Origin of the sequence: Streptomyces sp. NPDC001787 (genome assembly GCF_040297465.1) — a bacterium.
Lineage (GTDB): Bacteria > Actinomycetota > Actinomycetes > Streptomycetales > Streptomycetaceae > Streptomyces.
This window is the reverse complement of sequence record NZ_JBEOZE010000004.1, coordinates 170,241-227,911: the sequence shown is the minus strand read 5'-3', so window position 1 is coordinate 227,911 and position 57,671 is coordinate 170,241. Positions and strand designations below refer to the sequence as shown.

Sequence of the window (57,671 nt, the reverse complement as noted above, 5' to 3'; positions counted from 1 at the left end):
GCGCTCGGGGTGGTCGTTCTCGCCGCCTCCGTGGCGGGCGTCCAGGCCTGGTGGGCGAGCCGCCGCGGATCGATCACCGAACTCAGGGCAGGAGACTCCCGATGACGTCGTCCACCGAGACCACTCTGGCGGAACTCGAACAGCGGGCGGCGACCCGCCGGGACCGCCCCTCGTACGGGCATGACGCGCTGATCGCGTGCGACCGCCTGGTACGCATCTTCACCACGGACGGGGTGGAGGTGCAGGCCCTCCAGGGGCTCGATCTGCTGGTCACCGAGGGCGAGCTGATGGCTCTGGTCGGCGCGTCCGGCAGCGGCAAGTCCACGCTGATGAACATCCTGGCGGGCCTGGACGTGCCGACGGCCGGATCGGCGAAGGTCGCGGGCTGCGATCTGCTGTCGATGGGGCCGAAGGAGCGGCTCCGCTACCGCCGTGACGTGGTCGGGTTCGTCTGGCAGCAGACCGCCCGCAACCTGCTGCCGTACCTCACCGCGGTCCAGAACATCACGCTGCCGATGCAGCTGCGCGGCGGTGGCCGCAACCGCGAACGGGCCGCCCGCGCCGAGTCGTTGCTCCGGATGCTCGACATCGAGGACTGCCGGGACCGGCGGCCGCAGCAGCTGTCCGGCGGGCAGCAGCAGCGGGTGGCCATCGCGGTGGCCCTGGCCAACAACCCCTCGGTGCTGCTCGCCGACGAACCGACCGGCGAGCTGGACTCGGCCACCGGCGAGCAGGTCTTCGCCGCGTTCCGCCGTGCCAACGAGGAACTCGGCACGTCCATCGTGATCGTGACGCACGACCAGGCGGTGGCGAGCGAGGTACGCCGTACGGTCGCGATCCGGGACGGCCGTACGTCCTCCGAGGTGCTGCGCCGCACGGAGGTCGACGCGGCGACGGGCCAGGAGTCCCAGGTGGCCCGGGAGTACGCGATGCTCGACCGCGCGGGCCGCCTCCAGCTGCCCGCCGACTACACCGAGGCGCTGGGCATGGAGCACCGGGTGATGCTGGAGCTGGAGCAGGACCACATCGGCGTATGGCCGGACGCCCCGGAGGGCCCGGTCAAGTAGACCGGCGAGGCGGTCACGTACGCGACGGGACCACGCAGGACCAGCACGCCCGGTCAAGTGGGGCTGGCACCAGGGCGGTTCGAGGGGGTGGCCCGATGGTGACCGCCCGCGCGCGCTCGTAGCGTCGGACAGGTCATCAGCCCTGTTCCGAGGAGCATCATGCGCGTCACCTCCTTGTCCGTCGTCGGCCTGGCACTGGCCGGCCTGCTCGCGGGCGCGGTGCCCGCGGGCGCGGTGTCCGCGGGCCCCGCCGCCCCGACGCCCGCCGCGTCCCCGCGGCAGCGTCTGGACTGGGCCCCCTGCCCGGAGCGGTACGAGGAACTGAACGCGGCGGGCGGGCAGTGCGCCGAGGTCGCCGTGCCCCTCGACCACCGGGATCCCGGCGGCCGTACGATCCGGATCGCGATCTCACGCGTCAAGGCCGCGGACCCCTCCCGGCGCCGCGGCATCCTGCTCTCCAACCCGGGCGGACCGGGCGGGACCGGACTCGACAACACCCTGCGGCTGCGCCCGGCGCTGGGGGACGTGGCGGACCGCTACGACCTGATCGGCTTCGATCCGCGCTTCCTCGGCGACTCCACACCGATCGGCTGCGCCCCGGCGGCACCGGCCATGCCGCCGGGCCCCGTCACCTCCGCCCGCGCGGACTTCGAGAGGTCGGTCGCCTCCGCCCGTGACACCGCGCGCCGCTGCGGCCGGCACGGGGACAACGCCGCGCTGCTCCCGCACGCCTCCTCGCGCAATGTCGCCCGGGACATGGACGCGATCCGGGCGGCGCTGGGCGAGCGCGCGCTCTCGTACTACGGCATCTCGTACGGCGCCGATCTGGGCGCCGTCTACACCCAGCTGTTCCCGCGGCGGGCCGACCGGATCGTCATCGACTCCAGCACCGACCCGGCGGCCACCCAGTACGAGCTGTTCCGGTCGGCCGGGAAGCCGCTGGAGGAAGCCCTGGACGCCTGGGCGGGCTGGACCGCCCGGCACCACGGCACCTACGCGCTGGGCCGCACGGCCGCCGAGGTGCGGGCCCGGGTGGAGCGGCTCGTGGACGGAGCGGAGCGCCGCCCGGTGGCCATCGCCGGGACCCGCGTCGACGCGCCGGCCCTGCGGCTCGTCCTCCGGCAGCTGATCCAGCACGAGGAGTACGACGCGGGGCTCGCCGGTACGGTACGGGACCTGGTGGACGCGGCGGCCGGAAAGCCGGTCGAACCCGGCCCGGAACTGGCCGCGATGCTGGAGCTGCTCGCCTCGCCGGACCTGGCGGACAGCATGCTGGGCGGGGCGCTGTTCATGTGCGGGGACGGCGGCTGGCCGTCCGGCGGCTGGCCCGCGGACCCGGCGACCTACTGGCGCAACTCCCAGCGCAGCCGGGACCGGCAGCCCGTCTTCGGGCCGTTCGTGAACGGGATGATCGCTCCCTGCGCCTTCTGGGAGACCGAGCCGGCCGAGCCCGGGACGAGGATCGGCAACGGCGTACCGGTGCTGATGCTCCAGGCGCTGCGCGACAACAACGTCCCGTACGCGGGGGCGTTGGCCCTGCACCGCAGGCTGACCGGCTCACGGCTGGTGTCGGCGGACATCCGCTCGCACGGTGTCTACGGCCGCGGTGTCGACGGGCTGCGCCCGGTCCCCTGTGCCGACCGGGCCGTCAACGACTACCTGCGCGACGGCACGCTGCCGGCACGCGACATCATGTGCTCCGCGGACGGCGGTGTCAGCGTGGGCCGACGGTGAGGTCCAGGGTGCCGAGTCCACCGCTCGCCTCGCGGCGCAGGGCGGTGGAACCGTACGGGGTGCGCAGCCGGAGCCAGGTCCCCGAGGTGAGCAGCGATACGGGGAAGTCCCGGGCGGCCCGGAGGAAGCCGAGGGACTGGGCGGCGTGGACGGCGCGCAGCGGAAGCTCCGTGGCGCCGACCCGCCGGGACCAGATCTCCCGGCCGATGCGGTCGCGCTCGGCCCGGTTGCGGCGCCCCTCTGGCAGCGCCTCGTCGCGGCTGCGGAACTCCGCGACCGCGACGGTGAGCGCGGCGCGCAGGGCGAGTGGACCCGGCAGGCCGGGCAGCTCCCGCCAGGGGCCGCGCGGTGGCAGGACTCCGGTCCAGGGCGGCCCGGTCACGGCCTCGGGCAGACCGCCCGCGCCGCTGCCGGGGCCGGTCGCCGAACCGGTCCCGGCCGGCTCCCCGACGTCGAGCGTTTCGAGGAGTTCTCCGGCCGACACCGTGATGTCGAGCGTCTCGGGCCGGGCGAGCCGCGCCGTCCGGATCGCGAGGACCTCGAACGACGGCGGCCGGCCGAACACCGCCAGCGCGTCGCCGCCGCCCGCCTGCAACCGGACCGCGGCGGCCCGGTCGTAGTGGAGCAGCCGGCCGAGGAAGGCGGCGAGATCCGCCGCCTGACTCGGGTCGGCGAACCGCAGCGACCGCACGGGCACCGTCATGCTGCGGCGGGCTCCTCTGCCAGGTACTCCTGGAGGAAGAGCTTCTCCTCGGCGGAGATCCGCCGGGGCCGCTCCGCGGCCAGGTCGTACGGCACGACGACGGTCGACGCGCGCACGTACACCTGCTCGGGGTCCTTGATCTCGTACGAGATCGTCAGCGACGCGGCGCCGATCTTCGTGACCCACGACTCGACGGTCACCGGCGAGTGCCGGTGCACCAGCGGCCGTACGTAGTCGATCTCGTGCCTGGCCACGACGGACCCGCCCGCGAAGGACGGCGAGCCGTCCCCCGGCGCCAGCCGGAACATGAAGTCGATGCGCGCCTCCTCCAGGTAGCGGAGGAAGACCACGTTGTTCACATGGCCGAAGGCATCCATGTCCGACCAGCGCAGGGGGCAGCTGTAGATATGACGAGCCAAGACGATCAGCCTCGCGTGAGCTTCTTGTACGTGGCGCGGTGCGGGCGGGCCGCGTCCGCACCGAGGCGCTCGATCTTGTTCTTCTCGTACGACTCGAAGTTGCCCTCGAACCAGTACCACTTGGAGTCGCCCTCGTACGCCAGGATGTGCGTGGCGACGCGGTCCAGGAACCAGCGGTCGTGGGAGATGACCACCGCTGCGCCCGGGAACTCCAGGAGCGCGTTCTCCAGGGAGGACAGGGTCTCGACGTCCAGGTCGTTGGTGGGCTCGTCGAGGAGCAGCAGGTTGCCGCCCTCCTTGAGCGTCAGCGCCAGGTTGAGGCGGTTGCGCTCACCACCGGACAGGACGCCCGCGGGCTTCTGCTGGTCCGGGCCCTTGAAGCCGAACGCGGAGACGTAGGCGCGCGAGGGCATCTCGACCTGGCCGACGTTGATGTAGTCCAGCTCGTCCGAGACGACGGCCCAGAGGGTCTTCTTGGGGTCGATGTTGGCGCGGGACTGGTCGACGTAGGAGATCTTGACCGTGTCGCCGACCTTGATGGAGCCGGTGTCCGGCGTCTCCAGGCCCTGGATCATCTTGAACAGCGTGGTCTTGCCCGCGCCGTTCGGACCGATGACGCCGACGATGCCGTTGCGCGGCAGCGTGAACGACAGGTCGTCGATGAGGACCTTGTCGCCGAAGGCCTTGGAGAGGTTCTCGACCTCGACGACGATGGAACCGAGCCGCGGGCCCGGCGGGATCTGGATCTCCTCGAAGTCCAGCTTCCGCATCTTGTCCGCCTCGGCCGCCATCTCCTCGTAACGGGCGAGACGTGCCTTGGACTTGGTCTGCCGGCCCTTGGCGTTGGAGCGGACCCACTCCAGCTCTTCCTTGAGCCGCTTCTGGCGCTTCTCGTCCTTGCGGCCCTCGACCTTGAGGCGCGCCTGCTTCTTCTCCAGGTACGTGGAGTAGTTGCCCTCGTAGGCGATGGCGCGGCCGCGGTCGAGTTCGAGGATCCACTCGGCGACGTTGTTCAGGAAGTACCGGTCGTGGGTCACGGCGATGACGCAGCCCGCGTACTTGGAGAGGTGCTGCTCCAGCCAGTTCACCGACTCGGCGTCGAGGTGGTTGGTGGGCTCGTCGAGGAGCAGCAGGTCCGGGGCCTCGATGAGGAGCTTGCAGAGCGCCACACGGCGCTTCTCGCCACCGGAGAGGTTGGTGACCGGCCAGTCGCCGGGCGGGCAGCCCAGGGCGTCCATGGCCTGCTCCAGCTGGGCGTCCAGGTCCCACGCGTTGGCGTGGTCCAGGTCCTCCTGGAGCTTGCCCATCTCCTCCATCAGCGCGTCGGAGTAGTCCGTCGCCATGAGCTCGGCGACCTCGTTGAAGCGCGTGAGCTTGCCCATGATCTCGGCGGCGCCGTCCTGGACGTTCTCCAGGACCGTCTTCTCCTCGTCCAGCTTCGGCTCCTGCATGAGGATGCCGACGCTGAACCCGGGCGACAGGAACGCGTCACCGTTGGACGGCTGCTCCAGGCCCGCCATGATCTTCAGCACCGTGGACTTGCCGGCGCCGTTGGGCCCCACGACACCGATCTTCGCGCCGGGCAGGAAGTTCAAGGTGACGTCATCAAGGATCACCTTGTCGCCGTGCGCCTTGCGCGTCTTGCGCATGGTGTAGATGAACTCAGCCAAGAGAAACCGTCCGGCAGCAATAGAGGTGTGGGCAGATACACCCCATCTTGCCTGACGTCCATCCCCCAAAGGAAACCCGTCCGGTTCCCGGTACACGGCGGCCCCGGTACGCGGGTGGCGTACCGGGGCCGTTGATCAGCGCACCCGCACGGTGCGCGCATCCCTACTCACCGTCGGTGTGCGTCTTCTTCCGGCGCAGGAGGAACATCGCGCCGCCGCCGACGACCACCAGGACGATGGCGATGCCCGCGATCATCGGGGTGGTGCTGGAGCCGCCGGTCTCGGCGAGGTCGCCCTCGATCCCGGCCGAGCTGGTGCCGGTCGAGGCGGGGACGGGCTGCTTGGCGCTCTGGACGTCGATGCCGCCCTCGGTCTCCTTGGTGCTGCCGCTGGTGGCGCAGTCCAGGATGCCCTTGAAGTTCTTGGCGAACCCGCCGGGGCCGGTGATGGTGAAGTCGTACGCCTGGTCCTCGGCGACCGGGATGGTGACCGTCCTGGTGGCTCCGGGGGCGATGGTGTGCTCGAAGCCGGCCAGCTCGAAGGTGAACGGCTCGTCGCCCGGGTTGGCCGCGGTGATGTCCACGCCGCCCTTGGCGCAGTTCTTCTTCGCGGTGAGGGCGGGCAGCGCGCCCGTCTCGGCCCAGGTGGCGGTGGCCCGCGCGGAGACCGTGGACTCGCTGGACCCGGCCAGGATCTGGGTCTGGCTCCGGGTCACCCCGGCGAAGGCCCGGCCCACCGGCACGGAGGTGGTGGTCTGGACGGTCAGCGAGGCGGAGCCGTCGGCGGCGTCCTTCGGTATGTCGAAGTACAGCCGGGCCCCGTCGGCCGCCGCGGTGACGGGCTTGCCCGCCTCGTCGGTGACCTTGATGCCGCTGGCCGCGGCGTCGGCGGTGGGCGCCACGGAGACCTGGTCCGCGTCGGTGCGGACCACGACCGGCCCGAGCCGCTGCCCGGCCCGGCCGGAGACCGCGGCGGGGTCCAGCGTCAGGGACGCCTTGGGCTCGGCGACGTTCCTGGCGTGGCTCTCCAGCCAGTCGGCGAGCTTCTCGGCCTGCTTGTCGGAGGCTTTGACCTCGGCGTCGTCCGAGTAGCGCCAGATGGCCACCTGGGTGCCCGCCGCCGCGGTCCGCTCGGTGAGCGGTCCGGTGCCGGCCTCCTCGGCGAGGGCCGCGAGGTCGTCGACCTGGGGGTAGGAGTGCTGGAGGATCCAGCGGATCTTGCCGGCGTTCTTGTTGGCGCCCAGCGAGGTCTGGGCCCAGGGGGTCTCCAGATACTTCGCCTGGTCCTGCGTGGGGTTGTGCACGTCGATGCAGTACGTCTTGAGCTTGCCGCCGCCGTCGACGGTCATCTCGAAGAGCCCGGCGGGCAGCTGCTGCGTCCGGTCCGGCCGGCCGTCCCGGCCCTCCACATGGAGCACGGCGCTGTCGAAGGTCTTCAGCCCGTCCAGGGTCGCGGTCGCGCCGCCCGGGTGCTGGGGTACCGCCTCGGCCGCCGCTCCGCCCGCGCCGGCCAGGGTGCCGGCCGCGAGGAGGCCGGAGACCAGCGTCGCCGCGCCCAGCCGGGCGAACCCACGGCGATGCGCTCTCCCCCTCCCCCCCGCTCTGCCCTGACCGCGGTGCACGGCGGTCGCATCGGACGGCAAGGTGGACGCTGAAGACGCAGAAAACACAGAATTCCCCTCCGGGCGGGACCTCGCGCAGGGTGCGCGTGTGGGGAATGCCCCGCCAGCAGACTCAAGTGCCCCGTGAGTACTGAGGAATCCTAGGGAACGGGATCAGGTACAGTCCCCCGTCCCGGCCTTCGGCAACCATTCCGAATCGGAATCGTTATCGCCGCCATCACCCCGCTCACCTGCCATTTCAGGACACCGAAGCCAACTCGGCGGCCTGTTCCCGGCTCTCCGGCGAGGGGGCCCCGCCCGCCTCCGCGCCGCCCCCTGCGGGTGCCGGACGGACCGTCAGCGAGGGCTCCTCCCGCACCGCTCGGCGGAACGCGGCGGTCCCCCGGCCCAGGTCATGCCCCACCGCCACGGCCTCGATGTCCACGAAGGTGCGGCGCCGGCCGTCCCGTTCCTCCTCGCGCACCTTCAATCGGCCGTGCACGAGAAGGGGTTCGCCGACCGATACCGATCCGGCCAGATTCGACGCGAGCGCCCGCCATGCCCAGACCGTGTAGAAGCTGGTGTGCCCGTCCGCCCAGTGCTGCTTCTCCCGGTCCCAGCGGCGCGGTGTCGCGGCGAACCGGAACCGCGCCATCGGGCCGGTGGCCGTCTCCCGGAACTCCACGCCCGTGGCGGCGTTTCCCACCACGGTCACCAAGGTCTCGTTCATGTCCGTCCCCCGTCTTCGCCGTCATCACGCCGTTGCGCGTGCTGACTTCATGGTGGACGGAAGCCGGGAAACGTGCCGGAGCCTGTGGACTACCGGCCGGTTGTGGAGAACTCCGTCACCGCCACGTAGCGCTCCCGCACCTCGCGGTAGCGCACCAGCTCCGCCGCCACGGGGTCCAGCACCCGGGCCCGCCCGCAGCCCGCCGCGGCCTCGCGCAGCCGCCGCTCCGCCTCCTGCCCGTACCGCCGCGCCGGTCCCCTGGCGGCCGCCGCGCAGGACCACTCCACCAGCGGCCCCCCGACGACTCCGGCCAGCATGATCAGGGCCGGGGTGACCAGGCCCGGCTCCAGGACTCCGACGATCTGGCCGAGCAGCCACAGTCCGCCGAAGATCTGGAGCAGGGTCATCGACGCCTGGGCCAGCACCGCGGCGGGCCACCACCGCGGGCGCGGCGGCCGTCCCCCGCGCACGCTCGGCGGCAGACCGGAGCCCGTGTCCCGGTCCCCCGCGCCCCCCGTCCGGCCCGGCGGGGCCGCCGTGCCGGCCGCTCCCGCCCTCACCGCCAGTTCGTCCAGCGCCTCCGGCAGCCCCCGCGCCCCGCTCACCGCCGCCTCGCGCACGGCCTGCGCCCAGGGGTCGGGCAGCCCGGCGGCGGCCTCGTCCGCGACGGTCCGTACCGCCTGCTCGACCCGCTGCCTGGCGGTCAGTTCCTCCTCCGGCGGAGCCAGCACCTGCGCCATCCGGTCCCGGCTGCCCGGCCGCCGGGCCGATTCGTACCAGCGCCAGAGCCGCAGCCACGGTGTCCCGCACGCCCGCCCGGCGTTCCTGCGCCACTCGCGTTCCGCGGCCTGTCCGGCGGCGGACGCCCCGACGGCCTCCGCGAGCCGGTCGGCGAACTCCTCCCGGGCCCGCTCGCCGAGCCCGGCCCGCCCCTCCGCCACGTACACCGGCCTCAGCCGCGCCGCGGCGGCGTCCACATCGGCGGAGAGCCTGCGCGCGGCGGCGGTGCGTTCCTGGACGAACCGGCCGAGCACCTCGCGCAGTTCGCCCACGCCGTCGCCGGTGAGCGCGGACAGGGACATGACGGTGGCACCGGGTTCGCCGTGCTCCCCCAGGGCCATCCCGTCCTCGTCCAGCAGCCGCCGCAGATCGTCGAGGACGAGGTCGGCGGACTCGCCGGGCAGCCGGTCGATCTGGTTGAGGACGACGAAGGTGACCTCCGCGTGCCCGGCCAGCGGGCGCAGATAGCGTTCGTGCAGGGCCGCGTCGGCGTACTTCTCCGGGTCGACGACCCAGATCACCGCGTCGACCAGCGCCAGCACCCGGTCCACCTGCTCGCGGTGGCCGGCCGCAGCCGAGTCGTGGTCGGGCAGGTCCACCAGGACGAGCCCCTGGAGCGCCTCGTCGGCCTCCGTGCCGCCCTGCTGCGGCCTGCGCCGCAGCCGCCCGGGAATCGCGAGCCGGTCCAGCAGCCCGGCGGCGCCGTCGGTCCAGCTGCACGCGATCGGCGAGGCGGTCGTCGGCCGGCGCAGCCCGGTGTCGGAGATCTGGGCGCCCGCGAGCGCGTTGAACAGGGTCGACTTCCCGCTGCCGGTGGCTCCGGCGATGGCGACGACGGTGTGCCGGGAGGAGAGCCGCTGGCGGGCGGCGGCCTCGTCCAGTACCCGTCCCGCCTCGGCGAGGGTGGCCCGGTCGAGGCGGGCCCTGGAGAGTCCGACCAGTTCGCGCAGGGCGTCGAGCCGGGTGGGCAGCGGGCCGCCCGGCGCCCCGTACGCCTCGACCTGGGGCCGGACATCGTCGTCCGGCGCGCTCCCGGGCCCGGCGTCCACGGGGACGACGGCCACCGCGCGCCGGGCGATGAGCCCGTCGTCCCAGCGCCCGTCTGCGCTCCGCGGCCCCCCGTCCGCGTCCTGCCGCCCCTGGTCCGGCACGGGCTCATGGCCCGGTTCGGCCTTACCGTCCCGCTCCCGTCCCCGCTCCTGGTCCGGCTTCCGGTCCTGCCCCTGGTCCTGCCCCGTGACGGCGGTCATCGCTGCCACCTCTCCTTCTGCAGTAGGGAAAGCGCGGCGATCAGTTCGGCCTGTGGCTCGGGGGCGACGTCGAGCGCGTCGAGCGGGGCCAGCCGCCGGTCGCGTTCACCGTTCAGCACCTGGTCGAGATAGCGGGTGAGCAGCACCCCGCCCTTGTCCCGGAGCCGCAGCGCGCCCTGTGCGCCGATGCGTTCGGCGAGCTGCTCCCCCGCGGTGCGGGCCCGGCGCCCGCCGAGGAGGGCGGCCGTCAGCAGCGCGGCCACCGTCTCGGGGTCGGGTGCGGCGTTGCGTTCCAGCAGCCGTACCTCTTCCTCCGCCAGCTCTTCGAGCACACGCCGCCAGCGCCGTACGGCCATGGAGATCCGGCCCTCGATGTCCTCGGCGGGGCCCCATCCCCCGGCCTCCCGGCCGGCGGTCCCGAAGTGGAAGAGCCCGGCGGCCGGTTCGCGCCGCCAGGTCGTACGGATCTGCTCGTCGGCGGCGGCCACGGCGCACCGCAGGAGTGCGGCCAGGCTGTCCACCAGCGCTTCCAGGAGCTCCCCGGCCGAGCTGTACAGCGGAAAGCCGCGCCACCGGGTCCGCGCGTCCCCGGCCAGCACGGCGCCGCTCTGGAGCCGTCGGCGGATCCGGGACTCCTCCTTGCGGTAGGCCTCCTCGACCACCCCGGTCAGCCGCACCGCCGCCGCGTGCTGGGCGGCGACGGCCCCGGCCAGCCCGGGGACCCGTACGTTCAGCGATTCGATGACCCCGGACGCCGTACGCCCCACGGCCTGCTGCCGGGCGGCCGGGTCCTGGGCGCGGTGGGTGAGCCAGGCGCGCAGCGGGGCCACGGCGGTGGTGGGCAGGAGTCCGCTGCCGCCGCCCGCGGACTCGGGCAGCTCGGGGATGGTGAAGCGCGGCACCTCCCCCAGGCCCGCCCGGGTGAGCAGGGCCGCGTACTGCCGGGAGACCTCGACGCTCACCTGGTGCGGCACCCGGTCCAGGACGGTGACGAGGGAGGCGTCGTACTCCTTGGCGGTGCGCAGCAGATGCCAGGGCACGGCGTCGGCGTAGCGCGACGCGGTGGTCACCATCACCCAGACGTCGGCGGCGCAGATGAGTTCGGCGGCGAGGACCCGGTTGCGTACGACGAGGGAGTCGATGTCGGGGGCGTCGAGCAGCGCGAGTCCGCGCGGCAGGCTGGCCGCGGTCTCCACCCGCAGGACGGTCCCCTCCTCGTCGCCGCCCGCCGCGAGGTCGTCGAGCCCGTCCGGGTCCGGGGCCCGGCCCGGCGGCAGCCAGATCCGGGTCAGCTGCGGGAGCACGCGTACCCCGGCGAACCAGTGGTGGTCGTCCGGGTGGCAGATGAGCACCGGCGTCCGCGTGGTGGGCCGCAGTACCCCGGCCTCGCTGACCCGGCATCCCACGAGCGAGTTGACGAGCGTCGACTTGCCGGCCCCGGTGGATCCCCCGATGACCGCGAGCAGCGGCGCCTCGGGGTCCTTCAGCCGTGGCACCAGGTAGTCGTCGAGCTGCGCGAGCAGTTCCAGCCGGGTCTGCCGGGCGCGTGCCGTCCCGGGAAGCGGGAGTGGAAGACGCACGGCGGCGACACGGTCGCGCAGGGCGGAAAGTGCGTCGATGAGCTGAGGCCGTGCGTCCATGGTCGCCACATGCGAAGAATGCCCAATTTTGAAGCCTTTTTGAAGCGTATCGACACCTCTGCGCGGCGGTTCCACCCTCCGGACAGAGGGGACGAGTAGGACGCAGGCATAACGACTGCACAACACCCGTGGCGTCAGACGCCAAAAGCGGTGCATGAATCGCACCTACCTGCGATTATCGGTTCGCTTCACCGAACCTCCACATCGTGCCACGCAGGTGAAGCAACCGGGTCGAGGGGATCGGAGCCCTATCCTTGTCCCGGCAAGGCCACGGAACCGATCGATCAAGGACTCCGGGCCGTCGAGGCCACCGCCCGGCCCCCGTAGCTCAGTGGATAGAGCAGGCGCCTTCTAAGCGCTTGGCCGCAGGTTCGAGTCCTGCCGGGGGCGCATTGCCCGCATCACCCTGAGGCCCTCCGTCCCGGAGGGCCTTTTCGCCGTCAGGGGCACGCTAGCGAGCGCACCGTAGTGACGGCGTTAAGGAAACCTGGCAGCTCCCTCCCGCACGTCGGCGTCGGCCCGCCCTCCGCTCCGTACGTCAGCGCGGCCCCGTGCTCCGCTCCGCGCAGTCGGCCAGTACCGGAAGGGCCCTCTCCAGATTGCCGTGTCCGTCGGCGAACGGGAGGCGCAGATGGTGGCGGAAGCCGTCGACCGCGGAGAAGGCGGGGCCGGGGACGATGAGGACGCCCGCGCGGCGGGCGAGTTGGGCGGTGGCCTCGGCGTCCGCGCCCGGGACCTCCACCCAGAGGGCGGAACCGCCCGCCGGGCGCTCCCAGCGCCAGCCGGGGGCGTGGGCGAGGAGCAGGCGCTCGGTCTCCGCGAGACGGTCGCGCAGCTGGGAGCGGCGGCGGGCGCGGGCCTCGGGCAGTTGCCGGAGCAGGCGCACGGCGAGCATCTGGTCCACCACCGGGCAGGACAGGTCGACGGACTTCTTGATGTCCGCCAGCCGGTGGACGACGGTGGCGGAGGCACGGATCCAGCCCACCCGCAGGCCGCCCCAGAACAGCTTGGACAGGGTGCCGATCGTCGCCGTGGCGTCGGCCGGCAGCCGCGGGGCCAGGGAGACGGGGGCGTCGTCGTGGCGCAGGGTCAGTTCCGCGTACGCGTTGTCCTCCACCGTGTACACCCCGTGCTCGGCCAGCGCCGCCGCCCAGCGCAGCCGGGTGTCCTCGTCCATCCCCCGGCCCGTGGGGTTGTGCACGGACGGCTGCAGATAGACCAGGCGCGGCCGGACCCGGCCGGCCAGCCGGGCCAGCGCCGCCGGGCCGTCGCCGTGCGGGGACGCGGCCGGGAGCGGGACGAGGCGGGCGCCCCGCGACCGCAGCGCCTCCAGGGCGCCGCGGTACGTCGGGTCCTCGACGACCACCGTGTCCCCGGGCTCGACCAGCCCCTGGGTGATCAGCCAGACGGCCTGCTGGGACCCGGCGGTGACCAGGATCTGGTCCGGGGAGGTGGGCAGGCCGGCGGAGCGGTGGTACCCGGCGATGGCCTCGCGCAGCTCCGGCAGCCCGTACGGAAGGTAGCCGTCACCGGCCAGCGCGGGGCCGAGGTCCCGGGCGGACAGGGCGCCGACCGCCGCCGCGACCGCGGGCAGGCCGTCCAGCGCCCCGCTGGACAGGTCGATGCCGCTGTCCCTGGTCCCGAAGCTCGCCAGGCGCCCCTCGGTCGCCGGTTCGCCCACCGCCCCCGACGCCCGCAGCCGGGACCCGCTGCCGTGCCGGCTCTCCAGCCGGCCCTCGGCCTCCAGCATCCCGTAGGCGGCCGTCACCGTGCTGCGGCTGACGCCGATCGCCGCCGCCAGGGCGCGCTGCGAGGGCAGCACGGTGCCGGGGGCGATGTCCCCGCGCTGCGCCAGCTCGCGCAGCGCGTCGGCCAGCAGCCGCGGCAGCGCCCCCGTACCCCCTTTGGACCAACCGGTGAGCAGACGCGACAGACGGGTGGGAGGAATCCGGTCCATACGCCCATCATCCCGCTCCGCAGGCCACTTGCCCTCAAGTGGTGTGTGCCGCCCCCGGGTGCCGCGCGCAGGATCGAGGGACCGTTCGTTCGAAGGAGAAAGAACATGGCGACCGTCGTGCTGGTCGGGACCCTGGACACCAAGGGGACGGAGTACACATGGCTCGCGACGCGGCTGCGGGCGTCCGGATGCGATGTGGTGACCGTCGATGCCGGGGTGATGCCGCTGCCGGACGGGACACCCGCCGGTGATGTCGAAGCCGCCGCCGTCGCCCGCCGCGCCGGGCACGACCTGGCGGCGCTGCGGGCCGCCGGGGACCGCGGCGCGGCGGTGTCGGCCATGGCCGAAGGGGTGGAGCTGGTCGTCGGCGATCTGCACCGCGAGGGCCGGCTGCACGCGGTGCTGGCGGTGGCCGGCAGCGGCGGCTCGTTCATCGCCGCGCGGGCCATGCGGGCGCTGCCCGTCGGTGTGCCGAAACTGCTGGTGTCGACCATGGCCGGCGGGGACGTGTCCCCGTACGTGGGCAGCAGCGACATCACCATGATGTACAGCGTGGTCGATGTGGCGGGCATCAACTCCGTGTCGTCCCTGATCCTGGGCAACGCGGTGGCCGCCGCCGCCGGGATGGCCGCCCACCACGAGCGGAGCCTGACCCGTCCGCGCGCCGAGGGCCGCCCGCTGATCGGGGCCAGCATGTTCGGTGTCACCACACCGGCCGTCGATGCCGCCCGCCGCCGGCTGGACGAACTCGGCTACGAGGTCCTGGTCTTCCATGCCACCGGTGCGGGCGGGCAGGCCCTGGAGAAGCTCGCCGCGGGCGGCTTCCTGGCCGGGGTCCTGGACCTGACCACCACCGAACTCGCGGACGAGCTGGTCGGCGGGGTGCTGAGCGCCGGCCCCGGCCGGCTCACCGCCGCGGGCCGGGCGGGCATTCCCCAGGTGGTGGCCCCGGGAGCGCTGGACATGGTCAACTTCGGGGCCCGGGAGACGGTCCCCGAGCGCTTCGCCGGACGCCATCTGCTCGTGCACAACCCGACCGTCACGCTGATGCGCACCACGGCCGACGAGATGGCGCGGCTCGGCACCTCCATCGGGCACAAGCTGGCCGCGGCGGACGGACCCGTCGCGTTCCTCTGGCCGCTGGGCGGCGTCTCCGCCGTGGACGCGCCCGGCGGGCCCTTCCACGACCCCGCCGCCGACGAGGCCGCTCTGGCCTCCCTGCGGTCGGCGCTGGAGGGCAGCACCGTCGACCTCCAGGAGATCGACGCCCATCTCAACGACCCGGCCTTCGCCATTGCCGCCGCCGACCACCTCCACCGGCTGATCACCGCCGCCGACCGCCCCGCCGCGGACGCCTGAGACCGCAGGCGCGCCGCGCGCACCGCGGAAGACACCGCAGACACCGCAGACACCGCAGACACCGAACAGGAGCCCCCTCGTGGACCGCAAGCAAGCCCTGAGCCGTCTGACCGCCCAGGTCAGCGCCAAGAAGCCCGTCATCGGCGCAGGCGCCGGGACCGGCCTGACCGCCAAGTGCGCGGAGGCCGGCGGGGTCGACCTGCTGATCATCTACAACTCCGGCCGCTACCGGATGGCCGGGCGCGGCTCCCTGGCGGGTCTCCTGCCCTACGGCGACGCCAACGCCATCGTGCTGGAGATGGCCGGGGAGGTGCTTCCCGTCGTACGGGAGGTGCCGGTGCTCGCCGGGGTGTGCGGCACCGACCCCTTCCGGATCATGGGCAACTTCCTCGACCAGTTGAAGGCCGTCGGCTTCACCGGCGTACAGAACTTCCCCACGGTCGGGCTGTACGACGGCACGTTCCGGGAGAACCTGGAGGAGACGGGCATGGGCTTCGGCCTGGAGATCGACATGATCCGCCAGGCCCATGAACGGGAGCTGCTGACCGCCCCCTACGTCTTCGACCCCGACCAGGCCGCCGCCATGGCCTCGGCCGGCGCGGATGTACTCGTCCCCCACGTCGGGCTCACCACCAAGGGCGCCATCGGGGCCACCACCGCCCTCACGCTCGACCAGGCTGCCACGGCCGTACAGGAGATGCACGACGCCGCCAAGCGCGTCAATCCGGACATCATCGTGCTCTGCCACGGCGGGCCGATCGCCGAACCCGAGGACGCCCGCTACGTCCTGGAGCACACCTCGGGCATCGCCGGGTTCTTCGGCGCCTCGTCCATGGAGCGCCTGCCCACCGAGCGCGCCGTCACCGAACAGGCCCGCGCCTTCAAGTCCCTCCCGATCGGCTGAGCACCGAGCACGCCCGCTCCCCGGTCCCACCCGAAGCCCGGCCGCCCCACAGGGGGTGGCCGGGCTTTCCGCTGCCCGGCAGGTGCCGTTCCGGAATTCGCTGACGGCTCCCCTTTCCCGAGGCAGAACCATCCCGCACAGGACGACCCGGAATTCATGAATACCCACCGGTAGCGAATTTCTCTCCACAACAGCCAGTATTCTCCGCACAGTTGTACCGGCGGTAATATCCGCAGCCTCCCGGTGGACTGCACGGACATCAAAGACCAGGTCAAGAACTCCCGTGCCGCAACGTCGAATTCCGGACCCCGTACGGCCACTTTTCCGCCCCGTCACCGACACGCCAACAGCTCTTCCCAACGATGGGGTTGACACCGGAAGTTGGTCTAGTCCAACTTAGTGACACACAGGTTCGGCGGGGCGACGGCCGCTGTCCGGGCCTCTGCCGTACGAACAAACCAGCAGGCCAGCAGTGTGAGTTGGCCACGCGTGCCGACGACGACGTCGACGACGCGTGTCCGTTTCCCGTACCGCGGCCTGTGCTGGGCACCAAGCACAGGAGGGGGAAGAGCCGGTCCGTCCTCACGACGTACCACTCCCGCACCGCACCGCGGCACCACCACACGACTCTCGTCCTCGGACGGCGAATTTTCCCCGTCCCAACCCGGGATGGTCCGAGGAAGAGGATCCGCCGGACAGCATTCCGGCCCGACAGCTGAACCCACCCGCAGCGAGTGAATCAACGGCAGCCGGCCGTGAGTTCACTGCGCCCTGAAGCGGTCACGGGAAGCCGTTCCCACTGAAGCCGAATCTCCCACTCAGCCGTTCTCCGCATAGCCGTCTTCCCACCCGTGGAAGCGGTTCTCCGCGCCGATTCCAGCGATGCCACGCGCCGTCGGCGCGAGCCGCCGGAGACCGGCGGGTCCGCTCATCCACAGCACTTTCGAGTCCTGGAGTGATTGCATGCCGACGCCCGACCCCTATCTGCATCGAGCCGCATCGGACATCCCGTACTTCAGTGCGGACACCGAGACGTATCTCGCCCGGACCCCGCTGCGGGAGCTCCGCAAGTCCCGGGAGCTCCGCGTTCTGTCGGAGGAGGACTTCGCCTTCTGGCAGACGTACGGATACGTCGTCGTGGAGCAGGCGATACCCGCCGCCGCGGCGAAGCGGCTGCTGGACTTCACCTGGGACTTCCAGGGGCTCGACCCGGAACGGCCGGAGACCTGGTACTCCGACCGGGAGTTCCGTTCGGATCTGGACCGGGAGCTGCACATCTACGGATTCGTCGAGGCCTACCACCACCAGCTGATCTGGGACAGCCGCCAGAACCAGCGCGTGTACGACGCGTTCGTCGACGTCTGGGACTGCGAAGAGCTGTGGGTGACCCTGGACCGGCTCAACCTCAACCCGCCGAACATCAAGGACCGTGACCGTGCGCACATCGCGCCCACGGACAAGGGGTTCGACATCGAGCTCCACTGGGACGTCGACACCACCCTCGGTGTGCTGCCGCAGCGGGTCCAGGGAATCATCGCGCTGAAGGACACCCAGCCTGACGAGGGCGGATTCCAGTGCTCGCCCGAGCTGTTCCGCCGGTTCGACCAGTGGAAGGCCGTACAGCCGGCGGACCGGGACCCCATCAGGCCCGACGCCGACCGGGCGGAGTTCCCCGTGGTCCGGCCCGCGCTCAAGGCCGGCGACCTGCTGATCTGGAACGGCCTGCTCGCGCACGGGGTGGCCCGCAACACCTCGGAGCGCGGGGTGCGGGCGGTTCAGTACCTCTCCATGATGCCCGCCCTGGAGTCGGACGAGGAGCTGACCCGGTCCCGGGTCGACTCCTGGCGCCACCTCAGCACGCCGGACTGGAACAAGACGCTGGTCGGGGACGCGACGAAGCACGAATCCCTCAGGTACGGCACTGCCACCCTGAACGGTCTCGGCGCGAAACTCCTGGGGCTCGAATCCTGGCACGGGAAGAAATCCGCGGCGGATTCCGGAGCGGGTTCCGAAGCGGATGCCGGAGCGGGTTCCGGAGCCGAAGCCACGGCCGTGGCCGAGGTCATCGCCGAAGCCGAGGTCATCACCGAAGCCGAGGTCATCACCGAAGCCGAGCGGTCGACGGGAGAGCCGACATGCGTAAAGTCTGCCTGACCCTTCCCACCAACAGGCCGTGCTCGCCGACGATCTCGGCGGTCGGCGCCGAGGCCGCCCACGCGGCCGAGCACTTCGACGTCGAGGTGCACCTGCTGATCCTCGACTCCTCCGACGAGCACACGCGCGCCGAACACGCCGGGGCCGTCGCCGCTCTGCCCGGCACTGCGAACGTGGTCGTACACCATCTCGACGAATCGGAACAGCGGGACTTCCTGCGGCGCGTGATCGAACGCGCCGAGGTCACCAAGCCCCAACTGCTCCTCGATCTGATGCTTCCGGCCGAGGTCTCCTACGGCGCCTGCACCAATCGCGCGTTCCTGATCGCCGCCGCGCTCGGCTGCGAGTCGATTCACCGCAGGGATTCCGACAGCAGTTATCAGGTCCTGAACGGCGAGCCGGTATTTCCCGTTCACCACGAGATCCTGTCCCTCGGCCTGCGTGCGGGCGACGCGGTCGCCGGGGTGTCCGAGGCCGAGCTGGAGCCGTCGCAGGCCGATCGGACGGTGTCCATGGTGGGCAGTTCCTTCGTGGGTGAACTGTCCGTGGACATCAGCGAGATCCAGCGGCTCGACCGCGATGTCTATCACGACGTCGTCAGCCTGTGGGCGCCGGCCCGGTGGTCGGACGAGGAGAAACGGCACCTGGTCGACGAGTCCTTCCGCGGGGCCGGCACGGAGGAGTTCGTGCGGGACCGCTCGACCCTGACCACGGTCGATCCCATGCGGGTGGACATGTGCAACATCGCTTTCCACCACGAGGTGTACGAGCGGATGCCGCTGCCGCCCGCCACCAATACCATCGGCAGCGACTACTTCCTCATGCATGTGGTCCATGACGCCCGGCTGCCCGGCGTCCTCCACAACCGCAACATCGTGAACTTCTACACCGCCGAGCGCAGGACCGATTCCGGTTTCATGGCTTACCAGTTGCGGTTCACGAAGTTCTTCCTCTCGATGCTCTACTTCAATGTCATCTACGACCGGATGGCGGCGGCCGGGGAGTCCCTGCTCGACGACCGGGGCCACCTCCGCGTGGCCACGATCACCGAATTCATCAGGGAAAGCACCCGGTCGACCAGGGACGAGAACGTGGAGCGGCTGAAGAGCCTCGACCGTTCCTACCGGAAGCTCGGCGGCAGATACGCGGAGTTCGCGGACGCCCTGGCCCTGCACGGCCCGCGTCTGCTCGACGAGGCCCAGGCCGACATCGACGACTTCGCCCTGCTGACCGAAGCATGGCGGCCACTGGTGCGCGCGAGCCGGTCCACCGGCCTCGACCGGACGGTCCGGTAGACGGGCCATGGGCAATTTACTCATGTACGCGACCGCAGAGATACCGACGACCTCACGGATGCGCGCCGCGCTGGCCGCCGCCACCGATGACCGGATCATCTTCGATCTCGCCGGGATCGAAGGACAATACGACGCACTGATACGGGAGTTGCCCGGGATCTCCGTGCGCTTCGCCATGAAGGCCTGCCCGGTGGACGAGGTGCTGGCCGCCCTGGCGGGCCGGGGATCCGGCTTCGACGCGGCAAGTCCGGAAGAGATCGCACAGGCGATCGCAACCGGTGTGCCGCTCGACACCATTCATTACGGCAACACCATCAAGTCCGACCACAACATCGCCGATGCCTACCGGCTCGGCATCCGGGACTTCGCGACGGACAGCCTGGAGGACGTGACGGCGATCGGCGTCCACGCGCCGGGCTCCCGGGTGTTCTGCAGGCTCGCCACCAGCGGGGACGGGGCCCTGTGGGGCCTCAGCAAGAAGTTCGGCTGCTCGGGCGCGGACGCGGTACGGGTGATGGAGAAGGCCCGGGACACCGGACTGACCCCGGCGGGCCTGTCCGTTCACGTCGGTTCGCAGCAGATGACGACCGAAGCCTGGCAGAGCGCCTTCGAAAGCCTCGCCGATGTGCTCACGGCACTGAACCGGCGGGGAATCCTCCCCGACCACATCAATCTCGGCGGCGGTCTGCCCGCACTCGGCTACCGGGACATGAGGGGAATTCCTCTCGATCCGCCGCTGGACAAGATATTCGCCGTGATCCGGGAGGGCATGGAGCACCTCCGGGCCGTGTCGGAATCCGCCCTGGAATTCGTCATGGAGCCGGGACGCCATCTGGTGGCCGATCACGGAGCCATCCGGGCCCATGTGTCCCGGATGTCCACGCGGCAGCAGCTGGACGGTGAACGGCAGCACTGGCTGTATCTGAGCTGCGGAAAGTTCAACGGGCTCTACGAGATGGACGCGTTGCAGTACAGGCTGGTGTTCCCGTCCCACGACGGTGCGGAACACGTGCCCGCCGTCATCGCGGGCCCCACGTGCGACAGCGACGACGCCTACGTACAGACGGACAGTCCCGTTCGTGTGCCCGAGGAGGTCGCATCGGGCGATCCGGTCTGGATCCTCTCCTGCGGCGCCTACGCGACCAGCTATACGACGCGGGGATTCAACGGGTTCCGCCCGCTCCCGTACACCTGGGCATCCGATGGACGCCCCGGCCGGAAGGGGCCCGGGTAGGTGATCCACGACATGCGCGTACGGCATATCGCCGACAGCGACTGGGACGGCATCGTCGCCCTGGAATCCAGCGCCTACACCGACAGTTCGCTCACCGAGGGGCGTGCGGCACTGGAGTCCAGGGCGCAGGCCTCGCCGGCCACCTGCTTCGTGCTGGACCACGGCGGGCGGATCACCGGATATGTGCTGTCCCTGCCCTATCCGAGATTCCAGTATCCGGAACTGACCCGCGGTGAGGAAGTCATCTTCCACTCGCGCAACCTGCATCTGCACGACATCGTCATCGACGAGGAATTCCGTGGCCGGGGGCTGGCGAGAGGACTTCTCCACCACCTCACGGTGACGGCCGGAGCGAAGACGTACGAACACATCTCGCTGATTTCCGTCGGGGACAACGAGACCTTCTGGGCGGCCAACGGATTTCACGCCCACCCCGATGTCCCGCTGCCCCGGAGTTACGGCGCCACCGCCGTATACATGTCCAGGGCGGTACAGGGCGGCCGAGCCGGCAGTTCGGCGCCTTTCCCCGATCCGCTGCCCGGGTCCCCACCGCACCACGAAGTAGGTTGATTCACATGTTTCGCGTTCGCGATCCATTCCGCCGCGCACAGTTGGCGATCGCAGCGTTGTTCTGTCTGCTGGGGTTCCAGTACGCCACCTGGGCGGCCCGGCTCCCCACGCTCAAGACGGAACTCGGCCTGAGCGAGGCGGAGCTGGGCCTGCTGCTGATGGCCTGCGGCGCGGGCGCGGCGGCGTCGTTCCCCCTCGTGACCGTACTCATGCGGCGCATGGGCTCGCGGCGGCTGGCGCTGGTGTCGTCCCTCTGCCTGGGCGTTCTTCTGCTGGCCCTGGCCGCCGCGCCCACCTATCCGGTCGCCCTGCTGATCATCTGTCTGGACGGCGTCGCCGTCGGCTGTCTGAACGTCGCGATGAACGCGCAGGGCGCCGCCCTTGAGGTCGAGCACCAGCGCACCACCATGTCCCGGCTGCACGCGACGTTCAGCGCCGGGTCGCTGCTGGCGGCGCTCCTCGCCTCCGGGATGCATCTGTGGACCGCGGACCTGGCGGCACACTTCGGCGTGGCCACCGTCGTCCTGCTGCTCCTGGCCGGATACTCCTGGCCCGGACTGCTGACGGCGGACCAGCAGGAGCCCGCGAAGAAGAAGGACCGCCGGAAGCTGACCATGCCGGCCCGTGTGACCTTGTGGATGGGGTGCGCGATGGCGTTCGGCACCGTGACCGAGGGCGCCATGAACGACTGGTCGGCGCTCTATCTGAAGGACGTCGTCAACGCCTCGGCCGAGATGGCGCCCATGGGCATCGCCGTGGTCTCGGTGATGATGGTGCTGGCCCGGGTCTTCGCCGACGGCTGGCGCACCCGCTGGGGCGACGGCCTCATCGTCCGGGTGGGCAGTGTGCTGGCCGGTGCCGGGCTGGCGCTCGCCCTGCTGGTCGGTGGCGTGGTTCCGACGCTGGTCGGGTTCGCCTGTGTCGGGCTGGGCATCGCCGCCGTCACCCCGTGCGTCTATGTGGCCGCCGCCAGGACGGGCCCGGACGCCCTGGCCCTGGTCGCCGCCATGGGCACGACCGGCCTGCTGGCCGGCCCGGCGGCGATCGGCTTCATAGCGAGCGCCAGCAGCCTGGCGTGGGGCATGGGCGCCGTGGCCGCCGCGGCCCTCCTCGTGGCCCTGTGCGCCACCCGGATCCGATGGACGGCCCTGTCCGAGGCCTGATCGTCCGGGGGCCCGGGACCTGAGTCCCCGGGCCCCCGGGCCGCGGGTCTCAGCTCCGCAGGTGCGCCAGCACCGACGCCATCGCCCGCTCCACCGCCCGCCGCGCCTCGTCGGTGTGGTCGATCGTCTCGAACCCGTGGCGGGCGTGCGGAATGTCGATCACCTCGACCGCCGCTTCGGCCTTCCCGGCGGAGTCGAGGAACTCCTGGACCGTCACCGCGATCTCCGGCGACTCCAGGCCCACCCGGGTCAGGACGACCGGCAGCCGCCCCGCCCCGCCCACCGTGTCCGCCGGCCGGAACCGGGGCTCCACGGCGCCCCAGTTGGGCAGCGGCGCGAGCGCGGGACTGGTGAGCGCCACACACCGCAGCCACGGCGGGGGCGCCGCCAGCCAGTCGGCCGACAGCAGTCCGCCGACCGAGCAGAACCACAGGGCGATCCGCTGCCCGTCGACGCGCGGATCGGACCGTACGAGTGCGACCGCGTCGGCCACGTCCTGGGCGGCGCGCGCGAAGTCGCCGAGTCCGTGCAGCCGGTGGTCGAGCGTCACGCCGACCGCGCCCAGGTCCGCCGCGTACGAGGCGTAGCCGACCAGGCCCGGCCAGTCGCGCGGTGTCGGCAGCCCCCCGGCCGGAACCGGACCGCCATGGACGAGGACCACCGCCGGACGGGGCCCGTCCGCGTCCGGCGGGTACAGGTCGACCCGGCCCACGCGCTCCCTTCGCCGCTCGGGGACGTCCAGGAGGAAGGGACGCAGGTGTGCGGGCTGTTCACCCACCTCCGGGGCGATCCGGTGTCCCCTGCCCTCGGCCGCCGCCAGCAGGACGCCGGTCAGCTCGTCCGGGGCCGAGAGCATCGGCCAGTGCCCGGTGTCGAGTTCGAAGAAGCTCACCTCCGGGTCGACCAGTGCCTGGAACTGCGGAGCCCCGAGCCCCACCATCCTCTCCACGAGGGCGATGCTCGACCCGTTGGCCGTGCACAGCACGCCGGACATCGGCAGTTCGGAGACCGCCCCCGACAGCCGGAGCGGCTGGGTGAGGGTGCGCACGGGCTGCGGTGCGGCGAGACGGTCCAGCCGTGCCAGCGCGTCCGCGGTCAGGCCCGCGGTACTGCCCCAGCGCGTCCACTCACCGGGAGCCGGCGGCGGGAGCGGGCCGGCGCTCCCGGTGCTCCCGACGCTTCCGGTGGGGGCCGTGGAGGCCGTGGGCGGTTCGCCCGGGGCCTGCGGGCCGCCCCGGAGCCGTTCGCGTACGGAAGGGTCCGGGACCAGTTCGAGCGCCGCGTCACCGTTCTGGGCCAGGCCCACGTCCAGGTACACGATGCGCGCGACCCGCTCCGGGCGGCGGTCGGCGGCGCCCAGCACCGGATGGATGCCGTAACCGTGGCCGACGAGCACCACCTCCGGCTCGTCCACATGGTCGACCAGCCGCACCAGGTCCTCGATGTGCGTCTCCAGGTCCGTGTCGGGACCGCCCAGGTGGCGCCGGTCCCCCAGCCCGGTGAGCGTCGCCGGATGGACCCCGGCCCCCGACTCCCGCAGCCCGGCCGCCACTTCCCGCCAGACCCAGCCACCGGTGTGGCTCCCCGCCACCAGCACGAACGCCGTCATGTACGCCTCCCTCTCCCGCCGTGGTCCGCACGGCCGCCCTCCCGGGCCGCCCGTGCTCCCGCGTACCGTAGGAACTCCCCCTGAGGGAGGTTCAAGACGTGTGCCCCGACGGCATGTGGAACGACGCGTCCCCCGACGGCACATGGAGCATCGGGGAGCTGGCGGCGCGGGCGCGCGTCACGGTCAAGACCGTCCGCTTCTACTCGGACCGCGGTCTGCTGCCCGAGGCGGGGCGCAGCACCGGGGGGCATCGCCGTTACGGCCCCGAGGCGCTCGACCGCCTCCGGCTGATCCGGTCGCTGCGCGCACTGGACCTGCCGGTGCCGGACGTGGGCCGGGTGCTGGACCGGGACGACGCGCTGGAGGACGCGCTGGAGGACGTCATCGCGGACCGGCTGAAGGACCTCGGAACGCGTATGACCGCGATGCGCTGGCGGGAGGCCGCGCTCCAGCTGCTCCAGGACTGCCCGCCGGGGGAACGGGCCGGGCGGCTGCTCCTGATCGGCCAGATGGCCACCCCGCCCGACACCACGTCACTGGCGCGTTTCTGGCGTCGCGTCCTGCCCGTACGGCTTCCGGCGGCCCAGAAGTCGTGGATCATCGAGGCCGCGGTTCCACAGCCTCCGGCGGACCCGGCCCCGGACCAGGTGCTGGCCTTCGCCCGGCTCCACGCGCTCGCCTGCGACGTCGGCTCCGGCATCGGTGGCGACATCAGCGTCTGCCGGCCCGAGTACCTGCTGCTGGGCGAGGGCTGCCGGCCGGACATGCTCTACGACGGTCTCCGTGAGGCGTTCGCGATCGCCTCCCCCGACCTGCGGGCGGGGCGGCCCCCGCGCGAGGGCGAGGCTCTCGACAGTTTCGTCGACGCGTTCGCCCGCCTCCGCGGTCTGCGGGACACCCCCGGCTTCCGCCGCCGCCTCAGCGACGTGCTGGCCCGGACCTCGGACCCCCGTATCGGCCGCTACTGGGAACTGACCGCCCAGCTGTCCGGCTCGCCGGAGCCGACGTTCGGCGCGTCGGAGGACTGGCTCCGCGCCGCCCTGGACACCCAGGTGGCCACGGCGAAGGCCGGCTGACCCGTCCGGACTCCCCTGATCCGGCGACCCGTTGGCCGGTCATGCGCCATTGACCGGTCCGCGGCCGGCCGACATGCCCCTTCCGGCCTGCCGAAAACCGGAACATTACCGCTGGAACAAGACACAAGTCGGCGCGCCGCAGGGCCTGATGAACGGCTGAAATCACTCCCCCGTGCGGCATGGAACGTGAAGTACCGGTGAATCCGTCTTCATGTTCGATCTCCCATATCCGGCTGACCACGCGGAACAGGCCTTGCCGGATATTCACGGACGCTTTTCGCCGGATGACCGGATTACCGCCTTGACCATCTCTTGATACAAGAACGAAACTCGCAGAGGCACTCATGCATCAGGAGCCACAAGCGCATGTGCATGCGAATTGGCCCTGCGAGACATAGATCGCACGGGGTGTGCGGCGGGGGAAGCAGCGAAGATCGTATGTCCGTGACCACATGACCAGCGGGCAATTCCTTCACCTCCTCTCCTCATCTCTTGGTGCGCGAAGGGAATGGAGGGGGAATGCCGACGCACATGGGCTATCCCGGCGTTTACATCGAAGAACTTCCCAGCAGCGTTCGGACCATCGCCTCGGTCACCACATCGGTGACCGCTTTCGTGGGGCACACCCGCCGAGGACCGCTCAACCAACCGGTGCGCATCACCAGTTTCGCCGACTTCGAGCGGCGCTTCGGCGGACTCACGTCGCAAAGCGCGGTCGGCTACGCCGTGCACCAGTTCTTCGGCAACGGCGGGACGGTCGCGGTCGTCGTCCGGGTGGCCAAGGCCGGCACCGGTGAAGAGGCCTGCGTCACCCTGGAGTCCACCGAGGGCCGCAGCGCGTGCCCCGTGCTGGAGGTCCACGCGAAGGAACCGGGCGTGTGGGGCTCGGGGCTGCGGGTGGCCGTCGACCATGACACGTCCACCCCGGACAAGACCTTCAACCTGCACGTCCTGGACGCCCGCGGCGGTGCCCGCGAGTCCTTCACCGGCCTGTCGATGCACTCCGGTCACGGCCGCTTCGTCGAAACGGTCGTGGGCGCGGGCTCCTCGCTCGTCCGGGTGAAGGTCCTGGACGAGGACCGGCCCGACCCGTCCGGCACCGTCTCCAAGCCGTTCGCCGCGAACCTGCCCGGTCTGAACGTCGAGCTGAAGGTGAAGATCGGCGATGTGGAGCGGGAGTTCACGCTCTTCGAACCCGACCGGGACGGCGAACCGCCGCACACGGTCGCCGAGCTGGCCCTGCTCCTGGAGCGCAAGCTGCGCGCCCTGCCCGACGCCCCCGGCAAGCACGCCTTCGCCGGCGCGGAGGTCATCGCCTTCGGCCGCCGTCTCCAGGTGGTCGCCGGGTCCGTCGACCCGGAGGACATCGTGCGGTTCGTCGGCGAGTGCGCCAACGACCTCGGCCTCGAAGCCTCGGTGAACCCGCCCGTCTTCCCGCTGGCGGGCGGCAAGGACGGCGACGCCCCCGGACCGCTCGACCTCATCGGCAGCGAGGCCCGCAAGACCGGGGTGCACGCGCTGCGCGACGTGGACGACGTCAACCTGCTGGCGCTGCCCGAGCTCTCGGCGTACGAGTCCGTCGACGACATGGCCACCGTGCTGTCCGCCGCCGAACAGCTCTGCCGCGAACGCCGGATCTTCCTGCTGGTCGACTCGCCGTCGACCTGGGGAAGCGTCGACGCGGCGCGGGCCGGGATCGGCGCGTTCGACGCGGTGCGCAGCGACCACTCCGGCCTGTACTTCCCGCACCTCCAGCTCACCGACCCGCTGACCGGGCGGCTCCGCTCGTTCCCGCCCTCGGGCGCGGTGGCCGGTGTCATCGCCCGTACGGACGGGGAGCGCGGCGTCTGGAAGGCCCCGGCCGGCACCGACGCGCGGCTGGCCGGAGTGCGTTCCCTGACGGTCAGGCTGACCGACCGGGACAACGCGCTGCTCAACCCGCTGGGCGTCAACTGCCTGCGGACCTTCCCGGTGGTGGGGCCGCTCGTCTGGGGCGCCCGGACGCTCCAGGGCGCGGACGCGCTGGAGAGCGAGTGGAAGTACGTTCCGGTGCGCCGGCTCGCCCTGCACATCGAGGAGAGCCTGTACCGGGGACTCCAGTGGGTGGTCTTCGAGCCGAACGACGAACAGCTGTGGCAGCAGATCCGGCTGAATGCCTCGGCCTATCTGAATGATCTGTTCCGCCAGGGCGCGTTCAAGGGCGGCACACCCCGTGAGGCGTACTTCGTGAAGTGCGACAAGGACACCACCACCGATGCCGACATCGAACGCGGTGTGGTGAATGTGGTGATCGGCATCGCACCGGTCAGGCCCGCCGAGTTCGTGATCGTCAAGATCCAGCAGATGGCCGGTCAGTTCGACCTCTCGTAATCCCAGGACCCGAGGTAAAGGAACACGAAGGAAACCGATGGCTGAGTTCCAGGTAAACGCCCATCGCTTTGACCCCTACAAGAATTTCAAGTTCCTGGTCCTGTGGGACGGTCGAACGGTCGCGGGCATCAGCAAGATCAGTCCGTTGAAGCGGACCACGGAAGTGGTCAAGCACCGGCACGGCGGAGACCCCAGTTCGCCGAGGAAGTCGCCGGGCCGCTCCGAGTTCGAGGGGGTCACGCTGGAACGCGGTGTGACCCACGACCCGGAGTTCGACCGCTGGGCCAACAAGGTCTGGCAGGTCGGCGCCGGGCTCGGCTCCGAGGTGTCGCTGCGCGACTTCCGCAAGGACATCATCATCCAGGTCCTCAACGAGGCCGGGCAGGTCGCGGTCTCGCACAAGCTCTACCGGGCGTGGGTGAGCGAGTACCAGGTCATGGGCGAGCTCGACGCGAACGCCAACGCGGTCGCCATCCAGAGCGTGAAGCTGGAGTGCGAGGGCTGGGAGCGGGACTACGAGGTTCCGGAACCGGCCGAGCCGTCGTTCACCCACCCTGCCTGAGCCTCGCGCGTGCACGGAGGAATGACGATGGCTCCTCGTCGTAGCCCGGCCGGGGTCCGGACATGACCCCCGGTACGGGTCCGGTGGGACCCGCCGAGCTGCTGGCCGCGTGGGAGAGCGGGCTCGCCCTGGGTGCGGCGGACAGATCGCTGCTGCTGCACCGGGCGGCCCGCCCGGGGACCGGCACGGACGCGTTGCTGTCGGTGCCGGTCGGTGAGCGGGAGGCGGACCTGTTCGCGCTGCGCCGCTCGCTGTTCGGCGAGCTGATGCAGGTACGGATCGAGTGCGGGACCTGCGACGAGGCGATGGAGTTCGACCTCGACGCGGGTGCTCTGGGCGCACGCGGGACGGTCCCGGACCGGCCGCTGAGGGTGGCGGAGGACGGGTGGGTGGTCGAGTTCCGGCTGCCGACCGTCGCCGACCTCGCGGCGGCCGGGGCCACCGGGGGTGCCGGGGGTGCCGGGGGCTCACCCGGTTCGCCGTCCGGGGCACGTCGCCGGCTGCTGACGGGCTGCACGCTGCGGGCCCTGCGCGACGGGGAGCCCGTCGCCGCGGAGCACCTGGCCGAGCTGCTTCCCGAACGGGTGGAACAGCTCATCGCGGAGAAGGCCGCGGAGGCGGATCCGACGGCCGAGGTGACGCTGAACGTGGTGTGCCCGGAGTGCGGCGCGGCGACCGTCGCCGAGCTGGACATCTCCTTCTACCTGTGGACCGAACTGGACAACTGGGCAAGGGATTTGCTCCTGGACGTCCATCTGCTCGCCACCGCCTACGGGTGGAGCGAGCCGGAAATCCTGGCGCTCAGTCCCCTTCGGCGCCGCTACTACCTGGAGCTGTGCACCGATGCCTGACTACTTCGACCGGCTCCTCGCCCGGTACGCGCCGGTGGCCGACAGTTCCGGCGGCCCCGGTGGCCCCGACAGCTCCGGCGCGCGGGTGCGCGTACGTCCACGGCTGCCCGGCCCGTTCGAGCGTGCCGAGGCCCTGCGGCAGGCCCCGCCCGAGCCGGACGAACCGGCCGCGCTGCTCCCCTCCGCTCCCCCGCACTCCCGCCCCGCCCTGCCCCTGACGACGCGGCCGGGGCGGGAGACCCACACCGAACGGCACACCGTGGTGCGCACCGAGCAGGCCCCGCGGCCCGCGTGGGACGGCCCGCCGGCCCTGTCCCCGGCACCGGCGTCCACCCCCCTGCCGCGCCCCTCGGCGGCTCCGGCGCCCGCACGGCGGCCCGGTACGGCGGAGGGCGCGCGGGCGGCCCGGCGGGGCGGCCCCTCCGCGCCGGACGCCCCGCCCACCGCTCCGGCGGTGGCAGCCGCACCGGTCCCGCCGTCCGCCGGCTTCGCCCGTACGGCCGCGTCCACCGCGCCACGCGGCTCCGACACCGCCGCCGCGCGCGGTGCCGCGCTCGGCTCGGTGGGACGGCGCGCACCGCGCCCGGCCGACCGGGTCGTCCATGTGCAGATCGGCCGGCTGGAGGTCAGCGCGGCGCCGACGGCCGGGACGAACGGCCCACCGGGCGGGCGCCCCGCGCAGCCGGCCGGGCGGCCGGCCCCCGTACTGACTCTGGACGACTACCTCTCGCGCGGCGGGAAGAGGGATTGACGACATGAGCAACGCACTCGCCGTCGCCACGGTCACCCAGGCGCTCGCCCTGCTGATCGAGAGCAACCTGGGGCCGGAGATGGACATCGCGGTCAAGGTGGAGACCCGCAAGCCGCCGTCGGAGCCGCCGGGCGAACCGACCATCACGGTCTTCCTCTACCAGGTGACCCCGAACGCCGCGATGCGCAACAACGACCTGCCGACACGCGCCTCGGACGGCACCCTGCGCAACCGCGCGGCGGCACCGCTGGATCTGCACTACGTCATCAGCGCGTACGGGGAGGAGGCGGAACTCGTCGGCCAGCGGCTGCTGGGCTGTGTGATCCGCACCCTGCACGAGATCCCGGTGCTGCCCAGGGAGTTGATCGAGCTCGCCGCCGAGCGCCCGTATCTGTCGGGCAGCGATCTGGCCGCCTCGATACAGAAGGTGCGCTTCACACCGACGGTCATGGATGTCGACGAGACGTCCAAGCTCTGGGGAATGCTCCACCAGACCCCGTACACCCTGTCGGTGGCCTACCAGGCGTCGCTGGTGGTGATCGAGGGCCGCGAGAAGCCGGTCCCGGCGAAGCCCGTGGAGGAGCGCACGGTACGGGTGCTGCCGTTCGGCGCCCCCGGGGCACCGGTGCCGCCCCGGGCGGAGGTCCCGGAGGCGGCGTCCGCGGCGGACGGAGCGGATCGCGAGGCGGCCGGTACGGACGCGGGAACCGCCTCCCCGCCCCCGAGGAGCGCGCCCGCAGCCGCGCGGACCGCCGCCGGGCCGCCCGCCGGAAGACCGGCCGAGGCGCCCGCGAAGACCCCCGCCAAGGCCACGAAGGCCCCCGCCCGGCGGGCAGCCGCGCCACGTCCCCGCAAGGCCGCCGAGAACGACGCGCCGACGCCGGACGACAAGAGCTGAACCGAGTGCGGAACACGGGGGGTGAGGACATGGGGGGTGAGGACATGGGGACGAACGACAGCAACGGCCGGACCGGGGCCGCAGACACAGGCGCAGGCACAGGCACAGGCACAGGCGGCAACACGGACTTCGGCGCTGACACGGGCAGGGCCACGGGCGCGGGCGCGGGCTCCGGCGGGACCGGGGACAGCGGCCGGGACGCGGCGGCGCAGGGGCGTGCGCTCTCGGCGGCCGTTCGCGCCGTCCTCGCCCGGGTGGACGCGCACGCCGGGCGCGCCCGCACCACCCGCCGCCGGAACGCGACCCCGGACGCGACTGCGGACGCGGACACGGCTTCGGCTTCGGCTTCGGCTTCGGCTTCGGACGCGGCTCCCGACACGAACGGGGCTTCGGACACAGGCGCGGCTTCGGACGCGGTCCCGGACACGGCCTCCAGTACCGCCGGCCTCGTGGCCACCTCCCCCGGCGTCACCGGTCCGGCCGCCCTCGACGCCCTCGTCGCCTGCTTCGGCCTCAGCCCGTTCGAGCGCGAGATCGTCCTGCTGACCGCGGCGGCCGAGCTGGAGCCCACCACCGCCGCCCGCTGCGCCGCGGCCAGCGGGGACCCGGAGCGCGCGTACCCCACCTTCTCGCTCGCCCTCGCCGCGCTGGACGACGCGCACTGGAGCGCCCTCACCCCCGTCGCCCCGCTGCGCCGCTGGCGGATCGTCGAGCTGGAGGACGAGTCCCGGCTGACCACGTCCCGGCTCCGGCTCGACGAGCGGATCCTGCACTTCCTGGCCGGTTCGCCCTACCTGGACGCCCGGCTGCACGGGATGCTGCGCCGGACGGCCGTGCCGGACGTGCTGCCCGCCTCGTACGACCTGGCGGCGGGCCGGGTCGCGGCGGGCTGGGCCGGGGCGGGGCGCGGGGCGCCGCTCCGGGTCGAGCTGGTCGGCGGCGATCTGCGGACACGGGCGGACATCGCGGCGGTGGCGGCCCGCCGCTCGGGGCTCGGGCTGTACGAGATGTCGGCCGCCGACGTTCCGTCCGCTCCGGACGCGCGGGACCTGCTGGCCCGGCTGTGGCAGCGCGAGGCGATCCTGCTGCCCGCGGCACTGCTGGTGGAGGTCGGCGACCTGGACCGCGAACAGGCCGCCGCCACCGACGCGTTCGTGGAGAGCGCCGCCGTACCGCTGGTCGTGTCGAGTCCCGACCCCAGGCGGACGGCGCGCCCGCGCGGGGAGCGGGTCACCGTTCCACCGCTGGACGCGGACGAGCAGCTCGGGGTGTGGACGGACGCGTTCGCCGGCGTACCGGAGGTGTCGCCCGGCGATCTGCGCGACCTCGTGGCCCAGTTCTCGCTGCCGCCGCACCTGGTGCGCTCGGCGGGCGCCGCGGTGGCCCGGGACCTGCCCGGGGAGGACACGCTCGACGCGACCGGACTGGCCTGGCAGGCGGGGCTCACCGAGGCCCGGATGGGCATGGACGAGCTGGGCCGGCGGATCGAGCCGCACGCCGGCTGGGGCGATCTGGTGCTGGCGGAACGGCAGTTGAAGGTGCTGCGGGAGATCGTCGCGCATGTGCGGCAGCGGCCGACCGTGTACCAGGAGTGGGGCTTCGCCGAGACGCTCCGCCGGGGTCTCGGGGTCACCGCGCTGTTCGCGGGCGGCTCCGGTACGGGCAAGACGCTGGCCGCCGAGGTGATGGCGCGGGAGCTGGGCCTGGACCTGTTCATCATCGATCTGTCGCAGGTGGTCAGCAAATACATCGGTGAGACCGAGAAGAACCTCCGCAAGGTGTTCGACGCCGCCGAGCAGGGCGGGGCGCTGCTGCTGTTCGACGAGGCGGACGCGCTGTTCGGCAAGCGCAGCGAGGTCAAGGACAGCCACGACCGGTACGCCAACCTCGAAGTCAGCTATCTGCTGATGCGGATGGAGGCGTACCGGGGGCTCGCGATCCTCACGACGAACATGAAGCAGGCGCTGGACACGGCGTTCATGCGCCGCATCCGCTTCGTCGTCGACTTCCCGTTCCCGGGTGAGAGCGAGCGGGCCGAGATCTGGCGCCGGGTGCTGCCCGCGCGGGCGCCGATGAAGGGCGTCGAGCCGGAACTGCTGGCCCGGCTGACCGTGGCGGGCGGCTCCATCCGCAACATCGCGCTGTCGGGTGCGTTCCTGGCGGCGGAGGAGGGCGACCGGCTCCAGATGCGCCACATGCTGGAGGCCGCCCGTACCGAGTACCTCAAGCTCGACCGTTCCCTGACGCCCTCGGAGGTGCACGGATGGGTCTGAACGAGCGGCGACGCGACGAGCCGCATCCGCCACCGCGTCAGGAGCCGCAGCAGGAGCCGCGTCAGGGGACGGTACGGGTCGACATCGGCGAGCTGGTCCTCGACGGGTTCGGCCGGGTTGACCCGGAGCGGGTGTCGGAAGCGTTCCGGGCGGAGTTGGGCCGGCTCGTACGGGAGCGGGGGGTGCCGCTGGCCGCCGACGGCGGGCAGGCGCTGGAGTCCCTGGCGGGGCTGCCCCCGCTGCCCGCGACGGTCTCCTCCCGGCGGCTGGGGCAGGAGCTGGCCCGCGCGGTGCACACAGGGCTCTCGGGCGGGGGTGAGGCGTCGCGATGAGTACGTCCCACTCGCAGGAGTCGCGTACGGACCAGTCCGCCAAGCGGCGCAAGCGCAAGGAGCGTGCGGCCTCGCACGCTCCGGAGCCGAAGAACATCGTCAGCGGTGCGGGCCAGCCGCTCGACCTGAGCGCACGGCGGGAGCTGGAGGAGCAGCTCGGCCACGACTTCGGCCGGGTGCGGCTGCACACCGATCCGGACGCGGGCGCGCTCACCGAGATGCTCGGCGCGGACGCGGTCGCGGTCGGCCAGGACATCTTCTTCCGCGAGGGGACCTACCGTCCGGGCACGGTCGACGGACAGCGCCTGCTGGCCCACGAGTTGCTGCACACGGTGCAGAACCCGCACGGTCTCGGCACCCTGCGCGCCGGGCGTGACCCGGGTGCGGTGAGCCTGCCGCAGCAGGCGATGGAGCGCGAGGCGGAGTCGGCGGCGCGGGAGTCGGTACGCGCCGAGGGGCGGACGGCGACCGGGGCCGGGGAGAGCGCGGCCGAGGTCGGGGAGGGGCAGGCGACGCCCGGCTGGCTGCGGTACGCGACCGTGGACGCGGACCGGAACCGGCTGGAGCAGATCGACCCGGCGACGCTCGTGGAGCGGCTGGCGAACTCCGTCGTACGCTCGCTGCGCGGTGACCCGGAGGACCGCTCCAAGCGCACTCGCAGGCAGCTGGCCCTGCTGCCCGACGAGTTGCAGGACACCGTCCTGGAGCGGCTGGAGACCAGGCTGCTCAGTTCGGAGCACGAGCGGGTGCTCGACCTGGTCGACGAGGTCGAGGCGTACGACGACCTGGAACGGGACGCGCTCGACACCCCCACCGCCGAGAGCGATCCGGCCCAGGAGCTGTGGAACGAGCGCGAGACCGCGCGCCGGGACGACGAGGAGGAGCGGGCGGAGGCCGAGGAGCCCGCGGCGGCGCCCGGTCCGGAGAAGGAACAGGAGCAGGACGAGGGCGCCCCCGGGAGTACGCCGGAGAACACGGGCAGGCCCCAGGAGGGTGACGGGGAACAGGCTTCAAAGGCCGGTACGGGCATCACGGCTCCCGGGAACACCGGCGTCGGTACGGCCCCGGAGGCACCGGCGGGCGGGCAGGCGGAGGCCGCGGCGCCGGCACCGGCATCGGCGCCGCAGCAGGAAGCCTCGTCCTCGTCCTCCTCCGCGTCGTCGGGGAGCGGGAAGCAGTCCTCCGAGAAGGCGGAAGGCGGCCGGGAGGGGCGAGCGGGGCAGGAAGGCCAGGAGGGCCGGGAACAGCAGAGCGCCCCGGCGGCGAGCAAGGAGGAGTCCGCCGCCAGGAACCGGCCGGGCGCGACCGAGTCGCTCGTGGCGGGCCAGCAGCTGAAGCCGGAGGACAAGCGGGGCTCGGACAAGCCCACGGGTCCGGCGTCCGCGGCCGGCAAGGACACCCAGCTGCCCGGTGCGTTCAGCACGCTCGACGGCGTACGCGACCAGGATCTCGACGGCCCCGAGGAGAAGACCGACGAGGACCCGTTCGGCTCCGGCGGCGGGTCGGAGGTCGAGGCCGGCGGCGGGCAGGACAGCGCCTGGGACGTCAAGCTCCAGCCGGAGGACTTCGTCCCCGCGCAGGACCTCGATGTGTCCGCCGTACCGACCGCGGACAAACTGGACCCGTCCTCGTCCGGTGCCGCGAGCACTCCGTCGTTCCCCGCGCCCCCGGTGACGAAGGCCGAGCAGGTGCGGGCCGAGCGGGAGGCGGAGGACGCCGAGGACGCGGCGGCACAGGCCGTACCGGAGGAGGACGGCGCCGGTCCGTCCGACGGTACGGAGCCCTCGGCCGAGGCGGACGAGGCCGGGCCGGCAGGGGCGCAGCCCGGCGCACTCGCGCTGGAGCAGGCCGCCGGGCCGCTTCCGGGGACGACGTCGAAGGACCCGAAGAGCGGTGACGACCCGAAGGCCGGGCCGGTCGCCGCGCAGAGGACCGTGCAGGAGGCGCCGGGCGGGACGGAGTCCGGGAGCGACGCCAAGGAGGCGGCGGCCAAGGAGGAGAAGGGCACTCCGGCCGGGGGCGAGAAACAGAGCGGCGCCCAGGAGAAGGCCTCGCCGCAGGCGGTGGCGGGCACGGCGGCGGCACCGGAGCCGGCCGCGAAGGAGGAGCAGAGGAGGACCGACGCCGCGCCGGCGGCCCGGAACGAACCGGCGGCGGACGCGCAGTCCCCCTCACCCGCGCGGGACACCCATGTCTCCGGCGGGTCCGACGCGGATGCGCCGAGCGGGTCCGCCGAGGCGGCCCCCTCGCAGAGCGAGCCCGTGTCCCGTACGGAGAGCCCGGCGCCGAAGACCCCCGCCGCCCCGGAGCCCACGAAGCCCGCCGACGCCCCGACCTCGGCCAAACCCGCGGCTGCTCCCAAGAACGGGGCGTCCAAGTCGGCCCCGGCCGCCAAGGGTTCGCCCGGCGGCGGGGGCCGGGGCGGGGGCGGCGGCCGGGGCGGCGGCGGGGGCTCCAAAGCGACCGCCCCGGGCAAGGGCAAGGGCAAGAAGGACTCGGGAGCCGCGCCGAACCTCTCCGGGGTGGCCCCGGAGGCCGGTCTGTCCACCGCCTCGAAGCTCAAGCCGCACAAGGCGCTCCAGGCGATGAGCGGGGTCAGCGGCTCCGTGGACCGCACGGTCGGCGACGAGCACAAGAGCCTCGCCGCCTCGCCGCCCTCGATGCAGCGTCCGGCGGGGGCGCCCCAGACGCTCCAGGGCAAGCCGAAGGCGGCCGAGGCGGCCCAGTACTCCCAGGACCCGGCGGCGAAGTCCGAGGCCCCGAAGGACGAGAAGGCCGAGGTCGAGGGCGCCAAGGAGCCCGAGGGCCAGATCGAGGCGGAGAAGGCCGAGGAGCCGGGCGGCTGGGACACGTTCAAGATGGCGCTGGGCTTCATCGGCGGCAAGATCGTGAACGGGATCGCGAGCGCCTTCGGCGCCGACAAGCCCGTGGTGGACCCGCAGGAACTGGCCGCCAAGTTCGCCGGTCTGCCGACGAAGGACGAGGCGCTGAAGAAGGCCCAGGCGGGCAAAGCGCCGGGCGTGGAGATGCAGGGCGCCGCCGAGCAGACGGCGGGCGAGCAGGGCACGGCCGTCGACACCAAGGGCCAGGAGACGGTCGCGACCGGCAGGGACGACGCCGGGCGCCCGATGGGCGAGAACCAGGTCTACCCCAATGCTCCCAAGGAGCAGATGACCGCGAAGGTCCCGGGCGGCCAGGGCGGCAGGGGAGCCGCGCCGGACGGCGGCGCGGGAACCGGAGCCGTACCGCCCGAGGCGGCCTCCAAGGTGGCGGAGCACGAGAAGGGGCCGGAGTTCCAGGCCGCTTTCAGCGACGGCCAGAAGGGGATGTCCGAGGGCCGCCAGACCAAGGACAAGGACTTCCGCGACTCCCAGCAGAAGCACAAGGCGAAGATCGACGCCGAGGTCGCAACCAACACCGCCAGTCAGGCGGGCGAACGCGAGAAGGCTCTTGCCGATGTCGACGCCGAACGTGCCGACTGGCGCGAGGAGCAGGACGCCGAGCTCAAGAGCCTGGGCACGAAGAAGACCGAGCGGCACGAGAAGGTCCGCACGGACGTCGAGGACAAGGAGAAGAAGACCGACGAGGACGTCACCAAGGAGAAGGAGGACGGCGACAGGAAGATCCGGGACGAGAACACCAAGGCCGAGAGGGACGCGGAGAAGGAGCGCGACAACAGCGTCGAGCAGTCGGGCAACTGGGTCAGCAAGGCGTTCGACTGGATCAAGCAAAAAGTCATCGAGATCAAGAACGCGATCGTCCGCGTCATCAGGGCGGCGCGGGACGCGGTCGTCGGCTTCATCAAGAACTTCAAGGAGACCGTCGAACGCTGGATCAACGAGGCACGCAAGTTCATCGTCGAGGCGATCAAGAACCTGATCAACGATCTGATCGAGTTCGCGAAGGCCATGGTGCGGGCCATCATCGAACTGGCCAACAGCATCAGGAAGTTCATCACGGGCCTGATCGAGGCGGCGATCGCCCTGGTCAACAGGCTCGCGACGATGCTGAAGCAGATCATCACGGATCTGCTGGACGCCATCGGCAAGCTGCTGAGCAGCATCCTGGACTTCCTGAAGAAGATGCTGGATGCCGTGGTCAAGGCGGTCGTGGACGCCGTGAAGGCCGTTCTGGACTTCGCCTCGAAGCTGCTCAGCGCGCTCGGCGACTGGATGCTCATCGCGGTCGACTTCCTCTCCGACCCCGGCGGCTGGCTGGGCGGCGCGAAGAACTCCGCGGTGGACGGGGCGAAGAACCACCTCTTCCGCGAGGTCAAGGCCGCGGTCAAGCAGTGGTTCAACGACAAGATCCAGGAAATCATCGGGGTCCCGAAGGCCATCTTGGACAAGCTGCTCAAGGGCGGCATCAAGATGGAGGAGATCGTCAAGGAGGCGTGGGACGCGGTAGTCCCCCAACTCCCCCTGATCATCGGCGAACTCGTCATGACGAAGATCGTCGCCAAGCTGATCCCGGGCGCGGGCTGGGTGATGGCCGTCATCGACGCCATCCGCACGGCCTGGGGCGCGCTGAGCGCGATCCTGAGCGCGCTGGGCATGGTGCTGGACTGGCTGAAGTCCGTACGCGGCGGAGGCGCCGGAATCCTCTTCGCCAAGGCGGTCGCGGCGGGCGTCGTCGCCCTGCTGGAAGTCCTGTACCAGGCACTGATGACGGGCATCGGCAAGTACGTCTCCAAGGTCGGCACACGCCTCAAGGGCGTCGCGGCGAGGCTCGGCAATGGCGGCGAGAAGGGCAACGGCAAGGGCCCGGGTGCGGCCGGCTCGGACGACAGGGGAAGCAACGGCGACAAGGGCAAGGGCGACGACAAGAAGGGCCAGGACCCGAAGACCACCACGCCCCCGAAGTCCACGACGCCGGGCCCGAACGGCAAGCCGAAGACGGGCCCGGGAGACGGCAAGAAGCCCACGACGCCGACGTCCACGTCCAAGGACAAGAACGGTCAGCCGAAGGACAAGGACGACAACAAGCCGGACACCCGCCCCACCCCGTCCCCGAGGCCCAAGCCGAAAGCCGAGCCTCCGGCGAAGCCGAAGACCGAGCCGGACACGAAGCCGAAGGACGGCACTCCGGGCAAGCCCAAGGACGACAAGGACACCCCGGCCAAACCGAAGGACCAGGACCCCACCAAGCCCAAGGACAAGCCAGGCGACAAGGACACCCCGGGCAAGCCCGCCAAGCCGAAGGACAAGGACGGGGACGGCAAGAAGCCCAAGGACAGGGACGACACCAAGGGCCCGAAGAAGCCGAGGGACGACAAGCGCAAGGACCGGGACAGGGACGGAAAGCCGAAGGACAAGGACCCGGCCAAGGAGAAGCAGGACAAGAAGGACCGGCGTAAGAAGGACGAGGACTCGAAGGAGTCGAAAGACGAGCGCCTCCGCAAGATCGTCGCCCGTATCCAGCCGAAGCTTCGAAGGTTGCTGAAGGGCGGGATCTTCCGTCCGCTCATGCAGGCGACCTTGACCGGTATGCGGATCTTTTACCGGCTGACCCGACTTGACATGCAGGGTCAGACGCGAGGGGAAATCCGGGCACGACTCAATCCTGAAGAGGGTGTGATCGGATACGAGGAGACCGAGCAGGACCCCGACACACCTCTCAGTGGCGAGGAAGAGCAAAACCGGCGGCAGACCGCCGAAGAACTCGAGCGTGAGGTCGAGGATCGTCAGAACAGAAGGGATTCCGCACAGGCAACGCCCGGCGATGCCGCACAGCAAGGAAACCCGCAAGCGCAATCCGCCGGGATCCAGGGGACACGCAGCAGCCTGTCCTCACCACTCGCCAATATCCTCAAGAAGGCACCCCTCACCCCGGGAACGTACACGCAGGAGGGTGAATCAGTCGCCTGGGAAGACGTGAAGAAATCTCCGGCAGACGCCAGCAGGCTAACCGCAGACCATATCCCCTCCGGCGCCGCACTCATCCAGGCCGCCAAGAACAAGGCCGTACGGGAAGCCGCCGTGGAGGACGAAAAGCTGGCGGAACTCCTCAAGCTGGAAAAGGACGGAACGATTCGACCCACTCAGCGACGCGACCTGAGAAGGCGAGAGAAGAAGGTTCACCAAGACGCTAAGCTGCTCAACATCCCAAACTCGGGCGGAAAGAAGGATACTGGAGCCCAGGAAATCTACGACAAGGCACTCACCACGGTTGTCACCCAGGATTTACACAAGGAAGGCCGCACATACTGGACGATGAACAAAATTTCTCAGATCAGGAAGGATGCCCAGGACCTCACATTGGCCGTCAAGAATGACTTCGAGTTCTATCTCAAGTATCTTGGCGCACCACCGGACTTGAAACCTGAACAAGTCATCGCATTTGTTCGCCATTACAAACACCTGGCGGACACAAAAGTGATCAACTATTCCGATGACATCGACACACTTCTCCTGGATTATTGGAAAATTGCGAAGAAAGTGAGCACAACCCCTTGAGTGCGGATCGGGAAGCAGAAGAGATTGTCTTCGATAAAAAGTTGTCAGGGATCGCGAAGAGAGAGAGAATCTTTGCTCTGCTATCCCAGAAACCGGATCATGGGGTCGCCGCTGCGGTCGATTTCCTCCTGAAGACACAAGATGCGAATACTGCCACGTACCTGGCCCAATACCTCGAACTGATCCCGGGCGCCTGGGAGGCGAAAACGCGCGCCGCCGAGCGCCTACGGGTGGAAGAGGGGCTTGCCGAAGCGGTGACATGGCTCGTAGCCTGGCTTCCCGGGACGCTCCTCGATGGCCTCATCTCAGACTTCGTCTCTCAGGCCGACCAGGATTCACCTTTGATCGACGTCCTCTTCAACATCGGTGTCTACGCACCCGAGCGACTCCGTCCCTACGCCGACCGGATCGAGAACGAAGACGTACAGCGCAGCTTGCTCTCCGGCGCCCCCGATGAACTGGCCGACGCTTTCGCCGAGAAGTGGCGCACCGAGGGAGACCTCTCCCTTCTGGAAGCGCTGGCTTTGATCCGTACCGAGTACGCCGTGGAACTTGTCCTCTCAGCCAGGGAATCGGTTGACGAGCACTCCGAATGGGAAATGCTTTGCCAATTGGCTGGCCACCTCCCGGATACGGGCAGAGAGGCAGGGCATCGCCCAGCTCACATGGGGTTCATCACCGGGCAGGGCATGGGAAACAACATCGTGGGCGGTCGCGTCGAGGGAGACGTTCCTCTATGTCTTGAGTGTGCGTCCCCTGCTGAGCGTCTACTCCGAGTCTCCGCCGCCGATTCTCCTTTCGACCTGAAAAACGATGCATCGTTTTTCTGGTACTCCTGCGGCTGCGAGGCACTCGACTCGACCACCGTCAGGATCAGCGAGGACGGGCAGACGGTCCTGAAGGTGTACTACGGACCGAAGGGACCGGCCGGCAAAGCGGTCCGGCTCGTTCCGGGCGGCGAACAGTCGTTGACTCTGGAAGTCCATAGAAATCAGACCGGGGTGAGCGTCGAGGCCGTCCCCGGTGAATCACTGCACCAAGTAGGTGGATTGCCTCGCTGGGTGGAGACGGAGCAGCATCCCCGATGTCCTGAATGCCATGACGCAATGCCCTTTCTTGCCTCCGTCAGCAGTGGTCCGACCCTGTTCGGAAACATGGGATTCGAAGGAATCCTGTACGGATTCTGGTGTGACGGCTGCCGCGTATCCAGCACGAAGTTCCAGTCCTAGGTCCCAGAGAGGACTTCATGACCCGCTACGCGGACATCCCCAAACCCATCCGCTCCGGCATAGTCGTCGTCGATCCCGAGCGCGGCACGCCCCAGCGCATCATCGTGCTCCAGTTCAACCCCGACACCCTCGAACGCTCCCTCGCGCCCCAATCCGCAGGCGGTAGTGGGGACTCCGGCGGTGGCGGGAGCGGGTCCGGGGACCGGAACGAGGCCCTTCGGCTCAAGGGGCCCGCTCAGGAGACCTGGAAGTTCACCGCCGAGATCGATGCCACCGATCAGTTCGAGGTGGCCGCCCCCGATGGCATCCATCCGGAGCTGGCCACCCTCGAAATGCTCGTGCATCCCACCACCGCGCAGCTCCGGGAGGCGAGCCGGCTGTCCAAGAAGGGGACCATCGAGATCAGCCCGATCGAGATGCCGCTGACCCTCTTCACCTGGGGCAGCAAGCGCGTGATGCCCGTGCGGATCACCGAACTGGCCATCAACGAGTCCGCGTTCGACGTGAACCTCAACCCGATCCGGGCGAGCCTCAGCATCGGCATGAAGGTGCTCAGCGTCAGCGATCTGCCGGCCGGGCACCGCGGGGCCGATCTGTACATGGCGCATCTCGCGCAGAAGGAGCGGCTCGCCAGGGCCGCGCGCAGTGGGGGGCTCGCCTCGTTGGGGCTGGCCGGGGGCAACACCGTCATGGGGAGGGGCTGAGTCGAGGCCATGGCCGACATCGAGCCGTACGAGAACGCGCTGGACGCCATTCCCGGCGCCCACCCCTATCCGCGCTCCAGCCGGTACCACGACGCCGAGATCGGGGTGCACCGGATGGCCGACGGGACCGAGGTGCGGTACACCAAGCGGCGGTTGCTGCCTCCGCTGAGCGACGCCGTGGACGACGAGACCGCGCCGCACACCGTCAGCAGCGGGGAGCGGCCCGATCTGCTGGCGCAGCACTACCTCGGGGACCCGGGGCAGTGGTGGCAGATCGCCGACGCCAATCCCGTGCTGGATCCGTACGAGCTGACCGAGGAGGCGGGGCGGGTCATCGCGGTCCCGCACGCGGGGGGCTTCCCGGGAGCGGGGGCGGGGGCGCGGTATGTCTGATCAGCCCGTGGGGGGCGGGCCCATCCACATCACGCTGGAGGCGGGGCCGCGGCTGACCCGGCCCGTTCCGCCGGAGGTCACCGAGGCGCTGCTGTCGGCGCAGATCACCGCGACGGCCGGTGAACGCAGCGGGTTCCAGCTGGCGTTCGACCTGACCAAGCAGGGTGCGCTGTCCCGGCAGCTGCTGCCCGAGGGGTTCTTCGATCCGAAGACCCGGGTGATCCTCAGTGTGAGTGTGAAGGGCACCGCCTGGGTGCTGCTCGACGGGCTGATCGTGCGGCAGGAGGTCGGCGCCAGCAATCAGCCGGGGCACTCCACCCTCACCGTGACCGGTGAGGATCTGACCCTCCTGATGGACCTGGAGGAGCGCACCGACCGCTATCCCAATCTGCGGCCCTCGGGGCGCGTCGCGCGCATCCTGTCCCGGTACGCCGACTACGGCATCGAGCCCCATGTCTTCCAGGAGAAGATCGAGCAGCCCCCGCACGAGCGGCTCCGGGTCGACTACCAGTCGGGCACCGACCTGAGTTACGTGAACGAGCTGGCGCGGGCCAACGGGTACACCTTCTACCTGGAACCGGGGCCGCGCCCCGGCCGCTCGGTCGCCGTGTGGGGCCCGGAGGCCCGGCTCGGGCAGCGGCAGCACGCGCTCAACGTGAACATGGACGTCAACTCGACGGTGGACCAGTTGACGTTCGCGTACGACGGGACGGCCCGCGAGGAGCCGCAGGCCCGGGTGCAGGACCCGGCCACCCGGGACAGCCGGCTGCTGCCGCAGCCCGACATCGGGCCGCTGCGCCCGCCGCTGGGCCGCCGGGCCACACCCGCGCTGAAGCGCCGCACGCTGTCCGGCACGGCGAAGCGGGAGTCGGGGCAGGCGCAGGCCGAACTGCTGGCGCGGGCCGCGCTGTCGGCGGACGCCATCTCCGGTTCCGGGTCCCTGGACGTGAACCGGCACGGGTACATCCTGCGTCCGCGCGAGCTGGTCGGGGTCCGTGGCGCCGGGGTGACGTACGACGGCGACTACTTCGTCAAGTCCGTCACGCACAACATCAGACCCGGTTCGTACCAGCAGAACTTCACGCTGTCGCGCGAAGGGCTGATCGCCCGCGGCGACACCGTACGGCCGTAGGCCAGCAGAGGCGGCAGAGCCCGCAACAGCGGAAATGGACCAGGAGAGCTTCGCATGGCTGCAGGACCGAACAACCGGTTTCTCGGCAAGTTCCGGGGGCGGGTGGTGAGCAATGACGATCCGCTGAGGATCGGGCGGGTCACGGTCAAGGTGCCGGACGTCCTGGGCAACGAGACGTCCACATGGGCCATGCCCTGTCTGCCGTTCACCGGGCCGCAGTCGGGGCAGTACGTGGTGCCCGCCGTCGGGGCCGGGGTGTGGGTGGAGTTCGAGCAGGGCGAGGTCAGCTTCCCCATCTGGACCGGGTGCTGGTACGGGGACAGCCAGGAGTTGCCGCCCGACGCGCTGACCGGTTCCGCCGCTCACCAGAACGTGGTGATCCAGACCTCCGACAAGCACAAGTTCGTGATGGGCGACGTGCCGGACGGGGGCCGGGGCATCCGGCTCCAGGCCGCGAGCGGGGCGTACATCCAGCTCGACGAGAAGGGCGTGACGATCGCCGACGGACAGGGGGCCTCGGTCGTGCTGACCGGTGGCGAGGTCAACATCAACGACGGCCGGCTGGTCGTGCCCAGGAAGCCGTAGCCGCGCCCCGCCCGCACCCGTGGGCCATGCCGCCCGTGGCCGTACCCGCAGCCGTAGCCGTAGCCGCGCAGCTTCCGCCGTACCCGCAGCCGCGCAGCTGCCGCCGCAGCCCCAGCCGATCGCAACGAGAAGGAATGACGGGGAGAGGACTCTTGTCCACACGCTCAGGGACCATCGTCAGCGCCGCCGCCACGCTCACCTGCCCGCACGGCGGCCGGGCATCCGTCACCGCCGCGCGGCCCGCCGCCGTGCGGCTGGACGGGCTGCCCGTCCACACGGCCGCCGATGTCTTCGCCGTGCACGGGTGCCCGCACACCGTCGACGGGGTGCCGCATCCGTGCACCACCGTCCGGTGGAGCCCGCAGCCGGGCGGCGTCCTCGTCGACGGCATGCCCGTGCTGCTGCACACGAGTGCGGCGCAGTGCTTCGGCGCGGCACTCGTGCCGCAGGGGGCGCCGTCCGTCGCCGCCGCGCCGCGGGGGGTGAGCTGCGCATGAGGGCGAGGACCGTACGCGACGACATCGCGTTCCCGTTCCGCGTCGACCGGCGTGGGCGCGCTGCGCACGCCCCGTACGACGACCATGTGCGCGATCTGGTCGAGCAGTTGCTGTTCACCAGTCCGGGCGAGCGGGTGATGCGGCCGGACTTCGGCTGCGGGCTGCTGGATCTGGTCTTCACACCGAACAGTCCGGAGCTGGCTTCGGCCCTGGAGCTGTCGGTGCAGGCCTCGTTGCAGCGCTGGCTGGGTGAGCTGATCGAGGTGGAAGCCCTCGACGTGGTGAGCGAGGAGAACGTGGTCCGGGTGTATCTGCGCTATGTGGTGCGCTCCACCGGGAGCCGGCGCGACGAGGTGTTCGAAGGGAGCGGGCCCGCATGAGCAGCCCGAGCAGGGAGTTGGTCTGCCGCACCGACGGCAGGCGCGGCAAGGTGCGTGCGGCGCGGCTCGGCGGCGTGGACGCGGTGGAGGCCGGTGACGACGGGCTGACGCTGACGGTGACGTTTCTCGGCAAGGCGCCGCACGGGCTGTGCCCGGAGAACATCCGGATCGACGGCGGCCGGCGGATCACCGGGATCGAGGCGGTCGAGGTGGCCGTGGAGCGCGAGGAGGATCCGGAGCTGGACGACCGGCTGCTCGTGACGGTCGACCGGACCGGGGACACCTCGCGCTACCGGCTGTCGGTGGTGGACACCGATCCGTACGGGCGGCCGGGTACGGAGCCGTTCCCCGGTTTCGACCAGCGGTACTTCGGGGCCGAGTTCACCTTCCGGCCGGACTGCCCGACGCCCTTCGACTGCGTGGACGGGTCGGCGGGCGCCGACCCCGGTCCCCGGACCGAAGCGCCCGTCATCGACTACACGGCGCGCGACTACGAGTCGGTGCGCCGGCTCGTCCTGGACCGGCTGGCGCTGACCACGCCGGGGTGGGTGGAGCGCAACCCGGCCGATCTGGGTGTCACGCTCGTCGAGCTGCTGGCGCACACGGCGGACCGGATCAGCTATCAGCAGGACGCGGTGGCCACCGAGGCGTATCTGGACACCGCCCGCAGGCGGGTGTCGGTGCGGCGTCACGTACGGCTGATCGACTATCCGATGCACGACGGGTGCAATGCCCGGACGCTGGTCACCGTCGAGGTGACGAAGCGGATGACGCTGCGGCCGGGGACGTTCCGGTTCGCCGCCGTCGATGTCCGTACGCTGGGGCCGCGCGACCGGCCGGAGATGGGCACCGTCATCGAGGACCGCGATCTGGCGGTGCTGGCCGAGCGCGGTTCGGTGGAGGTCTTCGAGCCGGTGGTGGCCGGGGAGCCGGCCGAGCTGCGGCCCGCGCACAACACCGTCCGGTTCTGGACGTGGGGCGACGAGGTGTGCGCCCTGCCGAAGGGCGCGGTGTCGGCGACGCTGCGCGACGAGTGGGCCGACAAGAAGTGCACGGTGCGGGCGCTGGCCCTGGCGCCGGGCGATCTGCTGGTCTTCGAGGAGGTGCGCGGGGCGCGTTCGGGTACGCCCGGTGACGCGGACCCCGCGCACCGGCAGGCCGTACGGCTGACCTCGCTCACGCCGGGCGTGGACCGGCTCTCCGGGCAGCCCGTGCTGGAGGTCGGCTGGGCGCGGGAGGACGCGCTGGCGTTCCCGTTGTGTCTGTCGACCCGGGGCGGGCCGGGCTGTGAGCCGGTGGCGGATGTGAGCGTGGCGCGGGGCAATATGGTCCTGGTCGACCACGGCAGGTCGCTGACGTTCGCGGGGGCGCCGCCGGAGACGGTGACCGTGCCGCCGGAGCCCGCCGTGCTCGGTTCCTGCGAGCCCTCGGGTTTCGATTGCGGGGACACCGACGCGGGCAACGCGACGGCTCGGCTCGTCGTGGCACGCCTGGAACAGACCCGGCGCGGACGGCTGTTGACCGCCGACCAGGTGCGTGAGCTGTCCGCGCTGGCCGGTGAGGCGGAGGTGACGCGCGCCGGGATCGGTCTGGAGCTGGCCGGGCGGCGGCGCGAGAAGGTCGTACCGGACACGGCGTACGAGCAGGCGGAGGCGCTGGCGACGCTGCTGGCGCAGAGCGTCTATCCCGGTGTCCGGCCCCGGTTCCGGCCGGTGCTCCAGCGCTCCCCCGTCGTCCAGGCGGCACCGTTCCCGCTGCCGGAGCATGTGTCGGCCGGGCAGGCCGACCGGCTGGCCGCCGTGCCCGGACGGGTGCGGGAGCGGCTGGTGGAGCTGTGGCGCGGCGCCCGTGACCACGACGGGCTGGCGGAGGCGGAGATCGATGAGCTGACCGTGCTCTTCGGGCTGCGGGTGCTGGAGCATCTGGAGCTGCACCTCCATCCGGTACGGGCGCTGCGGGAGCTGCTGCACCGCAGTCCTCGGCTGCTGGCGCCGAAGCTGCGCAGGCTCGATGTGCTGACGGCACGGGCGCGGGCGGGATCGGTGCTGGACGCGGGCATCGCCTGGGAGATCGCCAGGAGTTGGGGACCCGGCTATGCGGCCGGGCTGCGTCCGGACGCGCCCGTGCTGCGGGGTCCGGCGGCGGCCCTGGTGCAGGATCCGCGGGCCGCGCTGCCCTCGGTGACGGCGGTGGACGGTGAAGCGGTGTGGACGGCGCGCCGGGATCTGCTGTCCAGCGGGCACCGGGACCGGCATCTGGTCGGTGAGCTGGAGGACGACGGGCGGATCGCGCTGCGCTTCGGCGACGGCCGCCACGGGGCCCGGCCGGGCCCCGGTGCCCGGCTCGAACTGCACTACCGGCTCGGCGGCGGTACGGCGGGCAATGTCGGTGCGGAGGCCGTGAACCATCTGGTGTTGCACCGCGATCCGGAGGCCGAGGACTCCGGGGAGGCGATGCCGGTGGCGGGGGTGCGCAATCCGCTGCCCGCCGTGGGAGGTACGGAGCCGGAACCGCTGGAGCAGGTACGTCAGTTGGCTCCGCTCGATCTGAAGCGCAGCCGGCAGCGGGCGGTGACCGCCGAGGACTACGCGGCGCTGGCGTCCGCGCTGCCGGGGGTGCAGCGCGCGGCGGCGGAGATCCGCTGGACGGGCAGTGTGCAGGAGGCGCATGTCGCCGTCGACGCGCTGGGGGCCGGGGAGCCTGCGCCGGAGCTGCTCGACGCGGTGGCGTACGAGCTGGAGAGCTACCGGCGTATCGGCCATGACCTGGTGGTCGGCCCGGCCAGGAACGTACCGCTGGACATCGCTCTGTCGGTGTGTGCGGCGCCCGGCCATCAGCACGGGCAGATCCTGGCGGAGCTGTACCGGCTGCTGGGCAGCGGGCGGTTGCCGGGCGGGCGGCCCGGGTTCTTCCATCCCGACGCGCTGGTTTTCGGTGAGCCGGTGCGGCTGAGCGCCCTGGTGGCGGCGGCAGCGGCCGTGCAGGGCGTGGAGAGCGTGACGGTGACCCGGCTGCGGCGGCTCTTCGACGACGGGACCGACCGCGACGACGGCGCCGGGCACGGCGGCGACCTCTTCCGCGGGGGCAGCGACGACGCCTCCGGCAACGGTGACGGCAACGGCGACGGCGACGGCGACGCGGAGTACGGCCGGGACGACGACCCGGCCCTGGCGGCGGGCGTGCTGCGGCTCGGCGCGCTGGAGGTCGCACGGTGCGACAACGACCCCGACCGGCCCGAGAACGGCCGGCTGACCATCGAGCTCGCCGGAGGTACCCGATGAGCGGCGCGTACGACTGCGGCTGCGGCTGCGGCGGACATGACGAGCGCCGGGCGCCCGCGCCCCTGTACAACCCGCCGGGGCGCACGTCCCTGGACTACCGGGTCGGGGAGTACGGCTCGTTCCTGGCGGCCATGAAGGACCGGCTGGCCTCCCCCGCCTATCCGGCGCTGCGGGGGCTGACGGTCCGGACCCCGGACGATCCGGCGATCGGACTCCTGGACTCCTGGGCCGTCGTCGGTGATCTGCTCACCTTCCACTCCGAGCGGATCGTGGAGGAGGCGTATCTGCGCACCGCGAACGAGCACCGCTCGCTGGCGCTGCTCGGCCGGCTGGTGGGGCACCGGCCGCGGCCGGGGATCGCCGCCGACACCCATCTCGCGTACACCCTGGACCGTGATCCGCGGGACGCGGACGTGGAGGTGGTGATCCCGCGCGGGGCGCGCAGCAACAGCGTTCCGCTCACCTCCGAGGACGAGTCGCAGGTCTTCGAGACCTCCGCCGATCTCACGGCCCGCGCGTCGTGGAACGAGCTGGCCGTGCGCCGGCGCAGGCCCTCGCTGCTGACCGAGGAGGATCTGACCGGGCGTTCGGAGATCCAGGTCGCGGGCACGACGACGGGGCTGACACCCGGTGACCGGCTGCTGTTCGTCTTCAAGGGACAGCAGGGCGCGCCGGACGGACGGGCGGGCGACCCGGGACAGGACCCGACCGGCGACCCGGGACAGGACGTGACGGACGGCTCGGACGGCCTGGGCGGGCAGGAGCCGGGGAAACGGCTGATCCGGACCGTCGCCCGGCTCCGGGTCGACCGCGAGGAGGACGTGACGGGCATCGGGCTCCAGCAGTCCGCCCCGCCGACCCTCTCCGAACTGGTGGACCTGCTCCGGGAGTGGATCACGGAGGACGAGCGGGCGGTCGAGGACGGCGAGCCCACGCCGGACAACCCCAATCCGCGTCCGGTCAGCCGGTACATCGAGGAGTTCGACGCCCAGGTACTGGCCCCGCTGCGGGCGGACCTGGACACCATCGCCTCACCCGCCCGTCTCGCGGCACGGCTGGCCGGGCCGCACGAGCGGCTGGCCGAGGCGCAGGCCGTGGCCCGTGCGCACGAGGACGTCGCCGCCTGGTTCGAGCGGTTGGAGGCGATGGTCGGCGAGGTGATCGCGCAGGCGGCCGACCTGGAACCGTCGCGGCCCGCGCCCGAGGCGCTCCGCCGCGCGCTCCCGGCCGCTCCGGCGGCGCTGCGGGCGCTCGGTGCGGTGCTTCCGGCGCTGCGCGACGGAGTCGTACGCCCCGGTTCGCACGCCGGTTCAGGCGCTGCCGGACGGGCCGGGTCGCCGGTCCCCGGCGCGGACCGGCTGGCCGCGCCCGGCCCGGACCTGGGGGCTCGGCTGCTGGCGGCGCTCGACCCGCGGATCGCCGACGGGATGTATCCGGCGTGGCGGCAGTCCGCGCCGACCGTGCCCGCGCTGCTCCACGAGGTGCAGGCGCTGCGGGTGACGACGTCCCCGTTCGGGGCGATGGCGCCGCTGCGGCCGGTGCAGGACGCCCGGGGGCGGGTGATCAGGCAGGCCGACTGGCCGCTGACCGGCTCGGCCCTGACGACGATGCGGGTCGTGTTCGACACGGCGGGCCGGGTCCCGGTGCGGGCGGAGTTCCAGTACACGGAGACCGGTTCATCGGTCCAGCAGTCGGAGAACCTCCAGGCCGAGACGACGTTCGAGCTCGGCCCCGGCCGGGTCACGGTGACGGCACGGGCCGCTCAGGACCACGACCTGAGCTGGCTCCAGCGGCGGCCCGCCGACTCGCAGGAGCCGGGCGTCACCGCGCGCTTGCACGAGGGGCTGCCCGAGCGGACGCTCTTCGTGTCCCGTCCCGGTGAGGACGGCCGGGTCCATGTCGTCGTGCACAACGGCGAGCCCAGGGAGTGGCGTCTGGCGCCCGGCGACCATGAGCAGGTCCGGCACGACGGCTATGAACTGACCGTCCGCTACACGGTGGGCAGCGAACCGGCCAACGTGGTGATCGGCATCGCTTCGGTGCCGGAGCCCGCGAACCGGCGGGTGATCTCCCTCGACTCGGTCCAGGACTCGGTCACGGTCGGCAGCTGGATCGCGATCGAGCGCCCCCGCAAGGGGGCCGAGGGGCCGGACGGCATCCCGGGCGACCCGGATCTCCGCTCCGTCACCACCCGGGTCACCGCCGTACGCACCGCCGTGTACACCGACTTCGGCATCACGGGCCGAGGTACGGAGCTGACGCTGGCCGATCCCTGGCTCGACGAGCACGACGTGCTGCTCTCCACGATCCGCGACACGGCCGTGCACGCGGGCGGTCAGCCCCTGCGGCTCGCCGAGGAACCGCTCGGCGAGGACGTGCACGGCAACGAACTGGAGCTGGCCGAGCTGTACGACGGACTGCGTCCGGGGCGGCAGCTGATCGTGTCCGGGGAGCGCGCGGACGTACCCGCCGTTCCCGGCACCGAACTGGTGACGGTCGCGGAGGTCGAGCAGGTGCTGGACCCGCTGGTGCCCGGCGACCATGTGCACACCCGGCTGACGCTGACGACGGATCTGGTCCACCGCTACCGGCGGGCCACCGTGCGGGTCCGGGGCAATGTGGTGGCGGCCACCCATGGCGAGAGCCGGGAGGAGCCGATCGGCAGCGGGGACGCCGACCGGGCCAACCAGACGTTCGCGCTGTGGCAGTCGCCGCTGACCTGGCTGCCCGCCGACAATCCGCTGGGGGCCGTCCCGGCCCTCGAAGTGCGGGTGGACGGGCTGCTGTGGCACGAGGTGGACAGCCTCGCCGGGCGGGGACCGCGCGAGCGCGTCTACGTCGGCGGGGTGTCGGGCGGCCGGACGACGGTGACCTTCGGCGACGGGGTGCACGGGGCCCGGCTGCCCACCGGCCACGAGAACGTCCGGGCCCGCTACCGCTTCGGGACCGGCCGGGCCGCCAACGTCCGGGCGGACCGGATCACCCAGGCGGTCACCCGGCCGCTGGGTGTCACCGGGGTCACCAATCCGCAGCCCGCGACGGGCGGCGCGGACGCGGACGGCCCCGCCCTGACCCGGTCCACGGTCCCGCTCGCCGTGTCGGCACTGGACCGACTGGTGTCGGTCGCCGACTACGAGGACTTCGCCCGCTCCCGGGCCGGGATCGGCCGGGCGGCGGCGCGCGAGGTCTTCGACGGCAGGCGGCGGCTGCTGCATGTGACGGTCGCCGGGGTGGCGGACATCCCGGTCGCCGAGGACTCCGACGTGCTCACCGCGCTGCGCTCCTCGCTCGCCCGGTACGGCGACTCCCGGCTGCCGGTGCGGGTACAGGTGCGCGAAACGGTCCTGCTGCTGCTCGCGGCGAAGGTGAAGGTGGCCCGCGACCACAGCTGGCAGCTGGTCGAACCCCGGCTGCGCCAGGCCCTGCTGGCCCGGTTCGGCCCCGCCCGGCGCGAGCTGGGCAGCCCCGCGCACCTGTCGGACGTGCTGGCCACGGCCCACTCGGTGCCCGGCGTCTGCCATGTGGACGTGGACGTCTTCGGCGGGGTGCCCGCGTCCTTCACCCCCGAGGACCTGCCCGCGCTCGCCGAGTCCCTGGCCCGGCCGCGGCGCACGGTCGCGGCGCGGCTCGCGGCCTACGACGAGGACGTGCACCGGGTCACCGCGCCGGAGGGCGAGACGCTCACCTCCGTCGCCGCCCGGTACGGCATCGGCCTCGATGAACTGCTCCGCCTCAACCCGGACATCACCGACACCCGGCCGCTCGCGAAGGGCCGCGCGGTGTTCGTCTTCCGCGGCATCCGGCCCGCGCAGCTGGTCCTGCTGTCGCCGGACGTCCCGGACACGCTGATCCTGACGGAGGTCACCGCATGAACACCCAGGAAGGGAGCGCCGCATGAGCAGGGAACCGGACGGACTCGCGGAGCTGCTCCCGCAGTGGCACCGGCTGCGGGACGCCGAGGGCGGTGAGCCGTTGCGCGCACTGCTCGCGGTGATCGCCGAACAGGCCGACCGGGTGCGCGACGGGGTCGAGCAGAGCTACGAGGACCTCTTCGTGGAGACGGCCGCGCCCTGGGTGCTGCCGTACCTCGGCGATCTGGTGGGCTACCGGCCGCTGCCCGGCTACGAGCGGGTCCAGGCCGCCGGGCTCGGCGGCGGGCGGGGCGGACCGGGCGACGCCGAGGCCCGCACCCGGCTCGCCGAGGCGCTCGCGCCGCGCCGCGATGTCGCCTCGACGGTCGCCAACCGCCGCCGCAAGGGCACCCTCGCGCTGCTGGAGGAGCTGGCGCAGGAGGTCGCCGGGTGGCCGTCCAGGGCGGTGGAGCTCTCCCGGCTGGTCTCCCACCAGCAGCCGGTGAAGCTGTACGGGACCGGGGCGCCGTCCGCCGACGTACGCAGGCTGTCCCGGGGCCGGCTGGCCGATGTCCGCCGCGGTGGCCAACTGGACCTGGCGGGCGGTCCGTTCGACGGGATGGCCAGGTCGGCCGACGTACGCAGGGCGGGTTCGGCGCGCCGGAGCGGCGGTCACTCCCCCGCCGGGATCGGGCTGTACGTGTGGCGGCTCAAGCCGTACCACGTGACCCGGGCACCGGCGTACTGCGTCGACCGGGCCCGCAGCCTGTACACGTTCTCGATCCTGGGCAACGACAGCCCGCTGGTGACGCGTCCGGTGCCGGAGCCCTCGGCCACGCATCTCGCGACGGTCGACAACGTGCCCGCGTTCATCAGGCGGCGTCAGCTCTCCGACCGGCTCGCGGACTACTACGGGCCGGGCAAGAGCTTCACCGTCTGGCGGGACGGGCAGGACGAGCCGGTGCCGATGTCGGACATCGTCGTGGCGGACCTGTCGGACTGGCGCTACCGGCCCAGGCTCGGCTCGGTGGCCGTCGACCCGGTGCTGGGGCGGATCGCCTTCGGGTCCCGTTCGGCACCCCGGCAGGGGGTCTGGGTCACCTACCACTACGCCGCGGGCGACGACATCGGCGGCGGCGAGTACCCGCGCGAGCGGATCACCCCGCCCACCGCCCGGATCTACCGGGTGGGTCCGGGCCAGGCGTTCCAGCGGATCATGGACGCGTACGAGCGGTGGCGCGCGGACCGGTCGGCGGGCCACCGCGGGGCCGAGGGCATCATCGAGATCACGCACAGCGGCGCCTATCAGGAGCAGCTGGACTTCGAACTCGACCGCGGCGAACGGCTGGAGCTGCGGGCCGCCGAGGGCTGCCGCCCGGTGATCCGGCTGCTCGACTGGTACAGCAACCGGCCCGACGCCCTCAACATCCGGGCACGGGAGGACGACGGCCCCACCGGCGCCCACGGGGGCGGGGACGCGCCGCGCATCGTGCTGGACGGGCTGCTGGTCACCGGGCGCGGGCTCCATGTCAGCGGTCCCGTCGGCGCGGTCGTGCTGCGGCACTGCACCCTGGTGCCCGGCTGGTCGCTGGAACCGGAGTGCGACCCGCACTCCCCTCAGGAGCCGAGCCTCGTCCTGGACCGGACCACCGCGTGCGTCTCGGTGGACCACAGCATCCTCGGCACGATCGAGGTGATCGGCGACGAGGTCAGCCACGACCCCCCGGCCATCCACCTCCGCGACAGCGTCCTGGACGCCACCGGCCACGACCGGGCGGCCCTGTCCGCCCCGGACTGCCGTCACGCCCACGCCGTACTGCACGCCCACCGCACGACGGTCATCGGCGAGGTGCACACGCACGCCGTGGAGATCGCCGAGAACAGCGTCTTCACCGGGCGGTTGCGGGTGGTGCGGCGGGGCATCGGCTGTCTGCGGTTCTCGTACGTGCCGCCCGGCTCCCGCACCCCGCGCCGGCACCGCTGCCAGCCCGACCTGGTGGGTGCCGACCGTGCGCAGGAGGTGCGTCCGCTGCTGAGCGGCGAGCGGTACGGCACCCCCGCGTACGGGCGGCTCGCGGACGGCGGTCCGTGGCAGATCCGCCGGGGCGCCGACGACGGCTCGGAGATGGGCGTCTTCCACAACCTGTACGAACCGCAGCGCGAGGACAGCCTGCGGGCGCGGCTCGCCGAGTACACCCCGGCCGGTACGGACGCCGGGATCTTTCCCGTCACCTGACCGGCGCCGGGCGGCCGGGCGCACGGACCGGCCCGGCCGCCCGGTCCGACCACCACCACGGCCACCCGGCCCGTTCGCCCCACCCGACTTCTTCAGACCGCCGAACCTCCGAGGGGGACCCCTTCCCATGCACGCAGATCTCTCCCGCGACACCTTCCGCCCGGACCGGCACTACTCGGCGGTGCTCGCCCAGCAGGGCCGCGTCCAGCTGGACGCGGACGCCAACGAGCAGGCCGCGATCCAGCTCCACCGGGCCCGTACCACCGCCGCCGACCTGATCGGGCGGCACGGAGGCCCGCGCGGCGCGACCGGCTTCGAGGTGACGTTCCTGGGCGGCAGCCGGGAGCTGGACGACCTCTCCCTGGGCGGCGGCCGCTACTACGTGGACGGCATCCTGCTGGACGCGACCAGGCCGGAGCCGGGCGTCCCGGCCGAGGCCGGAGCCGCCGCACCGGACGACGAGGCTCCGGCCGCCGCCCCCGCGACCTGGACCTACTGGGACCAGCCGGACGGCTACCGGGACCCGGAGCGCCCCGGCGACCGGCTGCCCACCCGGTTCCCGTACCTGGCCTGCCTGAAGGTGTGGGAGCGTGCGGTCACCGCCGCCGAGGACCCGTTGCTGCGCGAGGTGGCGCTGGGTACGGCGATGCCCGACACGGCGGCCCGGGTGAAGGTGGTGTGGCAGGTCGTACCACTGCCCGGTGCGGAGCTGGAGCTCGCGGACGGGGCGACGAAGGACGAGGTGCGGGCGGCGTTCGACGCCTGGGCGGCGGCGCAGGACCCGACGGCCCGGCTGGCGGCCCGCAGTGAGCGGCCGGACCGGGCGGACGAGGACCCGTGCCTGGTCAGGCCGGACGCCCGCTACCGGGGGCCGGAGAACCAGCTGTACCGGGTGGAGGTCCACCAGGGCGGTGCGGCGAAGGACGCCACGTTCAAGTGGTCCAGGGAGAACGGCTCGGTGACCTTCCCGGTCGAGGAACTGGACGGCACCTGGGTGGAGCTGGCCTCCCTCGGGTACGACGACAAGCTCGACCTGAACGTGGGCGACCTGGTGGAGTTCGTCGACACCGCCTACACCAGCCGGCGTGAACCGCTGCCGCTGCTGCGGGTGGAGGAGCTCGATCTGCCGGGACGCCGGGTGCGGCTCTCCGGCGAGCCCGAGCCCTTCGTGGGCCGGCGCCCCGAGCTGAACCCGTATCTGCGGCGCTGGGACCACCGCCCCCCGACCCGCCGGGGCAAGGGGCCCTCGAAGGTGCGTGACGGCGCGCTGCGGATCGAGGAGGGGGCCTGGCTGCCCCTGGAGGACGGCGTGTTCGTGTACTTCGAGGCGGGAGGGACCTACCGCTCCGGCGACTTCTGGACGGTCCCCGCCCGTACGGCGACGGGCGGCGTCGAGTGGCCGGCGGACGCGGCCCGGCGCCCGCTGCTGCGCCCGCCGCACGGGGTACGGGTCCACTACGCGCCGCTGGCCTGGATCCTCGGCGAGGGGTCGGTGGCCGATCTCCGGCAGACGTTCGGGCCGCTGGCCGCGCCGATTCCGGCGGCGGACGAGGAGGCCCTGGCGGCGGAGACCCGGGCCGAGGAGGAGGCGGTGGCCGCCGAACAGGCGGCCGACAACGGTTCAGCACCTGTCGTTTCGGGGCAAAACGATCAGGAGACGAGCGAGAACTGACGCACAATCGAGAGCGTCGAACCACCGCACCACCTGGGAAGGAGCACCACGATGGCAACGCCTCTGTCGGCCGACAAGCTGCTCAAAGCCCTTCGTGACGAAGGCCTGCGTGTCGTCGAGCACCGGAGCTGGCGTACGCACAACCGCAATCACAAGGGCCCGTGGGGCCCGGTGAACGGGGTGATGATCCATCACACCGTGACATCGGGGACGCAGAGTTCGGTGGAACTCTGCTACAACGGCCACTCCAGCCTGCCCGGTCCGCTCTGCCACGGGGTCATAGCCAAGGACGGCTCGGTCCATCTCGTCGGGAACGGACGGGCCAACCATGCCGGGCTCGGCGACGACGACGTCCTGCGGGCCGTGGTCAATGAAGCGGGTTCCCTGCCCTCCGACAACGAGGCCAATACGGACGGCAACCGGCACTTCTACGGTTTCGAGTGCGTCAACCTCGGCGACGGGAAGGATCCGTGGCCGGCCGCGCAGCTGGAGGCGATCGAGAAGGCCGCCGCCGCGATCTGCCGGGCGCACGGCTGGTCGCAGCGCTCGGTGATCGGGCACAAGGAGTGGCAGCCGGGAAAGGTCGATCCACGCGGATTCACGATGGACTCGATGCGCAGCCGGATCAAGTCACGCCTGGGGGGCAAGCCGGACGGCCCGTCGAAGCCACCCTCCAAGCCGAAGTACGAACCGTTCCCCGGGGCGGCGTTCTTCAAGGCGGGCAGACGCAGCGCGGTCATCACGGCGATGGGCAAGCGGCTGGTGTCCGAGGGCTGCGGGCGTTACGAGGTGGGCCCCGGCCCGTCCTGGTCGGAGGCCGACAGGAAGTCGTACGCCGCCTGGCAGCGCAAGCTCGGTTATTCCGGCTCCGGGGCGGACGGCATCCCGGGCAAGGAGAGCTGGGCCAGGCTCAAGGTCCCGAACGTCTGATCCGCGGCCCCGGTTCCGGGTTCTGATTCCGGACCCGGAACCGGGGCCCGCGCGCCGTCAGCGGTTGAACGAGCTCCCCAGGGCGGCCTTCGCCGCCACCGTGCCCAGCGTCCCGTGGCCGAAGCTGACGGATCCCTTGGCGGCCGGCCCGGAGGCGGTGGCGGGGAAGAACCACAGCGAGCCCGCGCCCGTGTCCTCGCCGGGGGCGCCGACGGCCAGTTCGGACCGGCCGTCCTTGTCGAGGTCCACGAAGGCGGCGGCCCCGCCGAACAGGTCGCCCTTCTCCGCGGTGCCCGTGACATCCGGCGTGCTCTGGTTGAAGCCCTTGGTGCCGGTACCCGTCGGGCCGGAAGCCGTACCGGGCATGATCACGATGCCGCCCGCCCGCTGGACCGTGCCGAGCGCCTCGTTCGGGACGCCCACGGCGATCTCGCCGAAGCCGTCGCCGTTCGTGTCGCCGATCGCGACGGACGTACCGAAGCCGTCGGAGTGCTCCGCCGCTCCCGGGACGCCCGCCGAGTCCTGGTTGAAGACCTTGGCCCTGGTGCCCTGCGGCCCGGTGGCGCTGCCCTGGACGTAGGTCAGCATGCCGCCCTTGGCGAGCGGCAGGTCGAGGTCGCTGTCGTAGCCGTCGATCGCGCGTCCGACGGCGATGTCGGCGTACTTGTCACCGTTGACGTTGCCGACGGCGAGGTGCTCGCCGCCCTCCAGGGAGTAGCCGTCGGCGCCCTTCACCCGGGTGTACTCGCCCGGACCGGCGGGGCTGCCGTTGCTGATGAGGATGCGGCGGTCGTCGAACTCGTCGCCGCTGTGGACGGCGGCGACGAGGTCGTCGCGCCCGTCGCCGTCGACGTCGCCCGCCGCCAGGTCCAGGTAGCGCCGGTCCTCCATGTCGGGCCGCTCGGTGGTGGCGGACGCGAGGCCGTCCCGGGTGAACGGGCCCAGGAGACTCTGGAGATCGTGGTCGCGGACGAGCGCGAGGTCCGGGGCGCCGTCACCGTTGAGGTCCCCCGTCGCCAGGTGAGCTCCCGCGTTGTCGTACTCCTCACCGTTCAGTACGGTCGCCCCGCCCGCCAGTCCGCCCGCACCGCCCCAGATGACGGTCAGCGAACCCGCGCGCCCGGCGGTGCCGATCCTCTCGCCCGGGGAGCCGACCACCAGGTCCGCGTAGCCGTCCCGGTCGAGGTCGGCGGAGACCACCGAGCCGCCGAAGGCGTCCCCCGCTTCCGGGGTGCCGGGGATCCCGGCCGTGCTCTGGGTGAAGACCTTCTTGACGGAGTTCTTGATGCCGGTGCTGGACCCGTAGGCGACGCCGACGTACCCGGCGCCCGCGAAGCCCTTGACCGTGGCACCGGGGGCGGCGAACGCGACGTCG

The 57,671-nt window shown here is 71.8% G+C and carries 40 protein-coding genes, 1 tRNA gene and 1 pseudogene (2 of these 42 cut by a window edge); 32 read left to right on the top strand and 10 right to left on the bottom strand.

Annotated elements, in window-relative coordinates; genetic code table 11:
- The 3 genes from ABT170_RS07890 to ABT170_RS07880 form a co-directional block, all read left to right on the top strand.
- A protein-coding gene (locus ABT170_RS07890) for an FtsX-like permease family protein (protein ID WP_351865004.1) crosses the window boundary here: on the top strand, positions 1-105 show its 3' portion. 2,763 nt of this gene lie to the left of the window's left edge; the window shows 105 of its 2,868 coding nt (coding positions 2,764-2,868); its start codon lies off the left edge, out of view; it ends in the stop codon at positions 103-105.
- On the top strand, positions 102-1,067 hold the full coding sequence (locus tag ABT170_RS07885) for an ABC transporter ATP-binding protein (RefSeq protein WP_329944077.1): 966 nt from the start codon (positions 102-104) through the stop codon (positions 1,065-1,067). Before ABT170_RS07890 ends, ABT170_RS07885 begins: the two co-directional genes overlap by 4 nt.
- Before the next feature lie 159 nt (positions 1,068-1,226).
- Positions 1,227-2,801: an alpha/beta hydrolase gene (locus ABT170_RS07880; RefSeq protein WP_351865000.1), complete on the top strand. Its 1,575-nt coding sequence runs from the start codon at positions 1,227-1,229 to the stop codon at positions 2,799-2,801.
- Here ABT170_RS07880 and ABT170_RS07875 read toward each other — a convergent pair.
- The 7 genes from ABT170_RS07875 to ABT170_RS07845 all read right to left on the bottom strand — a co-directional run bounded on the left by ABT170_RS07875 (position 2,782) and on the right by ABT170_RS07845 (position 11,593).
- Positions 2,782-3,504, bottom strand: coding sequence for a DUF8010 domain-containing protein (locus ABT170_RS07875; protein ID WP_329944079.1), 723 nt, complete (start codon positions 3,502-3,504; stop codon positions 2,782-2,784). The genes ABT170_RS07880 and ABT170_RS07875 overlap by 20 nt on opposite strands.
- Positions 3,501-3,923: an acyl-CoA thioesterase gene (locus ABT170_RS07870; protein WP_266930768.1), complete on the bottom strand. Its 423-nt coding sequence runs from the start codon at positions 3,921-3,923 to the stop codon at positions 3,501-3,503. Before ABT170_RS07870 ends, ABT170_RS07875 begins: the two co-directional genes overlap by 4 nt.
- Before the next feature lie 5 nt (positions 3,924-3,928).
- On the bottom strand, positions 3,929-5,593 hold the full coding sequence (gene ettA, locus ABT170_RS07865) for an energy-dependent translational throttle protein EttA (protein WP_266930770.1): 1,665 nt from the start codon (positions 5,591-5,593) through the stop codon (positions 3,929-3,931).
- A 163-nt stretch (positions 5,594-5,756) separates the two neighbouring features.
- Positions 5,757-7,262: an LAETG motif-containing sortase-dependent surface protein gene (locus ABT170_RS07860; protein ID WP_443034316.1), complete on the bottom strand. Its 1,506-nt coding sequence runs from the start codon at positions 7,260-7,262 to the stop codon at positions 5,757-5,759.
- 190 nt (positions 7,263-7,452) lie between these two features.
- The gene (locus tag ABT170_RS07855) at positions 7,453-7,923 is read right to left on the bottom strand and encodes a single-stranded DNA-binding protein (protein WP_329944080.1); all 471 of its coding nucleotides are present in this window, start codon (positions 7,921-7,923) and stop codon (positions 7,453-7,455) included.
- Between the two features lie 89 nt (positions 7,924-8,012).
- Entirely contained in the window at positions 8,013-9,953 is a 1,941-nt protein-coding gene (locus ABT170_RS07850; RefSeq protein ID WP_351864994.1) for a GTPase, read from the bottom strand.
- On the bottom strand, positions 9,950-11,593 hold the full coding sequence (locus ABT170_RS07845) for a dynamin family protein (RefSeq protein WP_329944082.1): 1,644 nt from the start codon (positions 11,591-11,593) through the stop codon (positions 9,950-9,952). The genes ABT170_RS07850 and ABT170_RS07845 overlap by 4 nt, the downstream gene beginning before the upstream one ends.
- 317 nt (positions 11,594-11,910) lie before the next feature.
- Between ABT170_RS07845 and ABT170_RS07840 the strand changes: the two genes are divergently transcribed.
- Positions 11,911-11,983, top strand: a tRNA-Arg gene (locus ABT170_RS07840).
- 148 nt (positions 11,984-12,131) lie between these two features.
- On the opposite strand, the gene ABT170_RS07835 is transcribed toward ABT170_RS07840, so the two are convergent.
- A complete protein-coding gene (locus tag ABT170_RS07835; RefSeq protein WP_329944083.1) occupies positions 12,132-13,550 on the bottom strand; it encodes an aminotransferase-like domain-containing protein in 1,419 nt (472 codons plus the stop codon).
- A 105-nt stretch (positions 13,551-13,655) separates the two neighbouring features.
- Here ABT170_RS07835 and ABT170_RS07830 point away from each other — a divergent pair, with 105 nt between their 5' ends.
- From ABT170_RS07830 to ABT170_RS07800, 7 genes are all read left to right on the top strand, one after another.
- Entirely contained in the window at positions 13,656-14,909 is a 1,254-nt protein-coding gene (locus ABT170_RS07830) for a Tm-1-like ATP-binding domain-containing protein (protein ID WP_329944084.1), read from the top strand.
- Between the two features lie 79 nt (positions 14,910-14,988).
- A complete protein-coding gene (locus tag ABT170_RS07825; protein WP_351864989.1) occupies positions 14,989-15,813 on the top strand; it encodes a phosphoenolpyruvate hydrolase family protein in 825 nt (274 codons plus the stop codon).
- 963 nt (positions 15,814-16,776) lie between these two features.
- A complete protein-coding gene (locus ABT170_RS07820) occupies positions 16,777-17,967 on the top strand; it encodes a phytanoyl-CoA dioxygenase family protein (RefSeq protein WP_351864986.1) in 1,191 nt (396 codons plus the stop codon).
- Complete coding sequence (locus ABT170_RS07815; protein ID WP_351864983.1) at positions 17,949-19,262, top strand: DUF6271 family protein; 1,314 nt, start codon at positions 17,949-17,951, stop codon at positions 19,260-19,262. Before ABT170_RS07820 ends, ABT170_RS07815 begins: the two co-directional genes overlap by 19 nt.
- Before the next feature lie 22 nt (positions 19,263-19,284).
- Positions 19,285-20,496, top strand: coding sequence for a type III PLP-dependent enzyme (locus ABT170_RS07810; protein ID WP_329944088.1), 1,212 nt, complete (start codon positions 19,285-19,287; stop codon positions 20,494-20,496).
- A 12-nt stretch (positions 20,497-20,508) separates the two neighbouring features.
- The gene (locus ABT170_RS07805; protein ID WP_351864980.1) at positions 20,509-21,066 is read left to right on the top strand and encodes a GNAT family N-acetyltransferase; all 558 of its coding nucleotides are present in this window, start codon (positions 20,509-20,511) and stop codon (positions 21,064-21,066) included.
- A 5-nt stretch (positions 21,067-21,071) separates the two neighbouring features.
- Positions 21,072-22,229, top strand: a complete 1,158-nt coding sequence (locus tag ABT170_RS07800; protein ID WP_329944090.1) for an MFS transporter — start codon at positions 21,072-21,074, stop codon at positions 22,227-22,229.
- A 49-nt stretch (positions 22,230-22,278) separates the two neighbouring features.
- Here the strand turns inward: ABT170_RS07800 and ABT170_RS07795 are convergent, their stop codons facing one another.
- Entirely contained in the window at positions 22,279-23,838 is a 1,560-nt protein-coding gene (locus tag ABT170_RS07795) for an alpha/beta hydrolase (protein WP_351864976.1), read from the bottom strand.
- A gap of 113 nt (positions 23,839-23,951) precedes the next feature.
- Between ABT170_RS07795 and ABT170_RS07790 the strand changes: the two genes are divergently transcribed.
- The 21 genes and pseudogenes from ABT170_RS07790 (at position 23,952) to ABT170_RS07690 (ending at position 56,296) form a co-directional block, all read left to right on the top strand.
- Complete coding sequence (locus ABT170_RS07790) at positions 23,952-24,914, top strand: helix-turn-helix domain-containing protein (protein ID WP_351865233.1); 963 nt, start codon at positions 23,952-23,954, stop codon at positions 24,912-24,914.
- Positions 24,915-25,433: 519 nt separating this feature from the next.
- Positions 25,434-27,284 carry a phage tail sheath family protein gene (locus ABT170_RS07785; RefSeq protein ID WP_351864974.1) on the top strand — a complete coding sequence of 617 codons (1,851 nt, stop codon included), beginning with the start codon at positions 25,434-25,436 and terminating at the stop codon, positions 27,282-27,284.
- A 37-nt stretch (positions 27,285-27,321) separates the two neighbouring features.
- Positions 27,322-27,846 carry a phage tail protein gene (locus tag ABT170_RS07780; RefSeq protein ID WP_266931071.1) on the top strand — a complete coding sequence of 175 codons (525 nt, stop codon included), beginning with the start codon at positions 27,322-27,324 and terminating at the stop codon, positions 27,844-27,846.
- A 62-nt stretch (positions 27,847-27,908) separates the two neighbouring features.
- Entirely contained in the window at positions 27,909-28,697 is a 789-nt protein-coding gene (locus ABT170_RS07775; RefSeq protein WP_351864971.1) for a T4 family baseplate hub assembly chaperone, read from the top strand.
- Complete coding sequence (locus ABT170_RS07770; protein ID WP_329944094.1) at positions 28,690-29,448, top strand: hypothetical protein; 759 nt, start codon at positions 28,690-28,692, stop codon at positions 29,446-29,448. The genes ABT170_RS07775 and ABT170_RS07770 overlap by 8 nt, the downstream gene beginning before the upstream one ends.
- A gap of 4 nt (positions 29,449-29,452) precedes the next feature.
- Complete coding sequence (locus ABT170_RS07765) at positions 29,453-30,346, top strand: Pvc16 family protein (protein ID WP_351864968.1); 894 nt, start codon at positions 29,453-29,455, stop codon at positions 30,344-30,346.
- Between the two features lie 152 nt (positions 30,347-30,498).
- Positions 30,499-32,619 (top strand): annotated as a pseudogene (locus ABT170_RS07760) (ATP-binding protein); the annotation flags it as partial.
- Entirely contained in the window at positions 32,610-32,951 is a 342-nt protein-coding gene (locus ABT170_RS07755; protein ID WP_329944097.1) for a hypothetical protein, read from the top strand. The pseudogene ABT170_RS07760 and the gene ABT170_RS07755, both read left to right, overlap by 10 nt.
- Entirely contained in the window at positions 32,948-39,406 is a 6,459-nt protein-coding gene (locus ABT170_RS07750; protein ID WP_351864962.1) for an eCIS core domain-containing protein, read from the top strand. The genes ABT170_RS07755 and ABT170_RS07750 overlap by 4 nt, the downstream gene beginning before the upstream one ends.
- Positions 39,370-40,635: a hypothetical protein gene (locus tag ABT170_RS07745; RefSeq protein ID WP_351864959.1), complete on the top strand. Its 1,266-nt coding sequence runs from the start codon at positions 39,370-39,372 to the stop codon at positions 40,633-40,635. Before ABT170_RS07750 ends, ABT170_RS07745 begins: the two co-directional genes overlap by 37 nt.
- Positions 40,636-40,652: 17 nt before the next feature.
- Positions 40,653-41,339, top strand: coding sequence for a hypothetical protein (locus ABT170_RS07740; RefSeq protein ID WP_266931079.1), 687 nt, complete (start codon positions 40,653-40,655; stop codon positions 41,337-41,339).
- Positions 41,340-41,348: 9 nt separating this feature from the next.
- Positions 41,349-41,732, top strand: a complete 384-nt coding sequence (locus ABT170_RS07735) for a LysM peptidoglycan-binding domain-containing protein (RefSeq protein WP_351864956.1) — start codon at positions 41,349-41,351, stop codon at positions 41,730-41,732.
- Entirely contained in the window at positions 41,725-42,864 is a 1,140-nt protein-coding gene (locus tag ABT170_RS07730) for a hypothetical protein (RefSeq protein WP_351864953.1), read from the top strand. Before ABT170_RS07735 ends, ABT170_RS07730 begins: the two co-directional genes overlap by 8 nt.
- 54 nt (positions 42,865-42,918) lie before the next feature.
- Complete coding sequence (locus ABT170_RS07725) at positions 42,919-43,449, top strand: phage baseplate assembly protein V (protein WP_329944102.1); 531 nt, start codon at positions 42,919-42,921, stop codon at positions 43,447-43,449.
- A gap of 152 nt (positions 43,450-43,601) precedes the next feature.
- On the top strand, positions 43,602-43,946 hold the full coding sequence (locus ABT170_RS07720) for a hypothetical protein (RefSeq protein WP_329944103.1): 345 nt from the start codon (positions 43,602-43,604) through the stop codon (positions 43,944-43,946).
- Positions 43,943-44,326 (top strand): GPW/gp25 family protein, encoded by a 384-nt coding sequence (locus ABT170_RS07715; protein ID WP_329944104.1) that lies wholly within the window; start codon positions 43,943-43,945, stop codon positions 44,324-44,326. Before ABT170_RS07720 ends, ABT170_RS07715 begins: the two co-directional genes overlap by 4 nt.
- Complete coding sequence (locus tag ABT170_RS07710) at positions 44,323-47,607, top strand: putative baseplate assembly protein (protein WP_351864948.1); 3,285 nt, start codon at positions 44,323-44,325, stop codon at positions 47,605-47,607. The genes ABT170_RS07715 and ABT170_RS07710 overlap by 4 nt, the downstream gene beginning before the upstream one ends.
- Positions 47,604-51,479, top strand: a complete 3,876-nt coding sequence (locus ABT170_RS07705) for a putative baseplate assembly protein (RefSeq protein ID WP_351864945.1) — start codon at positions 47,604-47,606, stop codon at positions 51,477-51,479. Before ABT170_RS07710 ends, ABT170_RS07705 begins: the two co-directional genes overlap by 4 nt.
- A gap of 22 nt (positions 51,480-51,501) precedes the next feature.
- Positions 51,502-53,694 (top strand): hypothetical protein, encoded by a 2,193-nt coding sequence (locus ABT170_RS07700; protein ID WP_329944107.1) that lies wholly within the window; start codon positions 51,502-51,504, stop codon positions 53,692-53,694.
- Positions 53,695-53,821: 127 nt separating this feature from the next.
- The gene (locus ABT170_RS07695) at positions 53,822-55,366 is read left to right on the top strand and encodes a DUF6519 domain-containing protein (RefSeq protein ID WP_351864941.1); all 1,545 of its coding nucleotides are present in this window, start codon (positions 53,822-53,824) and stop codon (positions 55,364-55,366) included.
- Between the two features lie 51 nt (positions 55,367-55,417).
- Positions 55,418-56,296, top strand: a complete 879-nt coding sequence (locus ABT170_RS07690; protein WP_329944109.1) for a peptidoglycan-binding protein — start codon at positions 55,418-55,420, stop codon at positions 56,294-56,296.
- Positions 56,297-56,353: 57 nt separating this feature from the next.
- On the opposite strand, the gene ABT170_RS07685 is transcribed toward ABT170_RS07690, so the two are convergent.
- A protein-coding gene (locus tag ABT170_RS07685; RefSeq protein WP_351864938.1) for an FG-GAP-like repeat-containing protein crosses the window boundary here: on the bottom strand, positions 56,354-57,671 show its 3' portion. The gene runs 164 nt beyond the window's last position; only the last 1,318 of its 1,482 coding nucleotides appear in the window; the start codon falls outside the window, past its right edge; it ends in the stop codon at positions 56,354-56,356.

What these genes read in the sequence shown, in the direction of transcription:
- ABT170_RS07885 (WP_329944077.1), top strand. Translation starts at nt 102, where the DNA reads ATGACGTCGTCCACCGAGACCACTCTGGCGGAACTCGAACAGCGGGCG.
- ABT170_RS07880 (WP_351865000.1), top strand. Translation starts at nt 1,227, where the DNA reads ATGCGCGTCACCTCCTTGTCCGTCGTCGGCCTGGCACTGGCCGGCCTG.
- ABT170_RS07875 (WP_329944079.1), bottom strand. Translation starts at nt 3,504, where the DNA reads ATGACGGTGCCCGTGCGGTCGCTGCGGTTCGCCGACCCGAGTCAGGCG.
- ABT170_RS07855 (WP_329944080.1), bottom strand. Translation starts at nt 7,923, where the DNA reads ATGAACGAGACCTTGGTGACCGTGGTGGGAAACGCCGCCACGGGCGTG.
- ABT170_RS07850 (WP_351864994.1), bottom strand. Translation starts at nt 9,953, where the DNA reads ATGACCGCCGTCACGGGGCAGGACCAGGGGCAGGACCGGAAGCCGGAC.
- ABT170_RS07845 (WP_329944082.1), bottom strand. Translation starts at nt 11,593, where the DNA reads ATGGACGCACGGCCTCAGCTCATCGACGCACTTTCCGCCCTGCGCGAC.
- ABT170_RS07835 (WP_329944083.1), bottom strand. Translation starts at nt 13,550, where the DNA reads ATGGACCGGATTCCTCCCACCCGTCTGTCGCGTCTGCTCACCGGTTGG.
- ABT170_RS07830 (WP_329944084.1), top strand. Translation starts at nt 13,656, where the DNA reads ATGGCGACCGTCGTGCTGGTCGGGACCCTGGACACCAAGGGGACGGAG.
- ABT170_RS07820 (WP_351864986.1), top strand. Translation starts at nt 16,777, where the DNA reads ATGCCGACGCCCGACCCCTATCTGCATCGAGCCGCATCGGACATCCCG.
- ABT170_RS07815 (WP_351864983.1), top strand. Translation starts at nt 17,949, where the DNA reads ATGCGTAAAGTCTGCCTGACCCTTCCCACCAACAGGCCGTGCTCGCCG.
- ABT170_RS07810 (WP_329944088.1), top strand. Translation starts at nt 19,285, where the DNA reads ATGTACGCGACCGCAGAGATACCGACGACCTCACGGATGCGCGCCGCG.
- ABT170_RS07805 (WP_351864980.1), top strand. Translation starts at nt 20,509, where the DNA reads ATGCGCGTACGGCATATCGCCGACAGCGACTGGGACGGCATCGTCGCC.
- ABT170_RS07800 (WP_329944090.1), top strand. Translation starts at nt 21,072, where the DNA reads ATGTTTCGCGTTCGCGATCCATTCCGCCGCGCACAGTTGGCGATCGCA.
- ABT170_RS07795 (WP_351864976.1), bottom strand. Translation starts at nt 23,838, where the DNA reads ATGACGGCGTTCGTGCTGGTGGCGGGGAGCCACACCGGTGGCTGGGTC.
- ABT170_RS07790 (WP_351865233.1), top strand. Translation starts at nt 23,952, where the DNA reads ATGTGGAACGACGCGTCCCCCGACGGCACATGGAGCATCGGGGAGCTG.
- ABT170_RS07785 (WP_351864974.1), top strand. Translation starts at nt 25,434, where the DNA reads ATGCCGACGCACATGGGCTATCCCGGCGTTTACATCGAAGAACTTCCC.
- ABT170_RS07780 (WP_266931071.1), top strand. Translation starts at nt 27,322, where the DNA reads ATGGCTGAGTTCCAGGTAAACGCCCATCGCTTTGACCCCTACAAGAAT.
- ABT170_RS07775 (WP_351864971.1), top strand. Translation starts at nt 27,909, where the DNA reads ATGACCCCCGGTACGGGTCCGGTGGGACCCGCCGAGCTGCTGGCCGCG.
- ABT170_RS07770 (WP_329944094.1), top strand. Translation starts at nt 28,690, where the DNA reads ATGCCTGACTACTTCGACCGGCTCCTCGCCCGGTACGCGCCGGTGGCC.
- ABT170_RS07765 (WP_351864968.1), top strand. Translation starts at nt 29,453, where the DNA reads ATGAGCAACGCACTCGCCGTCGCCACGGTCACCCAGGCGCTCGCCCTG.
- ABT170_RS07755 (WP_329944097.1), top strand. Translation starts at nt 32,610, where the DNA reads ATGGGTCTGAACGAGCGGCGACGCGACGAGCCGCATCCGCCACCGCGT.
- ABT170_RS07750 (WP_351864962.1), top strand. Translation starts at nt 32,948, where the DNA reads ATGAGTACGTCCCACTCGCAGGAGTCGCGTACGGACCAGTCCGCCAAG.
- ABT170_RS07740 (WP_266931079.1), top strand. Translation starts at nt 40,653, where the DNA reads ATGACCCGCTACGCGGACATCCCCAAACCCATCCGCTCCGGCATAGTC.
- ABT170_RS07735 (WP_351864956.1), top strand. Translation starts at nt 41,349, where the DNA reads ATGGCCGACATCGAGCCGTACGAGAACGCGCTGGACGCCATTCCCGGC.
- ABT170_RS07730 (WP_351864953.1), top strand. Translation starts at nt 41,725, where the DNA reads ATGTCTGATCAGCCCGTGGGGGGCGGGCCCATCCACATCACGCTGGAG.
- ABT170_RS07725 (WP_329944102.1), top strand. Translation starts at nt 42,919, where the DNA reads ATGGCTGCAGGACCGAACAACCGGTTTCTCGGCAAGTTCCGGGGGCGG.
- ABT170_RS07715 (WP_329944104.1), top strand. Translation starts at nt 43,943, where the DNA reads ATGAGGGCGAGGACCGTACGCGACGACATCGCGTTCCCGTTCCGCGTC.
- ABT170_RS07710 (WP_351864948.1), top strand. Translation starts at nt 44,323, where the DNA reads ATGAGCAGCCCGAGCAGGGAGTTGGTCTGCCGCACCGACGGCAGGCGC.
- ABT170_RS07705 (WP_351864945.1), top strand. Translation starts at nt 47,604, where the DNA reads ATGAGCGGCGCGTACGACTGCGGCTGCGGCTGCGGCGGACATGACGAG.
- ABT170_RS07700 (WP_329944107.1), top strand. Translation starts at nt 51,502, where the DNA reads ATGAGCAGGGAACCGGACGGACTCGCGGAGCTGCTCCCGCAGTGGCAC.
- ABT170_RS07695 (WP_351864941.1), top strand. Translation starts at nt 53,822, where the DNA reads ATGCACGCAGATCTCTCCCGCGACACCTTCCGCCCGGACCGGCACTAC.
- ABT170_RS07690 (WP_329944109.1), top strand. Translation starts at nt 55,418, where the DNA reads ATGGCAACGCCTCTGTCGGCCGACAAGCTGCTCAAAGCCCTTCGTGAC.